This window comes from Massilia pseudoviolaceinigra, assembly GCF_030846505.1.
Lineage (GTDB): Bacteria > Pseudomonadota > Gammaproteobacteria > Burkholderiales > Burkholderiaceae_D > Telluria_A > Telluria_A violaceinigra.
The window spans coordinates 115,344-163,415 of the sequence record NZ_JAVCWL010000019.1 but is presented as its reverse complement, the minus strand read 5'-3'; the positions used below and the strand labels follow the sequence as shown (position 1 = coordinate 163,415).

51 protein-coding genes and 1 tRNA gene (1 of these 52 cut by a window edge) are annotated in these 48,072 nt (G+C 64.6%); 28 read left to right on the top strand and 24 right to left on the bottom strand.

What is annotated here, in order from left to right; genetic code table 11:
• Positions 1-225: 225 nt before the first annotated feature.
• From RBA40_RS19595 to RBA40_RS19580, 4 genes are read right to left on the bottom strand one after another with little or no spacing between them, the layout of a single operon-like run.
• Positions 226-2,832 carry a hypothetical protein gene (locus tag RBA40_RS19595; RefSeq protein ID WP_306649438.1) on the bottom strand — a complete coding sequence of 869 codons (2,607 nt, stop codon included), beginning with the start codon at positions 2,830-2,832 and terminating at the stop codon, positions 226-228.
• A 24-nt stretch (positions 2,833-2,856) separates the two neighbouring features.
• Positions 2,857-3,702: a fimbrial biogenesis chaperone gene (locus RBA40_RS19590; RefSeq protein WP_306649437.1), complete on the bottom strand. Its 846-nt coding sequence runs from the start codon at positions 3,700-3,702 to the stop codon at positions 2,857-2,859.
• A 26-nt stretch (positions 3,703-3,728) separates the two neighbouring features.
• Positions 3,729-4,223, bottom strand: coding sequence for a DUF4402 domain-containing protein (locus tag RBA40_RS19585; protein ID WP_306649436.1), 495 nt, complete (start codon positions 4,221-4,223; stop codon positions 3,729-3,731).
• Entirely contained in the window at positions 4,210-4,761 is a 552-nt protein-coding gene (locus tag RBA40_RS19580; RefSeq protein ID WP_306649435.1) for a DUF4402 domain-containing protein, read from the bottom strand. Before RBA40_RS19580 ends, RBA40_RS19585 begins: the two co-directional genes overlap by 14 nt.
• A gap of 375 nt (positions 4,762-5,136) precedes the next feature.
• On the opposite strand from RBA40_RS19580, the gene RBA40_RS19575 reads away from it, so the two are divergent.
• The 8 genes from RBA40_RS19575 to RBA40_RS19540 all read left to right on the top strand — a co-directional run bounded on the left by RBA40_RS19575 (position 5,137) and on the right by RBA40_RS19540 (position 11,718).
• Positions 5,137-6,399, top strand: coding sequence for a histidine kinase (locus RBA40_RS19575; protein WP_306649434.1), 1,263 nt, complete (start codon positions 5,137-5,139; stop codon positions 6,397-6,399).
• Entirely contained in the window at positions 6,392-7,162 is a 771-nt protein-coding gene (locus RBA40_RS19570; protein ID WP_306649433.1) for a LytR/AlgR family response regulator transcription factor, read from the top strand. The genes RBA40_RS19575 and RBA40_RS19570 overlap by 8 nt, the downstream gene beginning before the upstream one ends.
• Positions 7,163-7,296: 134 nt before the next feature.
• Positions 7,297-7,785 (top strand): hypothetical protein, encoded by a 489-nt coding sequence (locus RBA40_RS19565; protein ID WP_306649432.1) that lies wholly within the window; start codon positions 7,297-7,299, stop codon positions 7,783-7,785.
• A gap of 99 nt (positions 7,786-7,884) precedes the next feature.
• Positions 7,885-9,183, top strand: a complete 1,299-nt coding sequence (locus RBA40_RS19560) for an NAD(P)/FAD-dependent oxidoreductase (protein ID WP_306649431.1) — start codon at positions 7,885-7,887, stop codon at positions 9,181-9,183.
• Between the two features lie 282 nt (positions 9,184-9,465).
• Complete coding sequence (locus tag RBA40_RS19555; protein WP_306649430.1) at positions 9,466-9,894, top strand: PEP-CTERM sorting domain-containing protein; 429 nt, start codon at positions 9,466-9,468, stop codon at positions 9,892-9,894.
• A 120-nt stretch (positions 9,895-10,014) separates the two neighbouring features.
• Positions 10,015-10,224 carry a hypothetical protein gene (locus RBA40_RS19550; protein WP_374710520.1) on the top strand — a complete coding sequence of 70 codons (210 nt, stop codon included), beginning with the start codon at positions 10,015-10,017 and terminating at the stop codon, positions 10,222-10,224.
• A gap of 111 nt (positions 10,225-10,335) precedes the next feature.
• Positions 10,336-10,914, top strand: a complete 579-nt coding sequence (locus RBA40_RS19545; protein WP_306649429.1) for a PEP-CTERM sorting domain-containing protein — start codon at positions 10,336-10,338, stop codon at positions 10,912-10,914.
• Between the two features lie 207 nt (positions 10,915-11,121).
• Complete coding sequence (locus tag RBA40_RS19540) at positions 11,122-11,718, top strand: PEP-CTERM sorting domain-containing protein (protein ID WP_306649428.1); 597 nt, start codon at positions 11,122-11,124, stop codon at positions 11,716-11,718.
• A 70-nt stretch (positions 11,719-11,788) separates the two neighbouring features.
• Here the strand turns inward: RBA40_RS19540 and RBA40_RS19535 are convergent, their stop codons facing one another.
• Positions 11,789-12,016 (bottom strand): hypothetical protein, encoded by a 228-nt coding sequence (locus tag RBA40_RS19535; protein WP_306649427.1) that lies wholly within the window; start codon positions 12,014-12,016, stop codon positions 11,789-11,791.
• Positions 12,017-12,080: 64 nt separating this feature from the next.
• Between RBA40_RS19535 and RBA40_RS19530 the strand changes: the two genes are divergently transcribed.
• From RBA40_RS19530 to RBA40_RS19520, 3 genes are all read left to right on the top strand, one after another.
• A complete protein-coding gene (locus RBA40_RS19530) occupies positions 12,081-12,209 on the top strand; it encodes a hypothetical protein (protein WP_306649426.1) in 129 nt (42 codons plus the stop codon).
• A gap of 31 nt (positions 12,210-12,240) precedes the next feature.
• Complete coding sequence (locus tag RBA40_RS19525) at positions 12,241-12,669, top strand: PEP-CTERM sorting domain-containing protein (protein ID WP_306649425.1); 429 nt, start codon at positions 12,241-12,243, stop codon at positions 12,667-12,669.
• Positions 12,670-12,875: 206 nt separating this feature from the next.
• Positions 12,876-13,466 carry a PEP-CTERM sorting domain-containing protein gene (locus RBA40_RS19520; protein WP_306649424.1) on the top strand — a complete coding sequence of 197 codons (591 nt, stop codon included), beginning with the start codon at positions 12,876-12,878 and terminating at the stop codon, positions 13,464-13,466.
• A gap of 415 nt (positions 13,467-13,881) precedes the next feature.
• On the opposite strand, the gene RBA40_RS19515 is transcribed toward RBA40_RS19520, so the two are convergent.
• Entirely contained in the window at positions 13,882-14,616 is a 735-nt protein-coding gene (locus RBA40_RS19515; protein WP_306649423.1) for a sensor histidine kinase, read from the bottom strand.
• Between the two features lie 166 nt (positions 14,617-14,782).
• Here RBA40_RS19515 and RBA40_RS19510 point away from each other — a divergent pair, with 166 nt between their 5' ends.
• Entirely contained in the window at positions 14,783-15,241 is a 459-nt protein-coding gene (locus RBA40_RS19510; protein WP_306649422.1) for a hemerythrin domain-containing protein, read from the top strand.
• A gap of 27 nt (positions 15,242-15,268) precedes the next feature.
• Here RBA40_RS19510 and RBA40_RS19505 read toward each other — a convergent pair whose 3' ends face one another.
• Positions 15,269-16,888 (bottom strand): response regulator, encoded by a 1,620-nt coding sequence (locus RBA40_RS19505; protein WP_306649421.1) that lies wholly within the window; start codon positions 16,886-16,888, stop codon positions 15,269-15,271.
• Positions 16,889-17,215: 327 nt separating this feature from the next.
• Here RBA40_RS19505 and RBA40_RS19500 point away from each other — a divergent pair, with 327 nt between their 5' ends.
• Positions 17,216-17,626, top strand: a complete 411-nt coding sequence (locus RBA40_RS19500) for a hypothetical protein (protein WP_099879986.1) — start codon at positions 17,216-17,218, stop codon at positions 17,624-17,626.
• An 87-nt stretch (positions 17,627-17,713) separates the two neighbouring features.
• Here RBA40_RS19500 and RBA40_RS19495 read toward each other — a convergent pair whose 3' ends face one another.
• From RBA40_RS19495 to RBA40_RS19480, 4 genes are all read right to left on the bottom strand, one after another.
• Entirely contained in the window at positions 17,714-18,694 is a 981-nt protein-coding gene (locus RBA40_RS19495) for a GGDEF domain-containing response regulator (RefSeq protein ID WP_306649420.1), read from the bottom strand.
• 135 nt (positions 18,695-18,829) lie between these two features.
• Positions 18,830-21,820 carry a hybrid sensor histidine kinase/response regulator gene (locus tag RBA40_RS19490; RefSeq protein WP_306649419.1) on the bottom strand — a complete coding sequence of 997 codons (2,991 nt, stop codon included), beginning with the start codon at positions 21,818-21,820 and terminating at the stop codon, positions 18,830-18,832.
• Positions 21,817-22,881, bottom strand: coding sequence for a uroporphyrinogen decarboxylase/cobalamine-independent methonine synthase family protein (locus RBA40_RS19485; RefSeq protein WP_306649418.1), 1,065 nt, complete (start codon positions 22,879-22,881; stop codon positions 21,817-21,819). Before RBA40_RS19485 ends, RBA40_RS19490 begins: the two co-directional genes overlap by 4 nt.
• A gap of 129 nt (positions 22,882-23,010) precedes the next feature.
• Positions 23,011-23,838 (bottom strand): response regulator, encoded by an 828-nt coding sequence (locus RBA40_RS19480; RefSeq protein WP_306649417.1) that lies wholly within the window; start codon positions 23,836-23,838, stop codon positions 23,011-23,013.
• A 52-nt stretch (positions 23,839-23,890) separates the two neighbouring features.
• Here RBA40_RS19480 and RBA40_RS19475 point away from each other — a divergent pair, with 52 nt between their 5' ends.
• From RBA40_RS19475 to RBA40_RS19455, 5 genes are all read left to right on the top strand, one after another.
• On the top strand, positions 23,891-24,040 hold the full coding sequence (locus RBA40_RS19475) for a hypothetical protein (protein ID WP_306649416.1): 150 nt from the start codon (positions 23,891-23,893) through the stop codon (positions 24,038-24,040).
• Positions 24,041-24,237: 197 nt separating this feature from the next.
• A complete protein-coding gene (locus tag RBA40_RS19470; protein ID WP_306649415.1) occupies positions 24,238-24,465 on the top strand; it encodes a hypothetical protein in 228 nt (75 codons plus the stop codon).
• Between the two features lie 132 nt (positions 24,466-24,597).
• Complete coding sequence (locus RBA40_RS19465) at positions 24,598-26,577, top strand: TOL_0244 family TonB-dependent receptor (RefSeq protein ID WP_306649414.1); 1,980 nt, start codon at positions 24,598-24,600, stop codon at positions 26,575-26,577.
• A 14-nt stretch (positions 26,578-26,591) separates the two neighbouring features.
• Positions 26,592-27,194 carry a TOL_0243 family YfiR-like periplasmic protein gene (locus RBA40_RS19460; protein ID WP_306649413.1) on the top strand — a complete coding sequence of 201 codons (603 nt, stop codon included), beginning with the start codon at positions 26,592-26,594 and terminating at the stop codon, positions 27,192-27,194.
• Positions 27,194-29,083 carry a sensor histidine kinase, YfiR-like protein-associated gene (locus tag RBA40_RS19455; RefSeq protein WP_306649440.1) on the top strand — a complete coding sequence of 630 codons (1,890 nt, stop codon included), beginning with the start codon at positions 27,194-27,196 and terminating at the stop codon, positions 29,081-29,083. The genes RBA40_RS19460 and RBA40_RS19455 overlap by 1 nt, the downstream gene beginning before the upstream one ends.
• 67 nt (positions 29,084-29,150) lie before the next feature.
• On the opposite strand, the gene RBA40_RS19450 is transcribed toward RBA40_RS19455, so the two are convergent.
• Positions 29,151-29,690 (bottom strand): FxDxF family PEP-CTERM protein, encoded by a 540-nt coding sequence (locus RBA40_RS19450; RefSeq protein WP_306649412.1) that lies wholly within the window; start codon positions 29,688-29,690, stop codon positions 29,151-29,153.
• A 431-nt stretch (positions 29,691-30,121) separates the two neighbouring features.
• Positions 30,122-30,198, bottom strand: a tRNA-Arg gene (locus tag RBA40_RS19445).
• A 162-nt stretch (positions 30,199-30,360) separates the two neighbouring features.
• Here RBA40_RS19445 and RBA40_RS19440 point away from each other — a divergent pair.
• The 3 genes from RBA40_RS19440 (at position 30,361) to RBA40_RS19430 (ending at position 31,867) form a co-directional block, all read left to right on the top strand.
• Complete coding sequence (locus RBA40_RS19440; protein ID WP_306649411.1) at positions 30,361-30,708, top strand: ArsR/SmtB family transcription factor; 348 nt, start codon at positions 30,361-30,363, stop codon at positions 30,706-30,708.
• Positions 30,695-31,216 carry an SRPBCC family protein gene (locus RBA40_RS19435; protein WP_306649410.1) on the top strand — a complete coding sequence of 174 codons (522 nt, stop codon included), beginning with the start codon at positions 30,695-30,697 and terminating at the stop codon, positions 31,214-31,216. Before RBA40_RS19440 ends, RBA40_RS19435 begins: the two co-directional genes overlap by 14 nt.
• An 81-nt stretch (positions 31,217-31,297) precedes the next feature.
• A complete protein-coding gene (locus tag RBA40_RS19430; RefSeq protein WP_306649409.1) occupies positions 31,298-31,867 on the top strand; it encodes a YceI family protein in 570 nt (189 codons plus the stop codon).
• Here RBA40_RS19430 and RBA40_RS19425 read toward each other — a convergent pair whose 3' ends face one another.
• From RBA40_RS19425 to RBA40_RS19415, 3 genes are all read right to left on the bottom strand, one after another.
• The gene (locus RBA40_RS19425; RefSeq protein WP_306649408.1) at positions 31,868-32,926 is read right to left on the bottom strand and encodes an alkene reductase; all 1,059 of its coding nucleotides are present in this window, start codon (positions 32,924-32,926) and stop codon (positions 31,868-31,870) included.
• 9 nt (positions 32,927-32,935) lie between these two features.
• The gene (locus RBA40_RS19420; RefSeq protein WP_099882799.1) at positions 32,936-33,232 is read right to left on the bottom strand and encodes an ArsR/SmtB family transcription factor; all 297 of its coding nucleotides are present in this window, start codon (positions 33,230-33,232) and stop codon (positions 32,936-32,938) included.
• An 87-nt stretch (positions 33,233-33,319) separates the two neighbouring features.
• Positions 33,320-33,682, bottom strand: coding sequence for a DUF1304 domain-containing protein (locus RBA40_RS19415; RefSeq protein WP_306649407.1), 363 nt, complete (start codon positions 33,680-33,682; stop codon positions 33,320-33,322).
• 160 nt (positions 33,683-33,842) lie between these two features.
• Between RBA40_RS19415 and RBA40_RS19410 the strand changes: the two genes are divergently transcribed.
• The 4 genes from RBA40_RS19410 to RBA40_RS19395 all read left to right on the top strand — a co-directional run bounded on the left by RBA40_RS19410 (position 33,843) and on the right by RBA40_RS19395 (position 38,642).
• Complete coding sequence (locus RBA40_RS19410; RefSeq protein ID WP_306649406.1) at positions 33,843-34,781, top strand: hypothetical protein; 939 nt, start codon at positions 33,843-33,845, stop codon at positions 34,779-34,781.
• On the top strand, positions 34,670-37,147 hold the full coding sequence (locus RBA40_RS19405) for a tetratricopeptide repeat protein (RefSeq protein ID WP_306649405.1): 2,478 nt from the start codon (positions 34,670-34,672) through the stop codon (positions 37,145-37,147). Before RBA40_RS19410 ends, RBA40_RS19405 begins: the two co-directional genes overlap by 112 nt.
• A 145-nt stretch (positions 37,148-37,292) precedes the next feature.
• Complete coding sequence (gene sugE, locus RBA40_RS19400) at positions 37,293-37,613, top strand: quaternary ammonium compound efflux SMR transporter SugE (RefSeq protein ID WP_306649404.1); 321 nt, start codon at positions 37,293-37,295, stop codon at positions 37,611-37,613.
• Between the two features lie 96 nt (positions 37,614-37,709).
• Positions 37,710-38,642, top strand: a complete 933-nt coding sequence (locus RBA40_RS19395) for a 4-hydroxyproline epimerase (RefSeq protein ID WP_306649403.1) — start codon at positions 37,710-37,712, stop codon at positions 38,640-38,642.
• A 19-nt stretch (positions 38,643-38,661) separates the two neighbouring features.
• Here RBA40_RS19395 and RBA40_RS19390 read toward each other — a convergent pair whose 3' ends face one another.
• Together RBA40_RS19390 and RBA40_RS19385 are read right to left on the bottom strand one after the other, a co-directional pair.
• Positions 38,662-39,402 (bottom strand): hypothetical protein, encoded by a 741-nt coding sequence (locus RBA40_RS19390; RefSeq protein WP_306649402.1) that lies wholly within the window; start codon positions 39,400-39,402, stop codon positions 38,662-38,664.
• Positions 39,403-39,624: 222 nt separating this feature from the next.
• Positions 39,625-40,605, bottom strand: a complete 981-nt coding sequence (locus RBA40_RS19385; protein WP_306649401.1) for a M14 family metallopeptidase — start codon at positions 40,603-40,605, stop codon at positions 39,625-39,627.
• Positions 40,606-40,693: 88 nt separating this feature from the next.
• Between RBA40_RS19385 and RBA40_RS19380 the strand changes: the two genes are divergently transcribed.
• On the top strand, positions 40,694-41,815 hold the full coding sequence (locus RBA40_RS19380) for an acyltransferase family protein (protein ID WP_306649400.1): 1,122 nt from the start codon (positions 40,694-40,696) through the stop codon (positions 41,813-41,815).
• Here RBA40_RS19380 and RBA40_RS19375 read toward each other — a convergent pair.
• From RBA40_RS19375 to RBA40_RS19365, 3 genes are all read right to left on the bottom strand, one after another.
• Positions 41,785-42,285 (bottom strand): hypothetical protein, encoded by a 501-nt coding sequence (locus tag RBA40_RS19375; protein WP_306649399.1) that lies wholly within the window; start codon positions 42,283-42,285, stop codon positions 41,785-41,787. The genes RBA40_RS19380 and RBA40_RS19375 overlap by 31 nt on opposite strands.
• A gap of 63 nt (positions 42,286-42,348) precedes the next feature.
• On the bottom strand, positions 42,349-43,227 hold the full coding sequence (locus RBA40_RS19370; RefSeq protein ID WP_306649398.1) for a pirin family protein: 879 nt from the start codon (positions 43,225-43,227) through the stop codon (positions 42,349-42,351).
• A gap of 40 nt (positions 43,228-43,267) precedes the next feature.
• Positions 43,268-43,867 carry an FMN-dependent NADH-azoreductase gene (locus tag RBA40_RS19365; protein ID WP_306649397.1) on the bottom strand — a complete coding sequence of 200 codons (600 nt, stop codon included), beginning with the start codon at positions 43,865-43,867 and terminating at the stop codon, positions 43,268-43,270.
• Between the two features lie 109 nt (positions 43,868-43,976).
• Between RBA40_RS19365 and RBA40_RS19360 the strand changes: the two genes are divergently transcribed.
• Together RBA40_RS19360 and RBA40_RS19355 are read left to right on the top strand one after the other, a co-directional pair.
• On the top strand, positions 43,977-44,897 hold the full coding sequence (locus tag RBA40_RS19360; protein ID WP_306649396.1) for a LysR family transcriptional regulator: 921 nt from the start codon (positions 43,977-43,979) through the stop codon (positions 44,895-44,897).
• A 120-nt stretch (positions 44,898-45,017) separates the two neighbouring features.
• On the top strand, positions 45,018-45,650 hold the full coding sequence (locus RBA40_RS19355) for an NAD(P)H-dependent oxidoreductase (RefSeq protein WP_306649395.1): 633 nt from the start codon (positions 45,018-45,020) through the stop codon (positions 45,648-45,650).
• Positions 45,651-45,796: 146 nt separating this feature from the next.
• Here RBA40_RS19355 and RBA40_RS19350 read toward each other — a convergent pair whose 3' ends face one another.
• The 3 genes from RBA40_RS19350 to asd form a co-directional block, all read right to left on the bottom strand.
• Positions 45,797-45,928: a hypothetical protein gene (locus tag RBA40_RS19350; protein ID WP_306649394.1), complete on the bottom strand. Its 132-nt coding sequence runs from the start codon at positions 45,926-45,928 to the stop codon at positions 45,797-45,799.
• Positions 45,929-46,024: 96 nt separating this feature from the next.
• A complete protein-coding gene (locus RBA40_RS19345) occupies positions 46,025-47,518 on the bottom strand; it encodes a C13 family peptidase (protein ID WP_306649393.1) in 1,494 nt (497 codons plus the stop codon).
• A gap of 17 nt (positions 47,519-47,535) precedes the next feature.
• Positions 47,536-48,072, bottom strand: partial view of an archaetidylserine decarboxylase gene (gene asd, locus RBA40_RS19340; protein WP_306649392.1) — the 3' portion only. Its footprint extends 327 nt past the window's final position; the window shows 537 of its 864 coding nt (coding positions 328-864); its start codon lies off the right edge, out of view; its stop codon occupies positions 47,536-47,538.

Genomic DNA, 48,072 nt, shown 5'->3' with positions numbered 1-48,072 from the left:
TGACTCGAAACATTGTTAAATCTGGCGAGGCTGGCCTGACCGAGGCCGGCTTGTGCGCCATCGCCCGTCCGCCTGGCGGACATCGGGAGCGCTGGTTCGTCAGAAGGAAACAGCCGGATTGATATTGTTTTGCGCGTTTTTTGTTAAATGTTGCTAATTAAAGCTCTGACCCCGGTTTGGGGGAGAGGAAATGTTTCGAGCCGGAGGTCTGACCCCGGTTGAGCATTATTTGGTGACGTGGAAGTCTTTGCCGTTGACGATGCTGCCGGCGGCGTCGATGGTGATCAGGTGCATGCCGCTGTCTTGCAGCCCAAGCCTGGCCAGTTGGGCCGGGGCAAGGCGCAGCAGGTAGTCGCCCGGCGCCACGCCGCCCAGCACGTAGTAGCCGTCGGCCGTGCTGGTGGTCTTGCCGACGATCGTGCCGCGCCGGTCGAGCAGTTCGAGCTCGAAGTCGCCCATCCCGCGCTTGCCTCCCGTACCCATCAGATAGGTGGTGCCGTCGATTTCGCCGGTGATGCCGATCGCGATTTCCAGCCGGGTGACCTTGCCCGGGCGCGGCACCAGCCGCCGCCCCGGTTCGCGCGCCTGCCATTGCGGGTCTTCCAAGGTGGCGGGATCGACCGCGATGGCGACGTGCTGGTGCGCCGGCAGGCGGTTGAGGTAGACCACGCCGTCGGCGCCGCTGCGCGCCAGGTGGGTGCCGCCATTGACGGCGAAGCCGGCTCCCTTGATCGGCTCGTCGTCGCCGTCCATCACGCCATTGCGGTTCTTGTCGAGGAAGACGCGCACCGACGCCGCGCCGGTGGCCGCCATCGGCACGGCGTCGTGCAGCCAGCGCCCGCTCCTCGGTTCCTGGCCGATCGCCATGAACAGCTGCACTCCGCCGCCGTAGTCGCCGCGGCTGGTGTAGAACGCGTTCAGGCCGACGCCGACGCTGCCGACGCCTTTGTTGAGGGATGCGCCCCAGCGCAGTTCCCGGTCGGCGAAGGTGCGGGTGACGGCGGCGTTGAGGAGGTAGCCGTCGCCGACGAATTTGTCGGCCGCCAGCGCCAGCGCCGAGACGGCGGCGTCGGGCACGATCGCCACTTGCAGCTGCCCGCTCACGCCAATGCCGGCCACGCGCCGGCTCGCTTGCACGCTGCCGTCGGCGCGGCGCACGCCGTCCACTTCGCGCCACAGCGCGCCGGCGCTGACCGCCGTGCCTTGGCGGTAGGCCGACAGGCGCGCGCCGGCTTCGTGCCGGGTGGCGCCGGACGCCACCCGCTCGCGCCGCACCTGCAGCGACAGCGGCATGGGCACGGGGCCGCCGCCGGGCAGCAGCCCGTCCAGGCGCAGTTCGTCGCGCCTGCGCAGCGGGTCGGCTCCCGGCAAAAACAGTTCGCTGACAAAGCCGTCCAGGCGCGCATGGCTGGCGCCCAACGCCATGCCGCCGATCCGGGTCTTGAGGCCGATGCGGGCCAGCTTGCCGCCGTCGTTTGCGCGCGCCAGGGCGGCGTCGACCAGCAGTGCGCGCCAGTAGCCGTGCAGGCCGAGGTTGGCGTAGCGCTTGTCCTGGCCGTCCAGCGCCAGGCGTACCACGCCGCCGCTGGCGCTGAGCTGGGACGCCAGGCCCACTTCGGCCTGGATCAGCGCACGCGCGCCGCCGTGCTGGTCGCCCTGGAGGCTGGCGCTGTAGGCGACGGCGCCCGGGGCCAGCACGGCCTGGTCGATCAGGAAGCTGTGGCGCTCAATCCGCAATTGCCCCAGCGGGCCGTGGAACACCAGGCGGAATTCGTTGCTGCCGTAGATCAGCGGCTGGTCGTCGAAGCGGTAGCGGCCATCGGGGCGCGCCTGCTGGAAGCCGATCAGCGCGTCGTTGAAGTACAGCTCCACATCCCAGCCGGGCGGCAGATCGCCCTGCAGCGTATGGCGGTCGGTGCGCGCCGGCTGGCCGAGCGCGCGGTTGGAGACGGCGACGCCGGTGCCGTTGGTGCTGGCCAGCGCGATGTCGCCCACGCCCGGCGCAAGCACGCTGCCGATTTGCAGGGCGCGCGCGCGCAGGGGACCGAGCAGGCCGGCGTCCGGATCGTTGCGGGCCAGGGTCAGGCGCCCGGTGGCACCGCCGGCGGCCTTGCCGGCGTTGAGGTAGAGCGCGGCCTCCATGCCCGCCAGGTCGGCCGTGAGGTAGGCGGTGTAGTCGAGCGTGGTGCCGCGGCGGCGCGCGTCGAGGGCCACGGTCTGGTCGATGAAGGGCATGCCGGCCAGCGCGTAGGGGGTGTCGAGGCGGGCGTAGACGGGCGCCGGGCCGCCGTCATGGTGCTGCGCCGTGCCGCCGCGCGACTGGCGTTCCAGGCGCGCCTGCAGCGGCAGTTTTTCGCGCGCACGCACGCGCAGCACCAGGCTGGCCATGTCGATGTCGAGGTCGACCGGCAGCCATCGGGCCAGCAGGCGGCTGGCGACGTACAGGTCGTCAGCCTGGCGTTTTACCCGCGCCGGATCGAACGTGGCGCGCCGCTCGCCTTCGATCACGAGGCGCTGCGCCAGGTCGAGCCGGAAGCCGCGCTGTTCGTCGAGGATGTAGCCGCTGGCCAGGCCCTCGGCCGGCTCGGTGCGGATCGCAATGGTGAGCATGCGCGCCAGTTCGCCGAGCGGCAGGTAGACGTCGTCGCCATGCTGGTAGGCGCCCAGCGCGTCGGACACCAGATGCTCGCCGAGCCGCACTTCGAGCACCAGGTCGGGCCCGTCGGCGGCGCCCGCGCGCGCGGGCGCCGGTAGTGCCAGCACGGGCAGCAATAGCAGCAACAACAGCATGCAGCGCTGGCAGGTGCGCCGACGCAGGCGGTGGGGGCGCATGGCGACGCGCTCGGCCGCATCCGGTCAGGGCAGGGCGAGCGTGGCTTCGGCCAGTACGGCGCCGCCGGCTTCGGCGCGCTCGCGAAAGCGCAGGTGCAGGGTGCCGCGCGCCAGCGTCACGCCGGGCGGCATGGTCAAATTCAGGCTGGCGCGGCGCATGGGGTTGGGGGTGTAGATGGCCACGCCGGCGGCCTTGGCCAGCACGTGCTCGGAACCGCCCTGCGGCACGAAGGTGGCGCTGACGTCGCCGTACACCGAGCTGTCGCCGCTGCGCGCGATCTGGAACGATAGCTGCGCACCCTTGGCGCCGCGCTGCACGTCGAGCGCGCTCAGGGTCACGCTGGCACCCTCGGTCTGGTGCCGCACGATGACGGGAATCGAGGCGCCGATCAGGGTGTTGAGGACCACTCCGATCTGCTGCGCGTTGGCTGCTTGCGTTTCCACGCTGCTGGCGGCGCCGGTGTCGGCCAGTTTTTCGAAGTGCAGGTGCGAGCGGTATTCGCCGGCGGCCAGGGTGGCCGGTTTGCGCAGCATGACGCGCACCACTTGCGCGGTGCCGGGCAGCAGGGTGACCTGGCGCGGCGAGAAGCTGAGCATCGTATCGGCGAAGCGGTCGTCCGGTCCGGCCGTGTCGGCGCCGGTGAATTCGCCGTTCTCCGTCATGCGCCGGTTGACCAGGCTGATACGGTAGGTGGCGGGCGTGCTGTCGCTGTTGATCAGTTCGACCTGGGCGGCGCGCTGGTTCTTGACGAACACCACGCGGGTCGGATTGAGCATCAGGCCGGCCAGCGCCTGCAGGGGCAGGGCGGCCATCAGGACGGCTGCCGCGAGCAGGCGCCAGGCGCGCGTGAAGGAGAAGGTGGAGAGCATGATGGGCCTCGCAGGATGATGATCGGCTATTGATATTCGATGGTGATGTTGAAGTTGCCGCTGTAGTTGCCGCGTCTCTGGCCCGCCGCCACCTGCAGCGTGGCGCCGACCGCGAGCACCTGGGTGCCGCCGGAGAGCACGCCGGCGCCGGCCGGGGAGCTGACGAAATTGGTCAGGGTCATGCTTGAGGCGCCGTTGCTGATGCTGGCGCTGGCCGGCAGGCTGACGATGTAGACCAGGTTGGCATTGGCCGGCTTTTTGTCGCTGATGGTGAACCTGGCCGGCGCGCCCGCCGACGTGAGCAGCACCACGCCGCCGCCGGACGATCTTGCCCCGGTTGTGCCGACGCTGACGAAGCCGGTGGAAACGGCGGCGAAGCGGCCGAAGGCGAGGTCGCCGGCGGCTACCGCCTTCAGCTGGGCGCGCGCCGGCGTGGCTGCCAGCAGGCAGGCAACCACGCCGAGCGTGCCGCTGCGCCGCAGCAAGCGGCGGCAGCGCAAACGCGCGTCAGTTGTATTCAACGGTGGCGATGACGTTGCCGGCATAGGTGCCAGGAGCCTGGTTGGCGGCCACGGTCAGGGTGCCGCCCACATACAGCGACTGGGTGCCGCCGGCGGACAGGGTGCCGGTGGACACATCGCCGGAGGTGGCGTTGGCGCCGGTCAGGTCGCTGAATTTGGCCAGCGCCATCGTTTCGCCGCCGCCACCGGTGTTGGTCAGTACCGCCGTGCCCGAATGGGTGATGGCGTAGGTGCTGCCCGGCTCGCCCGTGATGTCGAACTTGGCCGCCGAGGTGGCCGCCGCGCCCATCGCCACCACGCCGCTGACGGCGCGCACGCCGCTGGTGCTGACGGTGATGGTGCCGCCGGCCGCGGCGGCAAAGGTGCCGAACGCCAGGTTGGTGCCGACCACGATGGCGATCGGGGTGACCACGGTGCCGCCGGCGGTGGCCGTCGCTTGCGCGGCGTACGCTGGCGCGCCCAGGCCCAGGCCGGCGGCGATGACGGCGAGTACGGCCAGGGTCGACAGGGTGCGCTGCTGCTTGATCGTTGTGTTCATTCCAGCTCCTTAGTTTCTTCGGTTGGGGTTTTTCTTTGCAGAAGCTCTTTCTGCAAGGGAATAGTACCTGCGATTTTTCATGGAAAAACAGCGCCCGCAGCGCCTTGGAGCAAAGCTTGATATGGATCTAAAGCGCTGTGCCGATTGGCTTGCCGATGTTGCGCAATTGCCGCGCGGTGGTGGCGCGGGTGGCACAGATAGGGCGGCTTGAGACAAGCTTGTCGGGTGTGCTATCTTGCGTTCCGCAAACACTGGCAAATGGAGACGCAAAGCGGGCGTTCGTCGGCGCCGGCGCGGTTTCGTCGGATTCGGTCCCGCCCGCCAGGGAGTGCTTGCTATAGTCGTTTCACCCCTCCCTGACTGGAATTGCTGATCATGACGAGTTTCTTTTTTATCTTCCGCGTGACCCTGGCGTGGACCATCGCCAATACGATATTGGCGATCACGGTGGGGCAAACGCTGCTGCACGACCGCGACAGCGGCGGCGCCCTGGTGCTGCTGGTGCTGGGCGCGGCAGGGTTTGCCGCGGTGACCGCGTTTTCGCATGTGCGGCGGGTGCGCCTGCTCACCGGCGAGGTCAATCCCGGCACCCTGGCCAGCCGCCAGCGGCGCCAGATCGAAGTGCCGTTCGAGGCCGGCGAGACGTTCGACATCATCGATGCCGCCATCCGCGAATTGCCCGGCGCCGAGCAGGTCGACAGCGCGCGCGACAGCCTGCAGGTGCGCGCCAAGATCCGTTATCTGCATCCTTACCGCGGCGGCTTGCTGTTTCAGATGACCGGCCACACCGGGCCGAGCGGCAACCAGGTCATCGTCACCGTCACGCCGAATGGCGATGCCGGCAGCGTGACCCTGATCTGCGAACCGGAACGCTGGGCCTGGACCGACTGGTTCCTGCTCGACGCCGGCGCCAACCTCGAAAATGCGGACGCCATCGGCCGCGCCGTGGCGCGCCGGGTGGCCGAGCGGCGCCGCAGCGAGCAGGCGGCGGCGATCCAGACGGCGACCGAGAAGGAGCTGACCGTCGCCAAGCTTTCCTTGCTGCATGCGCAGGTCGAACCGCATTTTCTCTACAACACCCTGGCCAATGCGCAATTGCTGACCCGCAGCGATCCGGCGCGCGCCGACGAGATGCTGGGTAACCTGATCACCTACCTGCGCAACTCGCTGCCGCGCACCGACGATGCGCTCGCGACCCTGGGTCATGAACTCGAGCGCGTGCGCGCCTATCTCGACATCCTGGCCATCCGCATGGGGCCGCGCCTGCGCCTGCAGGTCGAGGTGGCGGCGCAATTGCACGGGGCGCCGTTTCCCGCCATGATGCTGCAGACCCTGGTCGAAAACGCCATCAAGCACGGGCTGGAGCCGAAACCGGGCGGCGGCACGGTGTGGATCATCGCGCGCGTGCACGACGGCGCGCTGGCGCTGACGGTGGCCGACGATGGACGCGGCTTTTCGGCCGAAGGGGGCGGCACCGGGATCGGCCTGCGCAATGTGCGCGAGCGGCTGCGCCTGGCGTACGGCAGCGGCGCGGGCTTTACCATCGTGTCGAACTATCCGTGCGGGGTGGCGGCGACGATCAGCGTGCCGTATCGCGCCGCAGGCACGGCACTGGTGGAGGAGAAGCTGCATGGTTGATTGCGTCATTGCCGAAGATGAGCCGCTGCTGCGCGATGCGCTGGTGCAGCTGCTCGCCAGCGCCTGGGCGGAGTTGCGCATCGTGGCCGCCTGCGACGATGGCGGCAGCGCGCTCGAAGCGATTGCCGCGCACCAGCCGCAGGTGGCATTCCTCGACATCCGCATGCCCGGGCTGAGCGGGCTGGACGTGGCCGCCGCGCTGGCCGAGGTCAGCCCGGCCACGCAAGTGGTGTTCGTGACCGCCTACGACCAGTATGCGATCGATGCGTTCGAGCGCGGTGCGGTCGATTACCTGCTCAAGCCGGTGGCGCCGGCGCGCCTGGCCGCCACGGTGCAGCGGGTGAAGGCGCGCCTGGCCAGCGGCACCCCGGACGCCGGCATGCTGGCGGCCCTGCTGCGCCAGCTGGGGCGCGAGCTGCCGCAGCCGGCCCGGCCGGAACCGCTGGTGTGGCTGACCGCCAGCGCGGGAACGGAAACGCGCTTGATCATGGTCGAGGATGTCGCGTATTTTCAGGCCGACAGCAAGTACACGGTGGTGATGACGGCCCAGGGCGAGTCGCTGCTGCGCAAACCCATCCGCGAACTGCTCGAGGTGCTCGATCCGGCCATGTTCCGCCAGATTCACCGCTCGACCATCGTCAACCTCAAGGCGATCGCTTCGGTGGCGCGCGACGACACCGGACGCGGGGTGCTGCGCCTGCGCACCCGGCCCGAGACGCTGGCCGTGAGCCAGCCGTTCATGGCCTTGTTCCGCGCCATGTGAGCCAGGCTGTGTGCGTTTGCGTACCGACCTGGCTGTTGCTTTTGTTAAACTTATGGATGTGAGCAGCAAGGCGCGTGGCGCCGGCGGCTGACGGCGCGCCTGCCGGGCGCGTTGACTTTCTTTGCGAGGCAACCATGAAAAGCGTGATCATCGCCGCCGTCCTGCTGGGCGCGAGCCTGTCCGGGCAGGCCCAGACCAATGTCAGCATCCATATCGGACAACCGGCGTACTACGGACGCATCGAGCTGGGCGACTTCGGCCGCCCGCCCGTGGTCTATACGCAGCCGGTGCTGGTCGAACGGCATGTGCGCGTGGCGCCGGAGCCGATGTATCTGCGGGTGCCGCCTGGGCACATGAAAAAATGGAGCAAGCATTGCGCGCGCTACGACGCGTGCGGGCGCCAGGTGTATTTCGTGCGCGACGACTGGTACACCAATACCTATGCGCCGCGTTACCGCGAGATGCGCGGCGGCGGGCGTGACAAGCACCATGGACGCGACCGCGAAGACGGGCGCGATCGTCACGACCGCAAGGACCGCGATCATGACAAGGAGCGCGGCCATGGAAAAGGTCATGGCAACGGACATGGCCATGGCAATGGTCACGGGCGCGATAAAAACTGACGCTTGCCAAGCGGCGCGCCAGTGCCCGCCTGTACAGCGTGGGCGCAATTTCCCGGATCGCAGTAGACTGGCGTTGTCAAATAATTCAGGGAGATACTCTTGCGCGGCGAAATTGTGATTGTCGGTGGTGGGGCTGGCGGCTTGGAACTGGCCAGCAAACTGGGCCGCAAGCTGGGCCCGTCCAAGGTGTTTCTCGTCGATAGTCGCTTGTCGCACATCTGGAAACCGTCGCTGCATGAAGTCGCCGCCGGCACCCTCGATATCCACCAGGAAGGCTTGTCCTACCAGATGCTGGCCCACGATAACGGCTTCAGCTTCGTCTACGGCGCCCTGACCGGACTCGATGCCGCGGCACGGCGCCTGACCATCGGCCCCATCCGCACGCCCCAGGACGAGGAGGTCTTGCCCGAGCGCACGCTCGAGTTCGGCTCGCTGGTGATTGCCGTCGGCAGCACCTCCAATTATTTCGGCGTGCCGGGCGCCAAGGAATACACGATTTCCCTGAACGCGACCGAAGACGCCGAACGCTTCCGCCTGCAACTGCTCAAACTGCTGGCCCGGGCCGATGCGCGCAAGGCAGTCGAGCCGGCGGCCGGGGTCGATATTGTCATCATCGGCGGCGGCGCCACCGGCGTCGAACTGGCGGCCGAGCTGCGCGAAGCGAGCGCGGTGTACACCACCTACGGTTTTCAGCACCTCAAACCGCAGCAGGACGTGCGCATCACCTTGCTCGAAGGCGCGCCGCGCATCCTCGCGCCGCTGCCGGAAAGGGTGTCGAACGCGGCCCTCAAGCTGCTGCACGAACGCGGCATCAAGGTGGTCAACGAGTGCCGCGTGACGAGCATCGCGCCCGACCAGGTCAGCGACAAGAACGGCAATGTGTACCCGTCCGACCTGTGCGTGTGGGCGGCCGGCATCCGCGCGCCGGAATTCCTGGCCACGCTCGGCTTGCCGCTGGCGAAGGGCGGCCAGATCGACGTCGACGGCTACTTGCGCGTCAAGGATGCGCCCGGTATCTACGCCATGGGCGATTGCGCCGCCTGCGTCGATGCCGAGGGCAAGCTGGTGCCGCCGCGCGCCCAGGCCGCGCACCAGCAGGCCGACTATCTGATCGCGACTTTCCTGCGCCAGCAGGCCGGCAAGGCGCCGCAAACGAAGCCCTACGAGTACAAGGATTACGGCTCGCTGGTGTCGTTCGGCCAGACCACCACCGTGGGCAGTCTGATGGGCTCGCTCAAGGGCTTGAGCTGGTTCGTCGAAGGCTTTTTTGCGCGCATGATGTACGTGAGCCTGCACCTGATGCATCACGCAGCCGTGCTCGGTCATGTGCGGACCGGCGTGCTGGCGCTGGCGCGCTTCCTGATCAAGCGCAGCACGCCTCAGGTCAAGCTGCACTGAAGGTCAAGCCTTTTTTCTTAGCCTGTTTGTACCTTCCTGAAAGTGCCTTTTTGTTATTGTTGAAATCTTATTTCATTGATACGATGACAACACTGTTAAATAGCTTAAATGGAAGCTACAACGGTGATGAAGAAACTGATATGCGCTTTGGGTTTGATCGGGTGTGCGATGTCGAGCCAGGCCGCGGTGCAGGGCTTCGACTGGACGTAGACGGGATTTCTGCCTTCCTACGCTACCGAAACGCGTCGCGCGCCACAGTATGGCACCTTCGATCCGAACCAGGTGCTCCAGGGGCGCTTCTACGCGGAGGACCTCGATCACAACGGGATTTTTTCCGGTACTGAAGTGAGCTCCTTTACCATTGACGGTGAGTCCTTCATGAACTGCACAGGCGTTCGCCAATGTATGCTTCGCAATTTTTCGTTCACACCCGGTTCGCCGTTGAAGTTCGACGCCTACGATTCGGCGGAATACGGGGTTTGGGGCGACGGGTGGTTCAACACGAGCCGTACGTTCATCCCTGGCCGCTACTTCCCTACCATTTACGAAAACGATTGGTCGTCGTCCGGTGGCGCGGTCTATAGCCATCACTTTACGCCCGAGACCAAATTTGCCATCAGCGCGGTTCCGGAACCGCAAACCTGGCTGATGCTGGGCGCCGGCATTGCGCTGCCCGGTGCGGCGAAACGCCGCCGCTCGCGCAACAAATAACGGGTAATGGCATCCCTGCGAGTTCATTTCTGCCAACGGTAGAAAGCGCTCCTCCTGTGCCAACAGCCTGACAAGACACCGCAAAGCAAACCGTACGAGCACAAGGATGACGGCTCGCTGGTGTCGCCCGGCCAGACCACCACCATCGGCAGTCTGATGGGTTCGCTAAAAGGCTTGAGCTGGTTCGTCGAAGGCTTCTTTGCGCGCAGGATGCACGTGAGCCTGCACCTGATGCATCACGCGGCCGTGCCCGGTCATGTGCGGACCGGCGTGCTGGCGCTGGCGCGCTTCCTGATCAAGCGCAGCACGCCGCAAGTCAAATTGCACTGAAGCGTTGCTGCATGACCCCCTCCGTCATATTGCGAAAAAAGCCATGGCGCCACCATTATTTTGTTGATATGCTTGTAATTTTGTTAAATCGTTGAAAATAAAGGGATGCAAATGATCAAGAAAATGATGTGTGGACTTGCGCTGATGGGATGCGCGCTGTCGAGCCAGGCCGAGGTACAGGGTTTCGACTGGTCGTATACCGGCTTCTTGCCATCGTATTCGTCGTCGTCCAATCCTCAGCCCGAGTATGGCCAATTCGATCCCACGCTCGTGCTCAAGGGCCGATTCTTCGCCGACGACCGCGATAAGAATGGCGTTTTTTCGGTCGCGGAACTTACTTCCTTTACCATTGACGGTGAATCGTTCATGGACTGCAGGGGTGATCGCACATGTTTCGTCGACAATTTTTCGTTCACCCCTGGTGGCGCGTTGACCTTTTCGGCCTTCGACACCGTTGACTACCGGCACGACAACGGCGTACGAATCATCACCACGCGCGGTTTCCGGACAGCTAGAGGCTTCTACACCTACCGCGAAAGCGGGTCGGGCGCGGACGGGTACTCCCATGACATCACCGAGCAGACCAGGTTTGCCATCAGTGCCGTTCCGGAACCGCAAACCTGGCTGATGCTCGGTGCCGGCATTGCGTTGCTCGGTGCGGTAAAACGCCGCCGCTCGCGCAAGGTCTGACGGGGTCTTGCCGGGCCAGCATTACCGGCAGCGTCCGCCGTTGCCGTGCAAGGTCGCGGCACGATGTCGTTGCGCCCATGCCTCACGGAAAGCGGCACTAAAGCCGCGACGGCAGCGCGTGTCGCTGTTAAAAAAGCACCATTGCACCCTTTTCTTTAATTGATATAATTGCAACTTTGTAAAATAACGTTAGAAAGAAGGATGAAAATGGTGAAGAAACTGATGTGCGGGCTGGCGTTGATGGGGTGTGCGATGTCGAGCCAGGCCGCGGTGCAGGGATTCGACTGGACGTTTTCGGGGTTTACGCCTCACTGGTCCAGTGAGATGACTCCCTGGGGAGAAGATGGCCACTTTGATCCGAGCACCACGTTCACTGGGCGCTTCTTTGCCGAGGATCTCGACAAGAACGGCAGTTTTTCACTGTCGGAAGTGACGTTGTTTTCGATCGGCGGGCAATCCAAGCTGGACTGCAAAGCTCCAGAACGCTGTGGATTGACCACGTTTTCGTATACCCCCGGTTCGGTATTGAATTTTGACGCCTATGACGTCTCTGAATATGGGCAATGGGGCAGCGGGTGGTCGCGATATACGAATTCGTACCGCACCGGATCCGAATTCTATTCCGTGACCGAAAACGATTGGTCGATGTCGGGGGCGCGTTCGTACAGCTATGTGTTCAAACCCGAGACCAAGTTTGCCATCAGTGCCATCAGCGCCGTTCCGGAGCCGCAAACCTGGCTGATGATGGGTGCGGGCCTTGCGCTGCTCGGCGCGGCAAAGCGGCGCCGCTCGCGCAAGGCGTGACCGGGTAGTTGCGTTCCTGGGCAGGTCAACGGACCTGCCGGGCGCCGGGCACGTTTCGGGCCGGGCGGCGTCATGGCCGTGCCACGTGGCTGGCCGGCATGGGCAACAGCGCCCCGCTCCAATCGCGGGCGCGCTCGCGCAGCAGGTGCAGGCCGTGGCGGCCGGACGGTGCGCCCGGTTCTTCGCCAGGCCCTACGTCCTTCTCGCGCAATGTCGGCGTGATGCCGTCCCCGCCACCGCCCCAGCTAACGCCGCCCTGAAGCGCTGTGGCATGGGCGACTGCCACATGAAAAGCCATTGCAGCCATCTTGCTTTATTGATACGCTTGTAATTTTGCAAATCAATCATAACGAGGGATGCAAATGATCAAGAAACTGATGTGTGGGCTGGCACTGATGGGATGCGCGCTGTCGAGCCATGCCGAGGTGCAGGGCTTCGCCTGGGCGTACACCGGATTTTTACCGTCGTGGGGGGTCGCAGAACCATCCTGAACCCAAGTATGGCGAATTCAATCCCAACCACGTGCTCAACGGGCGTTTCTTCGCCGAAGACCGCGATCTGAATGGCGTGTTTTCTTCCGAGGAAGTTACCTCCTTTACCATTTACGGCCAATCGTTCACGAACTGCACCAGTGTGCGCCAGTGTGGGGTGAGCAATTTTTCGTTCACGCCGGGTGGCGCGTTGACCTTTTCCGCCTACGACTCCGTCGAGTCCGGCAAATGGCGTGAAGGCTGGTCGCGTACGACGCGCGGATTCGAGGCAGGCCGGCGCTTCTATACTTCCTACGAAAACGACTGGTCGGTCGGGAGCGTGCACGACTATGAAGTCACCGCCCAGACCAGGTTTGCCATCAGCGCCGTTCCGGAACCGCAAACCTGGCTCATGATGGGCGCGGGCATTGCGCTGCTCGGCGCGGCCAAACGCCGCTCGCGCCGCTCGCGCAAGGCGTAGTACAACAAGTCGGGCCTGGCACCGGCATCATGGCGGCGCCAGGCGGCGCGAAGCGCGCCTGCGCGCAACCGTCCTGTGCCAACAGGTGGGGAAAGGCGTGGCTCATCCACCGCGCACATTGTTGCAATGTTACAAAAAAAGCCATTACAGCCTGTTCTTTTATTGCTACGATTTCTATTTTGTAAATTAACCGCAAAGGGATGGAAATGATAAAGAAAATGATGTGTGGTTTGGCACTGATGGGGTGCGCCCTGTCGAGTCACGCCCAAGTGCAGGGATTCGACTGGTCCTACTCGGGATTTGTGCCGGTTTTCTCTACCGCGAGTAGTCCTCAGCCACAGTATGGCCCTTTCGATCCGAACTACGTGCTCAAGGGACGCTTTTACGCCGAGGATCGGGATCACAACGGAACTTTTTCCGGCTCTGAACTGATCTCCTTTACCATTTACGGTAACTCCTTCTTGAACTGCACAGGCTCGGTCCGCTGTGGAATGAGCGACTTTTCGTATACGCCCGGTTCCGTGTTGAATTTCGACACCTATAGTGTGACTCAAACCGGGCAATGGGGCACCGGATGGTGGGAACAGACGGTGCATTCGTACCGCGCTAACGATTCGTTCTATTCCGTGTACGAAACCGATTGGAATCCGAACGGAGGATCCGTCTACAGGCATAACTTTACGCCCGAGACCAAGTTTGCCATCAGCGCTGTTCCGGAACCGCAAACCTGGCTGATGCTGGGCGCCGGCATTGCGCTGCTCGGCGCGGCCAAACGCCGCCGCTCCCGTAACGCGTAATCGAGCAGACGCCGCAACAAAGATCCCGTTTACACGTCAATCCCCATCATTTCTGTTAGTGGCGGACAGTCAGTTCTGCCAGTGGGGGAAATGACAGGTCCCAAGCCAAGGGTCGTACCCGCTCACGTGGATATGTCGGCGCGCCGTGGCCGTGTTGTGCTTCTTCCCGCACCCTCACGTCTGCCGGCTCGCCGCCGTTCCGGAACCGCAAACCTGGCTGAGGCCGGGCGCCGGCATTGCCTTGCTGGGTGCGGCGAAACGTCGCCGCTCGCGCAAGGCGTAACAGGGGCATCCCCCGCAAAAAGGACGCATTTGAACATCGGTTCCCCATCAATTCTGCCAGTGCCAGAATTGACACTCATCGACTCATCGACTCATCGAATCATCGAATCATCGAATCATCGACTCAACGATATCATCCGCTGACCGCCGTCTGCGGGACTGGCGCCTTGGGCAGGGTCAGGGTCATGACCGTGCCGCGCTGCTGGGCCGGCATCACCGATAGCGCTCCGCCCAAATAGGCGGCCCGCTCGCGCAGCAGGCGCAGTCCGTGGCAGCCGGACGACTCGCCCGAGCGACCGCCCAGTCCCACGCCATTGTCGCGCACCGTGAGCATGATCTCGTCGCCGCCATCGTCAAGAATGACATCGATTTCGGTCGCGCCAGCATGCGCGGCAATATTGCGCAAGCCTTCTTCCAAGGCGCGCAGCAGGGCCACGCCATGCTCGCGCGCATAGGTTTCATCGTCGTCGGGCAGGCTGCAGCGCGCCACCACGTGGTGCTCCTTGCCGAAATCGCTGACCAGCTCGGCGATGGCCGATTTAATTCCAAGAAACTCCAGCTTATCGTTCCACAGCGACAACTGCATGTCGCGGTTGGTGTTGATGATGGTCATCAGGAGCTGCTTCATCTGGGCGCTGCGGTCCTGCAGCGCTTTTTCCTTGGGCAGTTGCTGGGTCAGCAGGGCCAGGTGCATGGTCAGGGCCGTCATCGATGAGCCCAGGCTGTCGTGCAGCTTGCGCGCCAGCAGGCGTCGTTCGTCGTCCCAGCAAGTCGTCAGGTGGCCGAGCAGTTCGGTCAGGTCGGCACTGCGCTGGTCAGGCTGGCGGTCCGGTCCGGTGTCGGTCTGGGGGGAGGGCGGTAGGGTCATGCTGGGCTCTAAGAATGTTTCCCAAATCATACAACAGCTTGCGCGCGCTTGTCGCGGCGTCGCGCGGGCCCGCACGGTGAAGTGCCGCACATACGGGGCCCGGCTTTTTAGACAATCTGGCGCTTCGGTTGTCTGCCACTTTTTTCATCAGATGAGGGAGTTTTCCATGAACACGACAAAGAAGGATGCCATCGCGATGCTGACCGAGGATCATCGCGAGGTGGAAGAATTGTTCAGGCAGTACGAGGCACTGGGCGAGGACGACAATGACCGCAAGAAAAAGATTGCCGACCAGGTTTGCACCGCGCTGACCCTGCACGCCACGATCGAGGAAGAGATTTTCTATCCGGCCGTGCGCGAGGCCAGCGGCGACAATGAGGAACTGGTCGACGAGGCCGTCGTCGAGCATGCCAGTGCGAAGGACCTGATCGCGCAGCTGCAGGAAATGGACCCGGAGGATGAGCTGTACGACGCCAAGGTGAAGGTGTTGTCGGAACAGATCGCGCACCACGTCCAGGAAGAGGAGAAGGAAATGTTTCCGAAGGCGAAGAAAAACAAGCTGGACCTGACGGCCCTGGCCGAGGAAATGGCGCTGCGCGAGGATGAGGTGGCGGCAACCATGTAGGGCTGCCGCCGCGCGCCTGGCCGGAATTTAATCGGCCGCAGTGGCCGCGCACTGGCCGATGGCGTCGAGCAGGTGGGCGATGTCGACCGGCTTGACGAGGTGCTTGTCGAAGCCCGCTTCGAGCACGCGCCGCTGGTCGTCGGCCAGGCCGTAGCCGGTCAGCGCGATCAGCTTGATGTGGCGGGTGTCGCTGCCCTGGCGCAGGCGGCGTGCCACTTCATAGCCATCGATGCCGGGCAGGCCGATGTCGACCAGCGCGACGTCGGGCAGGAAGCTGCGCGCCATTTGCACGCCCTGCACGCCGTCGGCCGCATGGCGCACCTGGTAGCCGTAGGCGCCGAGCATGGTGGCCATCATTTCGCGGCCGTCGTCGTTGTCTTCGATCAGCAGGATGGCGGGCTTGCTGTCAAGCGGCAAGGCGGCCGGGGCCGGACTAGCGCTTGGCGCCACGGGAGCCGCGCGCGGCAGGCGGATGACGAAGGTGGAGCCGGCGCTGGCGCCCTCGCTGTGGGCTGAAACCTTGCCGCCGTGCAGCTCGACCAGGCGCCGCACCAGGGCCAGGCCGATGCCCAGGCCGCCTTGCGCGCGGTCGAGCGTGATGCTGCCCTGTACGAAGACGTCGAACACATGGGGCAGCAGTTCGGCCGAAATGCCCACGCCCGTATCGCGCACTTCGAGCACGATCTCGTTGCCACTGTCGGTCACCGCAATGTCGATGGTACCGCCGGGCGGGGTGTACTTGAGGGCGTTGTCGATCAGGTTGGTGGCGATCTGTTCGAGGCGGGTCGGGTCGCCGTCGACCCAGCCTGGTTTCATGTCGACATTGACCAGGTAATTACCGGTGCGGCCGGTGGCCTTGAACGTTTCCAGGCAGGCGGAGACGAGGGCGGAGACGTCCAGGGTTTGCTTGTCGAGCAAGATCTTGCCGGACATGGCACGCGACAGGTCGAGCAGGTCGTCGACGATGCGCGAGAGGTGCTGGCTCTGGCGCTGGATGATCTGCTTGGCGCGGCCGACGGTGTCGGCGGGCGCGCCCGGCAGGCCGATCAGCGAGGCGGCGCTGCTGATGGCGCTCAGCGGGTTGCGCAGTTCGTGCCCGAGCATGGCCAGGAATTCATCCTTGGCATGGCTTTTCGCTTCGGCCGCCTGGCGCTCTTCCATCTCGCGGGTGAGGCGCTTGTTGGTGGCGGTCAGCTCGGTGGTGCGCTGGCTCAGCTTGTGCGTCTGGCGCTTGAGTTCCTCGTTCTTGGTGGCCAGCGCCACGAACACCTGGACCTTGGCGTGCAGGATCTGCGGGATGACCGGCGTGAACAGGAAATCGGCGGCGCCGCGCTGGTAGGCTTTCAGGCGGTCGATTTCGTCGGCCAGGAAGGCGGTGACGAAGATGATCGGAATGTCGGCCGAGCGCGCGCGCTGATGGATGGCTTCGGCCGTTTCAAAGCCATCCATGCCGGGCATGTTGACGTCGAGAAGGATCACGGCGAAGTCATGCAGGAGGACCTGGCGCAAGGCTTCCTGGCCCGAGCGGGCCGACAGGACGGAATAGCCCGATTCGTCGGCCCACTGGTCCAGCAGACTGGTCAATGCAAGCAGGCTGGCCGGGTCATCGTTAACGACGAGAATCTTCGGTTTTTCTATTGTTGTCACGTCATTCCTGCGCTGCGGTGGTGGTTGAAGCACGTCTGGAGCATTACTGCCGACAGGATAGCAGAACCGGAAATTTGCCCCTGGTAATAGCGAACGCGGCTGTCTTGAGGGGGCGGCGTTCATCATATCAATCGGGTAATCCAATGTCAAAAAGCAAGTGGATAGGTGGCATTCAGAATACAAGGTACGCTAACGCACATACTTGTGGGGGGGCGTATGCGATAGTGACATCAGGACAACCGCTGCCGAATGGCAAGGCCGTACGGCACGGCCATACGACACGGTTCATCGCCACCATCGTGGCGTGGCACATTGAAAGGGTAAGCCATGAATATCAACACCATCGTCGACGCCGAATTTACCGGCAAATGCTTCCGTGACCTGCGCAACGCGCCGCTTTCGGCCATGCGTGGCCTGAGCACCAAGGACGCCAAGGCACTGCACGAAGCCTTTAATATCACCACCATCGGCGATCTGGCGAACCTCAAGTTCGTCAAGTGGGCCAGCGCGATCAACGTGCTGGCCGACGAAGAGTGCGATACCGATGAACAGACGGCCAAGGAAACCTTGCTCGACGATGCAGTCGAGATGACGTTCCCGGCCAGCGATCCGATCTCGGTCGATGCGGGCATCACGCGCATTGAAGTGCCACCTGATATGGTCAACGCCAGCACCGATCACCAGCATGCGAAGTCGATCGAGGCCAGTACCAAGCAGGCGGGCAAGGGCGCCAAGTAAACAGGGGCATACCCGTATAGGCATAACCGTCGTTCCCGCTGGCGCGGGAACGACGGTTTTTCGTTTACTGGAGAGAAGTAAGCGCGGTTAACGCCGCGGCGCCACGACCAGCGCATCCTGCGCCAGCGGTGCGGCCGGTGTGGCCGAGGTTGCGCAGAAGCGGTTTTTGCCGCCGCGCTTGGCCTCGTACAGCGCGTAATCGGCAATGCTGATCAGCGCTTCCACCGTCTCGGCATCGTCCAGATAGATGCTGATGCCGATACTGGTCGACAGGCGCAAGGTCAGGTCGTTGATGAAAAACGGTTCGGACACGGCCTCGACCAGCTTGGCCGCCGGCCCGTGCGCATCGGCCAGGCCCGACACTTCTCCCAGCACCACCATGAATTCGTCGCCACCCAGGCGCGCCACGGTATCTTCCTTGCGCGAGGACGCCACCAGGCGCTGCGCCACAATCTTGAGCACCTCGTCGCCGTAGGAATGGCCATAGGTATCGTTGATCGCCTTGAAGCCATCGAGGTCGAGATACATGATCGCGGCCTTGTGGTGATTCCGGTTGGCGTGCTGCAACGTGGTTTCGATGCGGTCTTCCAGCAGGCGCCGGTTCGGCAGCCCGGTCAGCGGATCGTGCAGCGCCAGCTCTTGCTGGGCGCGGCTGTACTGCGCCAGCTCCTTGTACAGCAGGCGCACTTCCAGCATGTTATGGATGCGCTTGTGTACTTCGAGCAGGTCGAACGGTTTGCTGATGAAGTCGCGCGCGCCGGCTTCGAGCGCGGCGATCTTGAAACTCGGCTGGGCCGTGAGCGCCAGCACCGGCAGATAGCCACCCTGTTCAATTTCCTTCAGGCCCTTCATGACCTGGAAGCCGTTCATGCCGGGCATTTGCAGGTCGAGCAGGATCAGGTCGTAGCAGTGCTGGCGGTGCAGCGGGCAGACTTGTTCCGGGAGCATGGTCGAGCTGACGCAGTTGTAGCCTTCTTCGCGCAATATCTCTTCCATCAGTTCGATATTGTCTGACGAATCATCGACGACGAGGATTTTTGCGTTCAGTATGTCTTCTCGGCTTGGCATGCGTTGTCTCGGTCAAGGCGGAGGGGCGTGCGGCAAAGAGCGCACGCGCGATTTTAATGTGTTGCTAGTGTAACAGTGTATCGAACATTTCTTGTAGGACAGCGCCGCGTGCGGCGGTAGGAATCCCATTGTATGTCAGCGCGGCCGGCTCTCCCCCATCGATGCCACGGTAGCGATCAGCTCGCTAGGCTCGACCGGTTTGGCGATATGCGCCATGAATCCCGCTTCCAGCGCGCGCAGGCGGTCTTCGGAGCGCGCAAAGGCTGTCAGCGCCACCGCCGGCACGTCGCCGCCGCCCGCATGGCCGAGCGCGCGCACCTGCGCCAGCAGCTCGAAACCGTCCACGTCCGGCATGCCCAGGTCGCTCACCAGCACGTCCGGCGGCGCAGTCCTGAACTCGGCCAGGGCATCGGCCGCGCTGGCCGCCGTACGCACGGTGGCGTTGCAATCGGACAATATACGCCGGATCAGGTCGCGCGCGTCCGGTTCGTCGTCCACCACCAGCACGTTCAGGTGCGACAGGTCGCGCAGCAGGATCTCGGGGGTCAGCGGTGCCATCTGCAGGGAAGGGGGGCGGCCGGCGCGCGAAGCCTGGCTCTGGCGGTTGGCCGCCGGCAGCTCGATCGTGAACGTGGCGCCATGGCCTTCGCCAGGGCTGTCGGCGCGCACCGTGCCGCCGTGCTGCTCGATCAGGTGCTTGACGATCGACAGTCCCAGCCCCAGTCCGCCGTGCTTGCGCGTGGTGGAGGCGTCACCCTGGCGGAAGCGTTCGAACACGTGGGCCATGAATTCGGGCTTGATGCCGACCCCGGTATCGTTGACGGCGATCTCGACATGGCCGTCGACGTTGCGCAGGGCAATGCAGACCATGCCGTCGCGCGCGGTGAACTTGATGGCGTTCGACAGCAGGTTCCAGATCACCTGCTGCAAGCGGGCCGGGTCGCCGGCGATCATGCCCACGCCCGGAGCGTAGAATTTCTCGATGCGGATGTTCTTGGCGTCGGCGGCCGGACGCACCGTCTCGATGGCGGCGTCGATGAAGCCGGCCGGCGCGACGGTCTGCATGTCGAGCAGCACCTTGCCGGACGTGATGCGGCTCATGTCGAGCAAGTCTTCGATCAGCTGGGCCTGGGCGCGCGCATTGCGCTCGATGGTTTGCAGGCCGCGCTGCAGGTCGGCCTGGTCGCGGCTGCCGCGGCGCAGCACCTGGGCCCAGCCCAGGATGGCCGAGAGCGGCGTGCGCAATTCGTGCGACAAGGTGGCCAGGAATTCATCCTTCATCTGGCTGGTACGTTCGGCTTCGGCGCGCGCCGAGCGTTCGCTTTCCAGCAGCACCTTGCGCTCTTCGGCCGCGTGCTGGGCCGCTTCGTACAGGCGCGTGTTGTCGATCGCCACGGCGGCCTGGGCCGCTATGCCGCCCACGATGCGCTCGGTGCGTTCGCTGAAGATGCCCGTTTCCGGGTGGCTGAAGAACAGGCTGCCCAGCACTTCGCCCGAGCGCGCGATGACCGGCACCGCCAGGTAGCTGCGCACGCCGATCTGGTCATCGGGCGCGGCGCCGTGCGCGTGCAGCGGCGCGTAGCGCGGGTCGGCGCCGATGTCGTCCGAGCGCAGCACGCTGACGCTGCGCAAATTCGGCCCGAACAGCGCACTGGTGCGCAGCTCGCCATCGGTCTCGAACTCGGGCGGGGCGACCCCGGCCACGGTGTGCAGGGTGAACAGGTCGCCGTCGCCGTCCTTGCCATGGTAAAAGAAGGCGCCGAAGCGGGCGCCGCTGATGCCGGTGGCGGCGTCGGTCACGGTTTGCAGCAGCGAGCGCAGGTCGCGCTGGGAAGCGAGGGCGCTGCCGGTGCTGTTGAGCAGTTCGAGCACGTTCGATTCGTCGCGCAGGGCTTGCTGCACGCGCTTGACCTGGTCGACGTCGGTATTGGTGCCGAACCATCGCACCACGTGGCCGAGCCGGTCGCGCACGGCGTTCACGCGGGTGAGGAACCAGCGGTATTGGCCGTCGGCGCCGCGGATCGGAAATTCCATTTCGAACGGGTTGCCGGTGCGGATCGATTCATGCCAGCGCACCAGCATTTGCGGCAAGACGTCCGGGTCGTGCGTCGATTGCCAGCCCCAGCCGACCATCTGGTCGGGCGTGGTGCCGGTGTACTCGTACCAGCGCTTGTTGAACCAGACGATGGCGCCGTCGGCCTGGGCCATCCAGGCCAGCTGGGGAATCGAATTGGCCAGCGCGCGCAGCACTTCCTCGCTCTCGCGCAGGGTGTCTTCGGCGCTTTTGCGGGTGCTGATGTCCTGCACCACGCCGGTCATGCCGAGCACGGCGCCGTCGCGGTCGTAATCGGCGCGGCCGACCACGCCGATCCAGCACTGGTCGCCATCGGGCCGGTCGACCCGGCACTCGATGTTCAGGTCGGTGTGCTGGGCGAACGCCTGCAGGAATTCGGTGCGCGCCATGTCCTTGTCGCCGTCGTGCAGGCGCTCGCGCAGGCTGCCCCAGGGCAGCGGGGTCTCCGCCGGCAGGCCGAAAATTTCGGCCGCGCGCGCCCCCAGGGTCACGCGGTCGGCGCCGGCGTCCCAGCGCCAGTCGCCCAGGCGCCCGGCCGAAAGCGCCACCTGGAGGCGGCTGCTGCCGTCGAGCAGGGCTTGTTCATCGGCCTTGCGCTTGCTGATGTCCTGGAAGTAGACGGTCAGGCCGCCGTCGGACGGGTAGGCGCGCAGGTCGAACCAGCTGCCCAGGCTGGGATAAAAGAATTCGAAACTGGTCGTTTGCTGCGAATCCATGGCGCCCCGGAACTGTTCTTCCATGGCACTGGTGCGCAGTTCGGGAAATTCATCCCAAATGACGCGGCCGAGCAAGGCTTCGCGGGTTTTGCCGCGCGCCGACAGCAGTTGCAGCGCGCGCGCGTTGATGTAGGTGATGCGCCAGCCGCGGTCGACGGCGCAAAAGCCATCGGTCAGGCTTTCAAGCATGTTTTCCATGCGCGTGTTGGCGTGGCGCAAGGCATCCTTGGTTTCCATCAGCTCCTGCTGGGCGCGCTGGCGCGCCGCCAGCACGCTGTTGGCGTTGCGCAGGGCCACCGCGCGCATCAGTTCTGTTTCGTCGTGTTCTTCGCTCACGCACGCTCCCGCAGAATGGCGCTGGCCAGCGCGGTGCCGGCCACGCGCGCGGCGATCTTGGCAAAGGCGGTGTCGCGGCTGGTCGAGCGGTCGTCGCAGAACGGCGAAAAGCCGCAGTCGTCGGTGCTGCCGAGCTGGGCTGGGGCGATGAACTGGGCCGCATGCAAGATCCGGTCGCGCACCAGTTCCGGCGTTTCGATGAGCGGATCGATGGGGTCGATCACGCCGACGAACACGCGCTGTGCGGGCTTGAGATGCTTGGCGATGATCTTCAGTACGCGGGCCGGGTCCGGTTCGCTCGCGAGGGCGATATAGAAATTGCCGACCTGCAGTTCAAACAGGCTGGGCAGAAGCTCGGCATAGTCGACATCGAGGCTGTGGGTCGAATCGCGGTCGGCGCCGGGGCAGGTATGCACGCCGATCAGCGCGCGTTCGGCGCTGGAAAAGCGGTTCAGGGCCAGATTGTTCAGGTCGATGAAGCTCGACAGCAGCTCGCCGCTGGGGTCGAGCTTGACGGCCAGCCGGCCTTCGGTGAAGTCGACCTGCACCTTGTACGCGCCCAGCGCCAGGCAGCGCCGGAGTTCAGTTTCGTGCTCGCCCAGCAGGTCGTCGATGAACTGGTCGCGCGAGTAGCCGGGCAAGCCTTCGGGCGGGTACATGAGCGACAGGGCCGAGGGCGAAATGACGGCCTGCTTGACCGCCACCGTGGCATAGCGCTGCGCCACGGCCAGGTAGCTGTCGGCGTAGCGTTCGTAGTGGAACGGAGCGCGCATCAGGCGCGGCATGCGGCGCATGTGGCCGTCCGCGAACGGAATCTGGAAACCGTCCGGCGCGGTATTGTGCGAGCCGTGCACGCAGTAGGTCAGGAAGTTATGGTACTTGCGCTGCTCGCCATCGCTGATGACGGTCGAGCCGGTCGCTTCCATGCGGGCGACGGTATCGCGCACGGCGTCCTCGTACAGCGCGTCGAGCTCGCTCTCGCTCAGATTGCCATTTTCGACCGCATCGATCAGGGCGGGCGGGCGCGGAATGCTGCCGATTGGCTCGGTGGGAATCATCATCTGGATTTGGGCAATCGTGAAGGAATGGGCGGGGACAGCCCCGCGACGTCTCCTGCGCACTACTGCGGCGGGCGGCGCGACGACGATTCTAGCCGACCGGCGCCGCATCGAACCACACACTTGAACCGATCATACTCCGCTACCGAGCTGCTTGGAAACTGTGGCGAGTGCCGCTTGCAGCTGTTCAAGTTCATAGGGTTTTTGCAGCGACTGGTGGGCGAACTCCACGTGGCGCAGCAGGGCATCGCCGTAACCGGACGCGAAGATGACGTTCAGGCCGCCTTGCAGGCGCAGCGCTTCGCGCGCCATGTCGACCCCGGACATGCCGGGCAGGCTGACGTCGGAGAACAGCACGTTGTAGCTGTTCTGCGCCATCATCGCCAGCGCGTTTTCGGCGTCGCCCACGCCTTCGGCTTCGTGGCCGAAGGCGCGCAGCATCTCGACCACCAGGTATTGCGAGTCCAGATTGTCTTCGACCACCAGGATGCGCAAGCCGTCGGCCGGTGGCGCCACGCTGGCCGGGGGCGCGCTCGGCGCCACCGCGCACAGCACGCCGCCGACCGCGGCGCCATCGCGCACGGGGGTGTAGAACAGGTCGTAGTCGGCGCTTTCCATGGCGCTGTTGCGCAAAAAGCTCAGGCGCTGGCGCTCGAGCCGGACCACGTCGCCGCCGAGCGCGCGTTCGAGCGCCGCCGCGCTGGCCGCGAGCGGGGCGGGCCAGACCGCGGGAACCCGGCCGCCCGGAGCGCGCGGGTGGCGCGGACCGGCCAGGTCGGCGTAGGCGTTATTGAATACCACGATGCGGCGCGGACCCCACAGCAGCAGCATCGGCAGCGGGGTGTTGAGGACGATGTCGACGCACAGGCGCAGGGTACCGGGCCAGGCGAGCGGATCGCCCAGGTCGGTGGTGCTCCAGTCGGCGCTGGCCACTCCGGCGGCGTTACCAGTTTCGTGCATGAGAAGCCTGTTTCATGAAAAATTGACGATGCGAAGTTGTGGAAACGAAAACATGAGCGAATCGTACACCAAACAGGCGAGCATCGGCCTTTTTGCAGGGCTACCTTGGCGAGAGCGCGTCGATCACGTCGCGCCCGGCGTCACCAATCGACCAATCGCGCGGGCCTGGTGGCTGGCTGTGGTGGTCCTTGGGCGCTGTTGAGAAGGGCAGGAATGGTTGATCGGTTCGAGCCTCCAGGCAAAAAAAAGCCCGCTCGGAGAGCGGGCTGAATCTATTTTCTTGGAGGAGAATAGAGGAGACAGATGCAGTATGCTGCACCGCAGAAAATAAATCTAATTGATGTTTGTGATGTCAGTTATCTATTCTATTTATAGCTCATAATAAACAAGGAGTGATTCATGGCAAGTATTGTCAAGCACAGGAAGGTCAATATCGTCGTGCTCGAACAGGATGAAGCCATCGGCGAACACTGCAAGCCGGGCGATATCGCCATCGCGGCGGCGGCCGACGGCTGGTGGACCAGTTTCATCGGCGAGGATGGGGGGATCGACAGTTACGACATTCCCTACCCGAGCTATCAGGAAGCCTTGTGGGCCGCCAAGGCCGCGGCCGAATTCGGCGTCTAGCATGCGCTTTGCGTCGCGCTGGCGCAACTTGTTGTAGGCAAACTGCAACCACCAACAATAAACCAACGGTTGCAAATAGCTGTTAACGTGCGCTGCTTTGTTCATGACAGAAAATGTTCTACGATAGCAAGCATGCGTAAACAGCTATTTCTGATCCAATTCATCGCATGCGCGGGCCTGTTGCATGGCGCCGGCGCGCGTGCAAATGTGGATCAGACGTCCCTGCTCGATTTTTCGCTGGAACAGCTTTCCGATATCGTGGTCAGCTCGGTGTCGCGCCAACCGGCCCGCCTGGCCGATGCGCCGGTGTCGCTGTACGTGATCGCCGGCGCCGACATCGCCCGCGCCGGCGCGCGCAGCCTGCCCGAAGCGCTGCGCCTGGCGCCCAATCTGCAGGTGGCGCGCAGCGATGGCGGCACCTACGCGATCGCCGCGCGCGGCTTTGCCTCCACCATCGAAAACAAGCTGCTGGTGATGATCGACGGGCGCAGCGTGTATTCGCCGCTGTTTTCGGGCGTGTTCTGGGACACCCAGGACGTGGTGATGGAAGACATCGAACGTATCGAAGTCATCAGCGGGCCGGGCGCGACCATCTGGGGCGCCAACGCGGTCAATGGCGTTATCAACATCATCACCCGCAACGCCGCCAACAGCCAGGGCGCGCTGCTGTCGCTCGATGCCGGCCGGCGCGAGCGCGGCGTGACCGCGCGCCAGGGCGGCAAGCTCGACGGCGGCGGCCTGTATCGCGTGTACGCCAAGGCCGCCGATATCGACGACTTCGCGGACGCGCCGGGCGGCGGCCTGGAGCGGCGCCAGGCCGGCTTTCGCAGCGACTGGAAAAGCGGCCTGGGCGCCGCCAGCGTCAGCGCCGATGCGTACCGCAGCAGCTTGCACCGGCGCGGCGGCGGCGAAACGCGCGCGACCGGCGCCAACCTGCTGGGACGGGCCAGCGGCATCCTGACCGACGGCAGCGACTGGCGCATCCAGGCCTCGCTCGACCATACCGAACGGGTCCAGTCCGGCACCGGGTCGCAGCGGCTCGACATGGTCGACCTCGACATGCAGCACGGCATGCGTGTGGGGGCGTCGCACAGCCTGGTCTGGGGCGGCGGCTACCGCCACGCCTGGGACCGGGTCAGCGGCGGCAACTTGCTGGCTTTTTTTCCAGCGGACAAGAATCTGCGCTGGGCGAATGTGTTCGCGCAAGATAAGATACAACTGAGCAGTACTTTGCGGATGAGTATCGGAGTCAAACTGGAACACAACACCTACACCGGCATGGAAAAGCTGCCCAGCATGCGCATGGTCTGGAACGCCAGTCCGACCAGCGTGCTGTGGGCGGCCGCCTCGCGCAGCGTGCGCGCGCCGGCCCGCTTCGACCGCGACCTGTACCTGCGCAGCGCGCGCGGCGGCTACAGCATCGAGGGCGGCCCGGACTTTGTCGCCGAAACGGTGCGCGTGGTGGAAGCCGGTTTTCGCGCCCAGCCGCTGCCCAGCGTCTCGTATTCGCTGACCGTGTTCGTCAGCGATTACGACCGCTTGCGCACCCTGGAGCCGCGCGCCCCTACGCCGGGCGCCCCTACGCCGGGCGCCCCTACGCCGGGCGCCCCTACGCCGGGCGCCCCTATGCCGGGCGTCCCTGCACCGGGCGTCCCTGTACCGGGCGCCCAATTCGCCAACATGGGCGAAGCGAACACGCGCGGGCTGGAGTTCTGGAGCCGCTGGCAGGCCGCGCCGCGCTGGCGCCTGGTGGCCGGCATGGTGCTGCAGGATATCGACGCCGGCCTCGTGCCGGGCAGCCGCGACGTCTCTGCCGCGACCGGCATCGGCACCAACGATCCGGCCAGCTACTGGTCGCTGCGATCGTCGCACGAGCTGTCCGATCAGTGGCAGGCCGAGCTGGCCCTGCGCCGGGTCGGCCAGCTGCCGCAGCCGCTGGTGCCGGCCTATTACGAGCTCGACCTGAGAATGGCCTGGCAGCCGCATCGGAACGTGGAGGTGGCGCTGGCCGGCCACAACCTGCTGCATCGCTCGCACGCCGAATTCGGGCCACCCGCCACGCGCCGCCCGATCGAGCGCGCCGTGTCGCTCCAGCTGAGCGCACGGTTTTGAGCGCGGCACCTCTCATGCCCGGCCGCGCACCTCCTCCGCCGCGCCGCGCACTGTTGCGCGGCATGGCCGCCGGCTTCCTGCTTGCCGTGCTTGCCGTGCCGGGCCTGTCCGGAGCACAGGCGGCCCTGCCGGCGGGCGGCGCCGCGTCACTCGAACGCAGCATCAAGGCCGCTTTCCTGTACAAGTTCCTGGGCTACGCGGAGTTTCCGGCCGCGGCTTTCGCCGATGGCGCCGCGCCGCTGGTGATCGGCGTGACCGGGGCCGACGACCTGGCGGCCGACCTGGCCCGCATCGTGGCCGGTCGCGTGGTGCAGGGGCGGCCGGTAGCGGTGCGCACCTTGCGCGAGCAGGATGCGCCGGCCGGGGTGCATCTGCTGTTCGTCGGCGGCGACGATCCTGTGCGCCTGCGCAATGCGCTGCGCGCGATCGGCGCCGCGCCGACCCTGGTGGTGACCGAATCGCAGCAGGGGCTGCAGCAAGGCAGTGTTATCAATTTCAGGATCGTCGAAGAGCGCGTGCGCTTCGACGTCTCGCTCGAAGCGGCCGACCGGAACAGCGTCAAGCTCAGTTCGCGCCTGCTGACAGTGGCCAATCACGTTCACAAGGGAGCACCGTGATGCAACACGATAGCGGCTCCGTCCGTAGCAAACTCATCCTCATGGCGGTCTCGACCACGTTCGTGGCGCTGCTCTCGGCCTCGATCGCCATGCTGCTGTACGACCTGCGGACGTTCCAGCAATACTGGGTCGACGACCTGATGACCCAGGCCGACATCATCGCCAGCGTCAGCGCGCCGGCGCTCTCGTTCAACGATGCCAGGAGCGCGCAGCAAAACCTGGCCGTGCTCAGGGTGCGCCCGCAGATCCTGTCGGGTGCGGTCTACACCGGCAGCGGCGTGCGTTTTGCCTCCTACACCCAGGGCTCGCTGGAGCCGGCGTATCCGGTCAAGCCGGGCCGGCCCGGCTACACCATCGACCGTGGCGAGCTGGTGGTGTACCACAACATTGTCGACAATGGCGAAGTGCTGGGCACGGTGTACCTGCGCGCGCGTTTCGGCCTGGTCGAGCGCATGCTCAATTACGCGGCGATCCTCGGCATCGTGCTGCTCATTTCGCTGGTGATCGCGGCCCTGGTGGCGTCGCGCCTGCAGCAGGGCATCACGCGTCCGCTGCTGGCGGTGACCAACGTGGCGCGCGAAGTGATGCAGCGGCGCGACTTCAGCCTGCGCGTGCCGGGCAATAACCCGGGTGAAATCGGGGTGCTGGTGGCGGCCTTTAACGACATGCTGGCCGAAATCGGACGCCGCTCGCACGCCCTGCAGGAAGCCAACCTGACCCTGGAGCACGAAATGCAGGTGCGCCACCGGGCCGAGGACGCGCTGCTGGTGGCCGACCGCCGCAAGGATGAGTTCCTGGCGACCCTGGCGCACGAACTGCGCAATCCGCTGGCGCCGATCCGCACCGGACTCGACATCTTGCGCATCCGCAGCGGCGACGCCCAGGCCACCCAGCGCGCCACCGATATCATGGAACGCCAGCTGCGCCAGATGGTCCGGCTGGTCGACGATTTGCTGGACGTGTCGCGCATCAATACCGGCAAGTTCGCCATCAAGATGGGGCGGGTCGAACTCAAGGCGGTGGTCAACGATGCGCTCGAAGTGGTGCGTTCCTACATCGAGCTGCACGGCCACGAGCTGGCCATCGACCTGCCCGACCGGCCGGTGTTCCTGCATGGCGACGCCACGCGGCTGGCGCAGATTTTGTCGAACCTGCTCAATAATGCGGCCAAGTACACCAACCGCGGCGGCCGGGTCAGCCTGACGGCGCGGGTGGAAGAGCGCGACCTGGTGATCCAGGTGGCCGACAACGGCATCGGCATCGCGCCCGACATGCTCAATCACGTGTTCGAAATGTTCGTGCAGGTCGACTCGACCCTGGAGCGCACCAACGCGGGGCTGGGCGTGGGCCTGTCGCTGGCACGCCGCCTGGTCGAACTGCATGGCGGCAGCATCGAAGCGCACAGCGCCGGCATCAACCGCGGCAGCGAATTCGTGGTGCGCCTGCCGATCGTGGTCGAGCCGGAAATGCCGACCAAGACCAGCCCGGCCGCCTTCATGACCTCGGAAACCTACCGGATCCTGCTGGCCGACGACAACGTCGACTTCGTCAACAGCATCGGCGCCTTGCTCTCGGCCATGGGGCACAGCGTGGTGATCACCCACAACGGGCCGGATGCGCTGACGGCGGCGGCGCGCTTTTGCCCCGATTATGCGTTTCTCGATATCGGCCTGCCGCAAATGTCGGGCTATGACCTGGCGCGCGGTATCCGGCGCCTGTCGTGCGGGCAGATGACCTTGCTGATCGCGGTGACCGGCTGGGGCCAGGAAAAGGATCGCCAGCTGGCCTTCGAGGCCGGGTTCGACCATCACATGGTCAAGCCGGTGCGCTTCGAGCAGATCGAGGAAATTCTGAGCAACCGCAGCGTGATCAAGAAAGTGCGCGGGTAGGGCCCCTTGTTCGGCCGAAAAAAAACGGAAGCCGAGGCTTCCGTTTTTTTATGCCGCAAGCAAAAACTTAGGCTTGCTTGGCTGCTTTACGACGACGGGCCAGGAAACCGACCACGCCCAGGCCTGCCAGCATCATGCCGTAGGTTTCTGGTTCTGGTACTGGTGCCAGCATCACGGTGCCGCCGAAGCTGCCGCCGGTGCCCGAAACCATCTTGCCGCTGACCTGCAGGTAGTAGTTACCCAGGCCCAGGCTGTCCGCGCGCAGGCTCCAGATATCCACAGGACCAGTGCTTTCCATGGTGCCGGTGGTGATCAGGGTGCCGTTGTTGCTGAACAGGCTCAGGCCGGTGATATCCAGGCCGGTCGAAGCGTTACGGGTGATCGACGACACGATGGCGTCGAAGTCGTGCTCGACGCGGGTGATCGAGAAACGGAACTTGTCGGCAAAGGTGTTGTTCTGGTTGTTCAGCAGGAACGAGCTGCCGAAGTTGGCAGTGTTGTCCAGCACAGCCAGAGCTTGCGGGTTGTTGGAAATGTCAGCAGCGAAGGCCGCCGTCGAACCGAGTGATGCGGTTGCCAGAACAGCCGCAGCAATCAGGGATTTCATATGTTTCATAGGTGTTACCTCGTAAGAAAAAATCAGCCGTGCAAGACGGCCTGGTTATCAAGAATCGGGGAGCTTAATGCTAGCAAAGGCGCGTTCAAAATCGGCGATACGACGCGACGTGCGCGCAACGCCGCTGCATTCTTGCACCGGCAAATTAATTGCTCCCCTATAAGTCCATTTTTACATTTTCATAGGGGAGCGCGTCCGATTCTAATGCATATTTACAAAGATTACCAAGCCAACGTATTATCTGTAGGTAAATACCTACACTAACACGCGTTTAATTCCTTGGAAGAGGGCGCTTCTTCTTGTAAAACGCCGGAATCCGCTTGGAGGCTAAAGTGTAAGAGAATGTGACACTACAACAAAATGTTGTGTGAAAAGAAAAAAGGCCTGAAGATTTCTCTTCAGGCCTTCAATCTTACGAATAATGGTGCGGCTGGCAGGAATTGAACCCACGACCCCTTGGTTCGTAGCCAAGTACTCTATCCAACTGAGCTACAGCCGCGAAAGACAGGATTATAGCAACGATTTCAGGAATGTCAAAGTTACCGGAGTAAAAAATTTCGACGGCGCTCCGCCTGCCGACGACGGCCCTCACGGGCGGGGCTTGACGGTCGCCTCAATAGCTGATAATTTACCATCAGGTTAATTAACCACCGGGTTTAGTATGGGGCAAGACCATCTCAGCACTACGTTCGCGGCCCTGGCCGATCCGACCCGGCGCGCCATCCTGGCCCGGCTGGCGGATGGGGAAGCCTCGGTGACCGCGCTGGCCGCTCCGTTCCAGATGAGTTTGCCGGCCGTGACCAAGCACCTCAAGGTACTCGAGCGTGCCGGTTTGATCACCCGCGGACGGCAGGCACAATGGCGACCCTGCAAACTCGAGGCGCAACCGCTGCGCGAGGCAGCCGACTGGATGGCGCATTACCGCCAGTTCTGGGAGGGCAGCCTCGACCGGCTCGACGACTATCTCACCAACCTGCAAACAAAGGAGCACCACGATGACCAACCCTGATTCCAGCGGCGATTTCGTACTGACGCGCGTCTTCAACGCGCCGCGCGAACTCGTGTTCAAGACCATGATCGACACCGAACACCTGCAGAAATGGTGGGGGCCGCAGGGTTGCACGATCGAGGTGATCCGCCACGAGCCGCAGCCGGGCGGCGTATTCCATTACTGCATGCGCTTCGCACCGGGCGTGGAAATGTACGGAAAATTCGATTACCGCGAGATCACGCCGCCCGAGCGCCTCATGTTCGTCAACGGCTTTGCCGATGCGCAGGGCCAGCGCATCCATTACGCGATGAGTCCGACGTGGCCGCTGGAAGTGCTCAACACCACGACCTTGACCGAGGCCGACGGCAAAACCACGCTCAGTTTGCACTCGACGCCGGTCAACGCCAGCGCCATCGAAATCGAGACCTTCAAGTCCGGCCATGCCTCCATGCAGCAGGGCTTCGGCGGCATGTACGACGAATACGAAAAATACCTGGCGACGCTTGTCAACGCAGCGCAGGCTTAGCTAACGTTTCCTAACCGCGGTCAGACTTCGGTTAGGAAAGTTTCCGGGATCTCCCGCAACGTGCATCAACCGTTACTCACCATGAAAAAACACCTTCTCTTTTTCCTGCTGGCCGGCGTCACCGGCGCCGCGCTGGCAGCGCCGGTCACTTACAAGATCGATCCGGACCACACGTTCCCCAGCTTCGAGGCCGACCACATGGGCGTGTCCGTCTGGCGCGGGAAATTCAACAGCAACTCGGGCAAGGTCACCCTGGACAAGGCGGCCGGCTACGGCCTGGTCGATATCAGCATCGACCCGGCCAGCATCGACTTCGGCCAGGAGGCACTGAATAAATGGGCAGCCGGCCCGGATCTGTTCGATGTGGCGAAGTTCGGCGCGGCGCGCTACAAAGGCAAGCTGACCGGCTTCAAGGATGGCGCGCCGTCCCAGCTGCAGGGCGAATTGACCTTGCACGGCGTGACCAGGCCGGTCAATCTGCAGATCAAGAGCTTCAAATGCATCCAGCACCCCATGCTCAAACGCGAGATGTGCGGTGCCGATGCCTACGGCAGCTTCAAGCGCGATGAATTCGGCCTGACCGCCGGCAAGGATTACGGCTTCAAGATGGATGTCGACCTGCGCATCCAGGTGGAAGCCGTGGCCGAGTAATTACGCCTGCAGGGCAGGGTAGTCGGTGTAGCCTTCCTCGTTCGAGGCGTAGAACTTGTCGGAGCGGACCGGGTTCAGCGGCGCGTCGAGCTGCAGGCGGCGCGGCAGGTCGGGGTTGGCAATGAACCACTGGCCGAAGGCGACGGCATCGGCTTCGCCCGCGGCCACCAGCTGTCCGGCGCTGTCCTTGGTCAGCTTTTCGTTGGCGATGTACACGCCGCCGAATTCCTGCTTCAGGTAAGGGCCGAGACGGTCCTCGCCCAGGCCTTCGCGCGCGCAGATGAACGCGATGCCGCGTTTACCCAGCTCGCGCGCCACGTAGCCGAAGGTCGCCTTCGGATCGGAGTCGCCCATGTCGTGCGCGTCGCGCCGTGGCGCCAGGTGCATGCCCACTTTACCCGCGCCCCAGACCTCGATGCAGGCGTCGGTCACTTCGAGCATCAGGCGGGCGCGGTTTTCGATTGAGCCGCCGTAGATGTCGGTGCGCTGGTTGGTGCTGTCTTGCAGGAACTGGTCGAGCAGATAGCCGTTGGCCCCGTGCACTTCCACGCCGTCGAAACCGGCCAGTTTGGCATTCTCGGCGCCTTTGCGGTAAGCGGCCACGATGCCCGGGATTTCTTCCAGCTCGAGCGCGCGCGGCACCGGGTAGTCGCGCAAGGGGCGCAGCAGGCTGACATGGCCCTTGGCCGCGATGGCGCTCGGCGCCACCGGCGCGTCGCCGTCGAGCAGCTCAGGGTCGGAAATGCGGCCCACGTGCCACAGTTGCAGCATGATCTTGCCGCCGGCCTTGTGCACGGCGTCGGTCACCAGCTTCCAGCCTTCGACCTGCTCGTCGGACCAGATGCCCGGCGTGTCGGCATAGCCCACGCCCTGCGCGCTGACCGAGGTCGCCTCGCTCAGGATCAGGCCGGCCGAGGCGCGCTGCACGTAATACTCGGCCATGAGCGCGTTCGGCACGCGGCCGCCGCCAATGGCCCGGGCGCGCGTCAGCGGTGCCATGATGATGCGGTTTTGCAGCGTGAGATCGCCAATGGTGATCGGGTCGAATAATGTCGTCATGCTTAACTCCTAAAGTCCCTCGTTCATATGGTCGAGGAAAGCCTTGATGGCTTCCTCGTTACGCTTGTAATAGATCCACTGGCCTACCTTGCGCGAGGTAATCAGCCCGGCGCGCTGCAGCGCTGCCAGATGGGCCGATACGGTCGATTGCGCAAGCCCCGTCCGCGCGTCGATCAGGCCGGCGCACACCCCGACGTCGAGGTTGTGTACCTGATGTGCGAAGTGCACATGCGGTTCCTTGAGCCAGCCAAGAATCTGGCGGCGCATCGGGTTGGCCAATGCCTTGTGAATGGCGTCGATTTGCATATCGGGTTTTTCCGAATCTAATATCGTCATATTACGATATATAAAAAATTCCTGCTTGGCAGGGACTTGAACGAGGGACTGCGGGGCTCAGTGCGACAGATAGACCAGGGCCAGCGCGAGCGCGGCGGGCACGGTCTGGAAGAACAGGATGGTCTTCTTGACCGTCAGCGCGCCCCAAATGCCGGCCACCATGATGCAGGCCAGTCCGTACACCACGAAGGCATGCGCGATCCCGGCATCGGGATGGAGCAGGCCGACCGCCAGCGCCCCTACCAGGAAGCCGTTGTAGCAGCCCTGGTTGGACATGGCGGGCGCCATGATCTCGGCTTTTTCAGCGGTCAGGCCGAACACGCGGCGCCCGCGCGTCTTGAAGAGAACCGTTTCGAGCAGGACGAAGTACACGTGCAACAGCAAAATCAAACCGATCAACACTTTTGCGGCGATGGCCATTGATGGCTCCTTGTTATGGATAGTGGGATAGACAGTGTAACCGCGTGCAAGCTGCGTGGCGAATGGCCGGGCCGGGCGGCAGTGGGAAGAAAGGGTTGTTAACGTTATAATAATGTTCTTCGCATATCTTGCTCTCTCGCTGTCCACTTTTCAGGCTTCCATGACAAAGAACATCATTCCCTTGACGACGTGGGACGGCTACACGCTTTTCTCGCACGCCGGTTTTCGCGAACGCTTTCCCGGTGCCAGCGAGGACGATGCGGATGACGCACCCGGAGACGACAGCGATTTGCCGTGGTTGCTCGTTACCGGCAATGTCAGCATCGGCAAGCAGATGCTGGAGGCGGCCGGGGGCCAGGCCTGGAGCCGCATCGTCATCGACGGCGACCTGCATATCGACGATGGCGGCGGCGACCTGGGATGGGGGGACCCGCTCGGCCAGGTGGGCTTTGTCAGCGGCGACCTGTATGTGGATGCGATCCGGCTCGACGCCATGCAGAGCAACGCGGTCGGCGGCCGGGTCGTGGCCAAATCCGCCTGGATGCTGGCGCAAGACGATTGCGCCATGCGCCGCGCGCCCGCACTGCGCCTCGACACGCAATTCCTGTTCGCCTGGTTTTACCGGATCGACCAGCTCACGCTCAACCCCGACGCGGTCATTTTCATTTTGGGTGACGGCGACTACTGCGCCAACCTCGACCTGCCCAATCCGGTGTTCTCGTGGCACGATGCGGTGCATGTCCTCGACGAGCGCTTCGTCGCCTACGTCGTGCGTGACGGTTCGGACGATTTCTCATGGCATAGCGATTCCATCGTCCCCGCACTGAAGCGCGGCCGGACCATATACAAGGATGGCTACGACATCGCCAGCTACCCATTCCACCAGGCCGCGCAGGCGGCGATGGCTGCGGACGACCATCGGGACGCCTACCTGCTGCATAAAAGATCGGCCTCCATCGCGCGGCCTACTACGAAGCCTGGTTCGGCATGGCGTATGCGCTGCTGCGCGAGGGCGCATGGGAACAGGCGCTGGGCGTGTACCGCAAGGCCGCCGCGCTGTTCCCAAAGGAGCAGACCGGCATGGTCAACACGGCACTGAACCACGCGGCCTTGTGCGCGGTTCACACGCGCCAGCTTGGCCTGGCGATCGAGCTGGCGAGCATGTCGATCGAGCACAATCAGGAATCCGAGTACAGGGAAAGCGAAGCGGGGGAGGCATTTTGCTACCGCGCCGAAGCCTATCTGATGTCGGGCCAGGTCGGTGCCGCCATGGCCGACCTTGAGCAGGCGCTGGAACTCGACCGGCACCTCGAATCGGCGCGCTGGCTGAAGGGCCTGGCGCATTACCAGCGCAATGAACTCGAACAGGCAAACGCCGATCACGCCGCGGCCTGCCGGTACGATGAACGCTACGCCGTGTCCTACGACACCCATGGCGACACCGGTTTCCTGTACTGCGCCGACAAGCGCGTCGACTGGGATCGGATGGACGCTGGCGCCATCGCCTTGCCCGCCAGGGACGAGGCGTACTGGCTCAATTACATGCTGCACGACGAATCGGCCTCGCTCGCAAGGGTGCCGGACGAGTACCGCACCGACGCCTTGTGCCGCGAAGTGGTACGCGCGAGCGGGCCGGATAAACTGGGCTACGCCAGACATCTTCCCGACAGCGCGTTTACGCGCGAGATTGCCGAAACCCTGATCGCGTCGTCGCCCGCTTGGCTGGAGAACATCCCGCCGCGCTTCATCGACAAGGCGCTGGTGTTGCTGGCCCGTCCCGGCACGTCCGGCTTCGCGCTGGCGCATGTACCGGCCCCGGTGGCCGACTTCGACGTTTGTGTCAGGGCGGTGCAGTGCGGCGAGTCGATTGCCAGCGTGCCGCCGCGGCATGTGAACAAGGCCCTGTGCATGGCGTGCGTGACTGCCCATGCGCGCCGGCTGGAAGAAGTGCCGCCGGAACTGATCGACGACGACCTGATCGCGGCCGCCATCGCCCACGGCGACGACTACGGATTCGACAACTGGCTGCCGGGCATGTACAAGACGCGCGCCTTGCTGGAACTGGCGGTCGGCCGGTACAAGTGCGCACTCGACGCGATACCCGGCTACCGTGTCGATGCCGCGCGGTTCGCGTATGCCGAACAACGCTACGGCCAGGATGCCGACTGGCCCGCAATCGTCGCGCGTCACGACTGCGGCGCCATCGAACGCGATCCGCGCGCCAAGTGCGTGACCGAGTGCTGGAGCGTGTTCTGGACCGAACCCTTCATGCTGGCGCAGATCGCCAGGGAAGACGAGTATCTCGCGCCGTACGAGATCCCCGACGCCAGCTTCACGCAGGCGGTGGCCGAGGCATGCTTCAAGCGCCATCCGGTCTATTTCTACTGCATTCCCAAGCGCTTCGTGACCCAGGCCATGAGCGACACGGCCAGCCAGATCGACCCGGACCAGATCGAGCATATTCCGGTCGCGCAGCGCAGCAAGGCGATTTGCACACGCGCCATCAAGGAAGACGCGGCAAAGAACCTGGCGCTGGTGCCGCTCGCGCTGCGCAGCGTCAAGGCGTGCGTCGCCGCGCTGCTGGACGATGGCGACCAGCGCCTGGTGCCGGGTGCGATCTATTACGAGGTGTTCGATACCCTGATCGCCAAGCACCGCAAGCAGTTCGACCTGGGCTGGCTGTACCTGAACCGGGCCGAGGGCGCTATGCGCGCCACGCCGCGCCGGATCGGGCTGGCCATGGAGGATTGCCAGTTCGTGCTCGACGCCCACGCCAATGAGGAGGTGGACGAGGACGACCTTGCGCACGCCCGGCACGCGCTGGCGCTGTGCCATTATCTGCGCGGCGACATGGCGCTGGCGGCGTTGTGGCCGCAAACGCCCGAACAGTGGGCGAACGACGAGATGCAGCATTTTGCGGAGCCGCTTGAACCGGTCGATTTCGACAGCCACCGCTTCGACGGCCTGATGGAAGACCTGGACACGCTGGTGCAGCGGCGCGACTATCGCAACGCCATGGCGCAGGTGGACGAGGCGGAGCGGATGCTGGCGCAGGCAGGCTGCGGCGACGCCGTCAAATGGGCGCACGTGCTCGATAAAAAACGCTTCGTGTCGCTTGAACTTGGCCTGCTGGACGTGAACGAAGCGGCCTGCCGCGCCGCCATCGCGCGCCTGGAGCCGGAAACGCTGTGGTGCTATCTTCCCGAACACGACGTGATCCGCCATACCCTGCGCTCGTGCTACTTGCGCCTGGGGACCATGCGCGAGCGCGATGGCCTGCCGCTCGCCGAACTGGAAGCCGACCTGGCCCTGATCGACAAGGCGCTGGCGCTGGCCGGCCCTGCGCAAGACGCGGGCGTGCCCGATCCGTTCAGGGAAGGGCATGCGGCGCTGCTCGGCATCCTGGCGGCGCAACAGCCTTCGTACAAGGCCGCATACCGGCGCGCCGCCGCTTTGCTGGTGTGATTCGCATACCGGTCAATAGCGGCGTCGGCCGCCTGCACGTATTGCCGCGGCCGATGGTATACTTCAGCCACCTTTTCTCCGGCGGGGACGACCCCGCCGCACACGGAGCCAGGCATGGACGACCTTGCCAATCTAGGAGGCTGTCATGGCATGGATCTATCTGTTCGTCGCCGGGTTGCTTGAAGTCGGCTGGGCCGTCGGGCTGAAATACACCCACGGTTTTACCCGTCTCGTTCCTTCCGTATTGACGCTGGCCGCGATGTCCGGCAGCGTCGGTTTGCTCGGACTGGCATTGCGCCACCTGCCGCTGGGGACCGCGTACGCCGTCTGGACCGGCATCGGCACGGTCGGCACTGCCATTTTCGGCATGCTGGTGCTGGGTGAACCTGCGGGCGCCATGCGGCTGGCCTGCATCGCCCTGATCGTGGCCGGCATTCTGGGATTGAAGCTGCTCGCGCCGGGCTGACACGGCGCCGGGACCAGCGCCCGATTGTGCCAATTTCGTCGCACCATGCCCTTGAGTATGCAAGACAATTGCGCTATCCGGGCGTATGCTGGAAGCATGAAGACCATTTCCATCATCGACTCCCATACCGGCGGCGAACCGACGCGCCTGATCATCGACGGCGGCCCCGATCTGGGCGGCGGGCCACTGGCCGAACGGCGCGAGCGCTTCCGGCGCGACTTCGACCATGTGCGTTCGGCCGTCGTCTGCGAGCCGCGCGGCTCCGATGTACTGGTCGGCGCGCTGCTGTGCGAACCGTTCGCGCCCGACTGCGCCGCCGGCATCATCTTCTTTAACAATGTCTCCTACCTCGGCATGTGCGGCCACGGCATGATCGGGGTGGTGGTCTCGCTCGCGTTCATGGGCCGCATCGGACCCGGGCGGCACCGCATCGATACGCCGGTCGGCGTGGTCGAAGCCGAGCTGCACGACGACGGCGCGGTCACCATCGATAACGTGGCGTCCTACCGCACGCGGCACGCGGTGACGGTGCAGGTGGACGGCGTGGGCGCCGTGACGGGCGACGTGGCGTGGGGCGGCAACTGGTTCTTCCTGGTTTCCGGCCATGGCCTGGCGCTGCGGCGCGCCAACGTCGACGCCCTGACCGCGTACGCGGTGGCGCTGCGCGATGCGCTCGAGGCGCACGGCATCACCGGCGACGACGGCGCCGTGATCGACCATATCGAACTGTTCGCGGCGTCAAGCACGGGCGCCGACAGCCAGAGTTTCGTCCTCTGTCCCGGCAAGGCCTACGACCGCTCGCCCTGCGGCACTGGTACCAGCGCCAAGCTGGCCTGTCTGGCGGCCGACGGCAAACTGGCCGAACACGCGCAATGGCGCCAGGAGAGCATCATCGGCAGCGTGTTCGACGCCTCGTACCGCCGCGACGGCGAACGCATCATGCCCAGCATCCGCGGCAAGGCCTGGGTCAACGCCCGGGCGCAGCTGATTTTCGACGAGAGCGACCCGTTTGTGTGGGGCATTCCCTGAGCTGCGCCGGGCGCGGGCGCTACGACAAGGACTCGACCGGGCCGATGTCGGTCTGCACGTTGAACACCGACGTGCGCCGGATCGTGCCCTGGATGGTGCCGCTGGTTTTCGGCAGCGCCGACGCGGCGTCGGCAAACCAGAAGTAGTGGCCGTTGACGCGGTCGGGGAAGTTGGCGCCAAAGTAGCCCTGCACGGCAATCGGTGCGGTAAATGACATCGATTCGTCCGACATCGTGCCCACCATCGATACTCTACGCTTGCTGTGCGCCGGTACCGTGACCGTCACCGTGGACGACGACGAGCGCGAGGTGCTTTGCGTCGACGACTGGCCGACCGTGGTCGACACCGAAAACGACGCGCCGGTCTTGAACACGCCTTCGATGGTGAACTCCGCCGACAGCGTCAGCCCGGTGGTCGTTTCGGACGACCAGCTGGTCGCGTCGGACCACGCGCCTTCCACCGTCAGACTCACTTGCGCCGCATCGTCGCCGTTGTTGATCGCGTAATTGCTGCCGACGATGGCCGATGTCGGCGGCGCGCTCGGATTGGTCACGTAGTTGAATGGCCCGAGGGTCTTGTAGCACGGGTGCCCGTACTGCGCCGTGATGGCCGGGGTCACCGCGTTGTAATAGGTCTCGCTGTTGACGCTGATGCCGTCCGGGTTCTTGCCGTAGGCGGTCTCGAAGTAGGCCCTGACTGCCGACGGACTGGAATCGAGGTAAGTCAGGTCATTGAAGGACAACGCTTCCTGCACTGGCATGATGATCTCCATTGGGTTGACTGATCGCCCAGGAACATCCGGGCGGGATGACCGCCGGACGCTGCGCCTGGCGACCATCCCACCTTAGCCCTCCGAAAAGAGCGTAAGCTCACACATTGTCACCCCCTCATGCCGACCGCATAAATGGGCGGATGGCGCGCCTTTTTAGGTGGAAGCACGCCCGTTTGTGGCTTTCATGTCAGTGCGCCAGGGCGTGCGCGCCTACTCGGCAAAGCGCTCGAAATCCGGGTTGGCGCGGGTCAGGTAGTACCACTCCTGGTTCGGTCCCGCGTTCACATCGGGGAACAGGATCTTGCCGTCGAATTCGGCCGTCACAGGCGTGCCGTCGGCGCGCGTGCCGATCTGGTCGCCCTTGGCCACCGCATCGAAACTGGACCACACGCGGTTGAACCGGTCGCCCGCATCGAGCTTGTCGTGCACCACCACCATCGACAGCGCTTCCATCTGGTCCAGCGCAATCGGTTCGGGCTGCGGCGCTTCGATCAGGCCGAGGAAGGCCAGCGTATTGACGATCGCGCGGTAGGCCACGTCGGGCGCGGCCGGATCAAGGTGCTGGCCGCATTCGAGCGTGAGCGCGTAGCCGCCGGTGCTGCGCATGTATTCGGTGGTGCCCATCCCGTAGCGCAGCACCAGGTTCAGGGTCGATTCGTCGCCGCTCTTCATGCGGCGCTGCACGCCCTGGCCGTAGGTGGCCAGCCAGCCGTCGACGAAGCGGCGCACGCCCAGGCGGCGCGCCAGCGCGCGTTCTTTTTCGGCGTGCCGGAACGGCTGCAGGGTGCCGTCGTTATTGCGCGGCCCGACCATGACGAAGGGCTGGCTTTGTGCATTGAAGGAATGCAGGTCGAGCAGTACCTCGTGCTGCGCCAGCAGGGGACACAGCCAGTTTGCGACGCGGTCCTCGAAGTCCTGGGGCTGCGGGTTGGGGAACAGGTTGCGGTTCAGGTTACGTTCGCCCGAGCGCTGCTTGAGCGCGTAGGCCAGCGGGTTGGTCACCGGGACGAAGGTCACGCTGCCGGCCGCCACGTGCAGAGCGCCGCTGTCGATTTCGCCGATCACGCGCAGGATCGCCCTGGTGCCGCAAGTCTCGTTGCCGTGCACGGCGCCGGTGACGATCAGGCGCGGACCGGCCCCAAGGGCGGTGTAGTTGATCGATTTGAACTGCAGCTCGCGTGCGGTGGTCATGGTCGGAGGTAGCCTGGACGATTGGTGGATCGTCTATTTTATCGGACATCGCTGGCGCCTGCCGAAGCCCCATGTCATCATGTGGCGCATGAAAAATCCTGTCTCCAGCGCCCGCATCGAAGGTCTCGACACCCTGCGTGCGCTGGCCGTCACCCTGGTCGTACTGCACCACTATGTGCTGTTCGTCAGCCGTGCCGATACCTTCGGCTGGATAGGGGAGGTGGGCTGGATCGGGGTGGACCTGTTTTTTGCCTTGTCCGGCTACCTGATCGGCAACCAGATCTTCGCCGCCATGCGCTCGCAGGGCGAATTTTCCCTGGCCCGCTTTTACGGACGCCGCGCGCTGCGCACGCTGCCGGTGTTCTACGCCATGCTGGCGCTGTACTGGTGCTGGCCGTGGTTTCGCGCCGGGCTCGAACTGCCGCCGCTGTGGCGCTTCCTCACCTTCACGCAAAATATCAGCCTGGAGCCGGGCACCGCGTTTTCGCATGCCTGGTCGCTGTGCATCGAGGAGCAGTTTTACCTGGTGCTGCCGGCGCTGGCGCTGGCGCTTGCATCGCTGCGCCGTTCGCTGCGCTGGAGCTGGGCCGCCATCGCGCTGGCCATCGCGGCCGGGATGCTGGTGCGCGCCTATACATGGCAGGAACTGGTGCACGCCAATCCGCGCGGCTCGCGTAACTATTATCAGTATATTTATTACTCGACCTGGTGCCGTTTCGATGAACTGGTGGCCGGCGTGGCGCTGGCGCTGCTGAAGAATTTTCACCCGCGCCAGTGGCGCGTGCTTACTTCGCGCGGCGACCTGGCGCTGGGCGCCGGGTTGGCGGTCACCGGGCTGGCGATCTGGCTGTTCCTCGACGAGCGCCAGGGCTTCGGCGTCACCGTGCTGGGGTATCCGATGCTGGCGCTGGGATTTTCGCTGCTGATCGTGGCGGCGCTGAGCGACAGGTCGCTGCTGCGCACGACGCGTATTCCGGGCGCCGCCGGCATGGCGCTATGGTCGTATTCGATCTACCTGACGCACAAGCAGGTGTGCATCCTGGCCGCCAGGCCGCTGGCGGTGCACGGCTACGGCCCCGGTTCGCCGGTCGCGATCGTGGCGATGCTGTCGCTGAGCGTTTTGTCGGGCTGGGTGTTGTACCGCTGCGTCGAGCGGCCCTTCATGCGGCTGCGCCAGCGCTACCTGCCAACCAACTTCAAGCCGCGCTGACGGGGACTGGCGTCGATCACGTCGAAGGCGGCCGGCATCTCGCTCAAAAAAGCGAGTACGCTATGCGCATCGCCGCCGCTCTCTTCGATGGCTGCGCGCAGGCCGGGCACCGCTTCCTGGGTGTACGGACTGCGGTAGGCATTGGCCAGCAGCGACACCAGGTCGACCGGCTGGCCGCCCGAATGGCGCATGCGGGTGCCGATCAGGTCGAGCAGCACGCGCTGCATGGCCGGCGTCGGGTTGGCGATATTGGCGAAAATGAGCGGCGTGTTGGCGATTTTCTCGCACAGCGCGCGCTCGATCTGGTCGGGCTTGAGGTCGGAAGCGATGTCGAAATGGGCTCCGCTCCAGTGGGTGCGCGCGTGGGCATGCCCGGGAGGGAAGGAATCGACGGTTTCAAAGCCGCATACGCGGCTAACGTAGGCCAGGGCCTGGGTCAGGATTGGGAACATGCCCTCAGTGTAGCGCAAGATGTTCTCCTTGTGGTTGCAGGCCCCCGCCAGGCCTTGGAAGCCGGCGGCGGGACGGGTGCATCAGGCGCCGAAACGGCCGGCGCGGAAGTCCTCGACGGCCTGGAATACCTCGGCCTGGGTGTTCATCACGAACGGGCCGTATTGGGCAATCGGTTCGTTCAGCGGGCGCCCGGCAATCAGTATCAGGCGGCTGTCCTGGGCGGCCATGATGCGCACCCCGTCCGCCCGCGGGTCGTTGGCCAGGATCGCCATGCGCGACACCGGTACCGGTTTCTCGTCGATCAGCACCTGGCCGCGAAACACGTACACAAAGGCGTTATGTCCCGGCGGCAGCAGCTGTTCGAAGCTGGCGTTGGCCGGCAGTTCGATATCGAGGTAGAGCGGCTCGGTCCCTGCGCGCTGCATCGCGCCCTGCACGCCGTGACTGGCGCCGGCGATCACCTGCACCGTTACCCCCGCCCCGGTTGTGAAGCGGGGGATTTCGGTGTTCGCAATGTCGCGGTACCATGGCGCGGTCATCTTGTCGCTGGCCGGCAGGTTAAGCCATAGCTGGAAGCCTTCCATCATGCCGTCGGTCTGTTCCGGCATTTCGGAGTGGGCCACGCCGCGTCCGGCCGTCATCCACTGCACGCCGCCGTCGGTGATTAGGCCTTCATTGCCGGCGCTGTCGCGGTGGCGCATGCTGCCGGTGATCATGTACGAAATCGTCTCGAAGCCGCGGTGCGGATGTTCGGGAAAGCCGGCGATGTAGTCGCCCGGCTTGTCGCTGCCGAAGGCATCGAGCATCAGAAACGGGTCCAGGCGACGCTGCAGGTTTTGCGTGAGCACGCGGTTGATCTTGACGCCGGCGCCGTCCGTCACGAATTGCCCGTTGATCAGGCGCTCGACGGCGCGTGGCCGGTGCACCGCGAAATCCGGTTTCATCAACGCTTGTGTCATTTTCTCTCCTTGATACAGATGCAGCGTCGTCCGGGGTTGCTCAGGCCAGTGCGGCCTCGATCTCGGCATTCGCCTGGGATTGCGCCCTGGTCACCGCTTCCGGACCCATGGCCATGCCCTCGGAGTACACGAACGTCACGTCGGTCATGCCGAGGAAGCCGAGCAGCATTTTCAGGTGCGGCGTCTGGGTATCGTTGGGGGTGTCGCGGTACATGCCGCCGCGGGCGAACGCCACGTAGACTTTTTTGCCGGTCAGTTTGCCGACCGGGCCGGTGGCGGTGTAGGCGAAGGTGACGCCAGCGCGGGCAATCGCGTCGAACCAGCCTTTGAGCTGCACCGAGCTGCCGAAGTTGTACATCGGGGCGCCGATGACCAGCACGTCGGCCGCCTGCACCTGGGCGATCAGGGCGTCGTCGAGGGCCACGCGGGCCGCTTGTTCGGCGCTGCGCTGGTCGGCTGGCGTGAACAGGGCGCCCAGGGTCGGCTCGTCGAGCGCGGGGTGCGGGTTGCTGGCCAGGTCGCGCCGGGTCACTTGCGCGCCGGGGTTGGCCGCTTGCAGCCTGGCGACGATGGCGTCGGCCATGCGGGTGGACTCGGAACCGGTCGAACGGGCGCTGGAATTAATTTGCAGGATGTTCATTTTATTTCCTTTTTATGAGTTGAACTGCGATGAAGTGACTTTACGCGTTCCAAAATCGATGCGGAAGACGTTAAAATGGATATCATTATTCAGTCAGTGGGACAATTAAATGGATGTGGAACCGAATGACCTGCTCTTGTTCGCACGGATCGTGGAGGCGGGCAGCTTCAGCCAGGCCGCGTTGCGGGTGGATTTGCCCAAGTCGACCGTCTCGCGCCGGATCGCGCTGCTGGAAGCCAAACTGGGCGAGCGCCTGCTGCAGCGGACCACGCGCAAGCTGATGCTCACCGAATTCGGCGCCAGCCTGCTCGATCACGCGCGCAAGGTGGTCGAGGAGGTCGAGGCGGCCGGCGCCCTGGTGCAGCACCGCCAGCAGGCCCCGAGCGGGCGCCTGCGCATTTCGATGCCGGCCGATTTCGCCAGCCTTGGCATGACGCAGGTGATGACGCACTTCATGGCGCAGTACCCGGCCATCACCCTGGAACTGGACCTGTCGCCGCGCCGGGTCGACCTGGTGAGCGAGAATTTCGACATCGCGATCCGCATGGGCGACTTGCCGGACGACGCTTCCCTCAACGCGCGCCGCGTCGCGCTCGAACACATGGCCCTGTACGCGGCGCCCTCGTATATCGCGCTGCGCGGGCTGCCGCAGCATCCGGACGAGCTGCTGAAGCACGATCTGCTGTGCCTTCTGAGCCGCGGCGGCGGGCCGTCGCCGTGGAAGCTCACGCGCGGCAAAACGGTGTGGGAGCGCGCGCTGCCGGGCCGGCTGACGGCCAATTCGCCCGACCTGCTCACGCGCGTGGCCTGCGCCGGCGCCGGCATCGCCGCCAGTTCCGACCTGTTCGCGGCGCCCCATGTGGCCAGCGGAGAGCTGGTGCGGGTGCTGCCGGAGTGGGATTTGCCGCTGGTGACCGGATGGGCCGTGTTCCCGGGGCGCCGCCTGATGCCGGCCAAGACGCGCGCTTTCCTCGATATGATGGAAGGGCTGTGCTGCGCCGACGCGCGCAAGCGCATGGGGTTGGTGTAGGGCTGGAATTTTCCGTCCGGATACGCGTGATCGCGGAATCGTTGATAATGAGCCCGCCGGGGCGCCTATCCTGCGATCGCCCTGGCTGAGAAGTTCATCCATCAAATTGAAGGAAATTCCATGCTGCTTGAAAAATTACACTGGCGCTACGCCACCAAGAAATTCGATGCCACCAAGGTTGTTTCGGAAGACAAAGTCGACCGCATTCTCGAAGCCGTGCGCCTGGCGCCGACCTCGAGCGGCCTGCAGCCGTTCGAGCTGATCGTGGTCAGCAACGCCGACCTGCGCGAGAAGATGAAACCGATTGCCAGCAACCAGGGCCAGGTAGTCGATGGGTCGCACATGGTCATCTTCGCGGCGTGGGACAACTACACCGAAGAGCGGATCAACATGATGTTCGACCTCGTCAACGAAGAGCGCGGCCTGGTCAACGAAGGATGGGAAGCCTACCGCAAGTTCATCCTGTCGACGTACCCGCCGCGCGACCCCGAGGTCAACTACCAACACGCTGCGCGCCAGGCGTATATCGGCCTGGGCATCGGCTTGACTGCCGCCGCCTTCGAGCAGGTCGATGCGACCCCGATGGAAGGCTTCAATCCCGACCAGCTCGACGAATTACTCGGCCTGCGCGCGCGTGGCTTGCGCTCGGTGGCGATCATGGCGCTCGGGTACCGCGAAGCGGCGGGTGACTGGCTGGTCGACTTGAAAAAAGTGCGCCGTCCGAGCGAGCAGTTCATCACCAAATTGGCGTAATCAGGGCAATGGCGCAGCGGCCATTCTTGGCCGCGCGTACCTCCGTTCAGAGCAATAGCGGATTAGTCACCCCGATTTATCGAGGCACGACCACATTGAGCCATGAGGAAATCGGACGAAGTGTGCGCTTCCACGAGTCGCGCACATCATAAATTACCCGGCATGACAACGGTCATCGACTTGCCGCTGGCCGTCGTGCGCTGGCTTAGAGGGCTGCCAAGCTGCGCCGCCTCCGTCGTGCCGGCGATTGTTTTAGGCGGATGAGTATGCTTGGCCATGATGCGCTGCCGAACTACAAGCTTGATGAATAAACCCGGTGATCGGTTTTATTGCAGCGTCAAATTCAAACGCGTGACGCGGGCAGCGCTACCTGCTCACGGCTTGCCCGCCAGCCGCTGGTTCAGCCGTTCCAGCACCGGCACGATCTTGCTGCCCACCTTGATTTGCGGGTTCGAATAGCCGTCGTCCTTGCCGGCTTGCGTTTCGCGCTGCAGGATGACCTTGCGCGCCGCGGCATGCGCTTCGGTGAATGAGCGCGTCGTGGTGCGCAGCTGTTCGTCGTACATCGCGCGGCCGAAAAACGTCAGCGGCGACTTCTTGCCGCAGCCGTAGGACGTGTGGTCGGCGTCGGACGCCGTCATCACCAGGGTGCCGTCGGCCGCCAGCGGCGCAATCCAGTTGCCGGCATAGCAGGCCGAGATCGACAGCACGCGGTAGCGGATGCCGGCCTGGTCGAGCCATCCCTTGAGCGCGGGCGGCAGCACCGGCGCCACATCGATCGGCCAGAAACTGGCCGCCAGCTCGCCGTCCGACGCTCCGTGCGACGTCAGGTGGATGAACAGCACATCCTCGTCGCGGTCCATGATCCCGGCGATGCCTTCGATGGCGCGCTCCAGGTTCAGCGGCGTGGCCCATGGCAGCGTGTCGGCGGTCTTGTGGTGGTTGATCAGCTGCAGGCCGCGGCCGGCGGCGTCGAAGCGGCGCGCCATCACGTCGGACACCATGGCGCTCTCGCGCCGGAACACTTCCTCGCCTTCGTACGGCGCGAAGGTGATCGTGTACATGTCGATCACGCCCGGGCGCTGCGGCTTGAGCGCGTCGATCTGCTCGCCCAGCAGGGGCAGCTGCGCTTCCATCATCTCCTGGCTCACCTCGAACGGCTCTTCCTCGGGCGCCTCGGGTTGGGGCGCGGCGCGCCATGTCGGCGGCGCCGGCGCGAGATAGTGGCCCAAGGCCGTGGTCAGCGCGACCACCGCGAGCGTGACAATGGCGCGCTCCGGCGCCAGCGGACGGGCGGCGCGGATCAGCACCTTGAGCTTTGCCAGCACGGACCAGAGCATCGGCACGAACCAGAGCGCCCATTGCGCCTCCATGCTGGCCGCGGGGATGACATTGGTGCGGATCAGGAGAAAATAGAGCGCCCAGGCCAGCATCGCAAACACCGTCGATTGGGCGATCAGCAGCGTGTACAAATGCGCCGCGCCGGGCGCGCTATCGGGGCTGCGCCGCAGTCGCGGGTCGGGCTGAATCAGGTAGCACAGCCACACGGTCAACAGGGCAGTCGACCATCCGGCCAGCAGCGCGCGCCAAATGAAGATGGCATCGCCCTCGATCATGAGGCGGTGCATCAGCACGCCCAGGCCAACCTGGAGAAGCATCTGGAACGCCATCTGCCACGGCGACGCCACCAGCCGCTCCCAGCGTGGCGCCAGCAGCAGCATCGAGCGCGCTCCTTCGCCGAGCCAGTCGCAGGCCGTCAGCACGCTTGCGCGCGGTGCCGGCGAGGCGGCAGTCACAGGATCCGGCATCGGCTCCGGTTGCGCCACAGGGGCCGGCGCGCCGACCATGTCGTCCACTGCTTCGCTCATGCCGCTCTCTCGTGAAATCAGGCGCGTTTGGCGGCCGGCTTGTTGCCCATCGCTTCACCGAGCCGTACGGAACGCTCGGGCGCCCACTCGGGATTGAAGGTGATGGTGTCTTTTTTGAACAGCATGACGATGGTCGAGCCAAGCAGGAAGCGGCCCATCTCGTCGCCTTTCTTGAGCACGATGTTCTGGTCGTCGTAACGCCATTCCTTGACCACGCCCGGACGCGGCGGGTTCACCAGCCCGTGCCAGACCGTGGCCATGCTGCCGACGATGGTGGCGCCCACCAGGGTGAGCACAAAGGTGCCATGCACTTTTGAGTCGAACACGCACACCACGCGCTCATTGCGTGCGAACAGGCCGGGAATGCCGCGCGCGGTGGTCGGGTTCACCGAAAACAGCGCGCCGGGCACGTAGATCATGCGCGTGAGGCGTCCGTCGCACGGCATGTGCAGGCGATGGTAATCCTTGGGACTCAGGTACAGATTGGCGAAGCTGCCATGCTGGAACTCGGCCGCCAGTGCCGCGTCGCCTCCGACCAGGGCCGTGGTGCTGAA

Coding starts and splice junctions, on each gene's coding strand:
- RBA40_RS19595 (WP_306649438.1), bottom strand. CDS start 2,832: ATGCGCCCCCACCGCCTGCGTCGGCGCACCTGCCAGCGCTGCATGCTG.
- RBA40_RS19590 (WP_306649437.1), bottom strand. CDS start 3,702: ATGCTCTCCACCTTCTCCTTCACGCGCGCCTGGCGCCTGCTCGCGGCA.
- RBA40_RS19580 (WP_306649435.1), bottom strand. CDS start 4,761: ATGAACACAACGATCAAGCAGCAGCGCACCCTGTCGACCCTGGCCGTA.
- RBA40_RS19575 (WP_306649434.1), top strand. CDS start 5,137: ATGACGAGTTTCTTTTTTATCTTCCGCGTGACCCTGGCGTGGACCATC.
- RBA40_RS19570 (WP_306649433.1), top strand. CDS start 6,392: ATGGTTGATTGCGTCATTGCCGAAGATGAGCCGCTGCTGCGCGATGCG.
- RBA40_RS19565 (WP_306649432.1), top strand. CDS start 7,297: ATGAAAAGCGTGATCATCGCCGCCGTCCTGCTGGGCGCGAGCCTGTCC.
- RBA40_RS19545 (WP_306649429.1), top strand. CDS start 10,336: ATGATCAAGAAAATGATGTGTGGACTTGCGCTGATGGGATGCGCGCTG.
- RBA40_RS19540 (WP_306649428.1), top strand. CDS start 11,122: ATGGTGAAGAAACTGATGTGCGGGCTGGCGTTGATGGGGTGTGCGATG.
- RBA40_RS19535 (WP_306649427.1), bottom strand. CDS start 12,016: ATGGCTTTTCATGTGGCAGTCGCCCATGCCACAGCGCTTCAGGGCGGC.
- RBA40_RS19530 (WP_306649426.1), top strand. CDS start 12,081: ATGATCAAGAAACTGATGTGTGGGCTGGCACTGATGGGATGCGCGCTG.
- RBA40_RS19520 (WP_306649424.1), top strand. CDS start 12,876: ATGATAAAGAAAATGATGTGTGGTTTGGCACTGATGGGGTGCGCCCTG.
- RBA40_RS19515 (WP_306649423.1), bottom strand. CDS start 14,616: ATGACCCTACCGCCCTCCCCCCAGACCGACACCGGACCGGACCGCCAG.
- RBA40_RS19510 (WP_306649422.1), top strand. CDS start 14,783: ATGAACACGACAAAGAAGGATGCCATCGCGATGCTGACCGAGGATCAT.
- RBA40_RS19500 (WP_099879986.1), top strand. CDS start 17,216: ATGAATATCAACACCATCGTCGACGCCGAATTTACCGGCAAATGCTTC.
- RBA40_RS19495 (WP_306649420.1), bottom strand. CDS start 18,694: ATGCCAAGCCGAGAAGACATACTGAACGCAAAAATCCTCGTCGTCGAT.
- RBA40_RS19485 (WP_306649418.1), bottom strand. CDS start 22,881: ATGATGATTCCCACCGAGCCAATCGGCAGCATTCCGCGCCCGCCCGCC.
- RBA40_RS19480 (WP_306649417.1), bottom strand. CDS start 23,838: ATGCACGAAACTGGTAACGCCGCCGGAGTGGCCAGCGCCGACTGGAGC.
- RBA40_RS19475 (WP_306649416.1), top strand. CDS start 23,891: ATGAGCGAATCGTACACCAAACAGGCGAGCATCGGCCTTTTTGCAGGG.
- RBA40_RS19470 (WP_306649415.1), top strand. CDS start 24,238: ATGGCAAGTATTGTCAAGCACAGGAAGGTCAATATCGTCGTGCTCGAA.
- RBA40_RS19465 (WP_306649414.1), top strand. CDS start 24,598: ATGCGTAAACAGCTATTTCTGATCCAATTCATCGCATGCGCGGGCCTG.
- RBA40_RS19460 (WP_306649413.1), top strand. CDS start 26,592: ATGCCCGGCCGCGCACCTCCTCCGCCGCGCCGCGCACTGTTGCGCGGC.
- RBA40_RS19455 (WP_306649440.1), top strand. CDS start 27,194: ATGCAACACGATAGCGGCTCCGTCCGTAGCAAACTCATCCTCATGGCG.
- RBA40_RS19450 (WP_306649412.1), bottom strand. CDS start 29,690: ATGAAATCCCTGATTGCTGCGGCTGTTCTGGCAACCGCATCACTCGGT.
- RBA40_RS19440 (WP_306649411.1), top strand. CDS start 30,361: ATGGGGCAAGACCATCTCAGCACTACGTTCGCGGCCCTGGCCGATCCG.
- RBA40_RS19435 (WP_306649410.1), top strand. CDS start 30,695: ATGACCAACCCTGATTCCAGCGGCGATTTCGTACTGACGCGCGTCTTC.
- RBA40_RS19430 (WP_306649409.1), top strand. CDS start 31,298: ATGAAAAAACACCTTCTCTTTTTCCTGCTGGCCGGCGTCACCGGCGCC.
- RBA40_RS19425 (WP_306649408.1), bottom strand. CDS start 32,926: ATGACGACATTATTCGACCCGATCACCATTGGCGATCTCACGCTGCAA.
- RBA40_RS19420 (WP_099882799.1), bottom strand. CDS start 33,232: ATGCAAATCGACGCCATTCACAAGGCATTGGCCAACCCGATGCGCCGC.
- RBA40_RS19415 (WP_306649407.1), bottom strand. CDS start 33,682: ATGGCCATCGCCGCAAAAGTGTTGATCGGTTTGATTTTGCTGTTGCAC.
- RBA40_RS19410 (WP_306649406.1), top strand. CDS start 33,843: ATGACAAAGAACATCATTCCCTTGACGACGTGGGACGGCTACACGCTT.
- RBA40_RS19405 (WP_306649405.1), top strand. CDS start 34,670: ATGGCGTATGCGCTGCTGCGCGAGGGCGCATGGGAACAGGCGCTGGGC.
- sugE (WP_306649404.1), top strand. CDS start 37,293: ATGGCATGGATCTATCTGTTCGTCGCCGGGTTGCTTGAAGTCGGCTGG.
- RBA40_RS19395 (WP_306649403.1), top strand. CDS start 37,710: ATGAAGACCATTTCCATCATCGACTCCCATACCGGCGGCGAACCGACG.
- RBA40_RS19390 (WP_306649402.1), bottom strand. CDS start 39,402: ATGCCAGTGCAGGAAGCGTTGTCCTTCAATGACCTGACTTACCTCGAT.
- RBA40_RS19385 (WP_306649401.1), bottom strand. CDS start 40,605: ATGACCACCGCACGCGAGCTGCAGTTCAAATCGATCAACTACACCGCC.
- RBA40_RS19380 (WP_306649400.1), top strand. CDS start 40,694: ATGAAAAATCCTGTCTCCAGCGCCCGCATCGAAGGTCTCGACACCCTG.
- RBA40_RS19370 (WP_306649398.1), bottom strand. CDS start 43,227: ATGACACAAGCGTTGATGAAACCGGATTTCGCGGTGCACCGGCCACGC.
- RBA40_RS19365 (WP_306649397.1), bottom strand. CDS start 43,867: ATGAACATCCTGCAAATTAATTCCAGCGCCCGTTCGACCGGTTCCGAG.
- RBA40_RS19360 (WP_306649396.1), top strand. CDS start 43,977: ATGGATGTGGAACCGAATGACCTGCTCTTGTTCGCACGGATCGTGGAG.
- RBA40_RS19355 (WP_306649395.1), top strand. CDS start 45,018: ATGCTGCTTGAAAAATTACACTGGCGCTACGCCACCAAGAAATTCGAT.
- RBA40_RS19350 (WP_306649394.1), bottom strand. CDS start 45,928: ATGGCCAAGCATACTCATCCGCCTAAAACAATCGCCGGCACGACGGAG.
- RBA40_RS19345 (WP_306649393.1), bottom strand. CDS start 47,518: ATGAGCGAAGCAGTGGACGACATGGTCGGCGCGCCGGCCCCTGTGGCG.